General features: G+C 39.7%; 48 protein-coding genes. 11 read left to right on the top strand and 37 right to left on the bottom strand.

Annotation, left to right across the window (positions count from 1 at the left end; all coding sequences use genetic code 11):
• The first annotated feature begins 401 nt into the window (after positions 1-401).
• A complete protein-coding gene (locus tag ABVT42_RS18140) occupies positions 402-1,457 on the top strand; it encodes a hypothetical protein (RefSeq protein ID WP_353897112.1) in 1,056 nt (351 codons plus the stop codon).
• 11 nt (positions 1,458-1,468) lie between these two features.
• Here ABVT42_RS18140 and dtd read toward each other — a convergent pair whose 3' ends face one another.
• From dtd to typA, 4 genes are all read right to left on the bottom strand, one after another.
• On the bottom strand, positions 1,469-1,906 hold the full coding sequence (gene dtd, locus ABVT42_RS18135) for a D-aminoacyl-tRNA deacylase (RefSeq protein WP_353897113.1): 438 nt from the start codon (positions 1,904-1,906) through the stop codon (positions 1,469-1,471).
• Positions 1,872-2,855, bottom strand: a complete 984-nt coding sequence (gene pip / locus ABVT42_RS18130) for a prolyl aminopeptidase (RefSeq protein ID WP_353897114.1) — start codon at positions 2,853-2,855, stop codon at positions 1,872-1,874. Before pip ends, dtd begins: the two co-directional genes overlap by 35 nt.
• Positions 2,856-2,993: 138 nt before the next feature.
• Entirely contained in the window at positions 2,994-3,329 is a 336-nt protein-coding gene (locus tag ABVT42_RS18125; RefSeq protein ID WP_353897115.1) for a hypothetical protein, read from the bottom strand.
• A gap of 385 nt (positions 3,330-3,714) precedes the next feature.
• Positions 3,715-5,535, bottom strand: a complete 1,821-nt coding sequence (typA, locus tag ABVT42_RS18120) for a translational GTPase TypA (RefSeq protein ID WP_353897116.1) — start codon at positions 5,533-5,535, stop codon at positions 3,715-3,717.
• Between the two features lie 346 nt (positions 5,536-5,881).
• Here typA and ABVT42_RS18115 point away from each other — a divergent pair, with 346 nt between their 5' ends.
• Positions 5,882-6,763, top strand: a complete 882-nt coding sequence (locus ABVT42_RS18115; protein ID WP_353897117.1) for a LysR family transcriptional regulator — start codon at positions 5,882-5,884, stop codon at positions 6,761-6,763.
• A gap of 41 nt (positions 6,764-6,804) precedes the next feature.
• Entirely contained in the window at positions 6,805-8,493 is a 1,689-nt protein-coding gene (locus ABVT42_RS18110; RefSeq protein ID WP_353897118.1) for an amidase, read from the top strand.
• A gap of 55 nt (positions 8,494-8,548) precedes the next feature.
• Here ABVT42_RS18110 and ABVT42_RS18105 read toward each other — a convergent pair whose 3' ends face one another.
• The 15 genes from ABVT42_RS18105 to pilG form a co-directional block, all read right to left on the bottom strand.
• Positions 8,549-11,230: a TcfC E-set like domain-containing protein gene (locus tag ABVT42_RS18105; RefSeq protein WP_353897119.1), complete on the bottom strand. Its 2,682-nt coding sequence runs from the start codon at positions 11,228-11,230 to the stop codon at positions 8,549-8,551.
• A 61-nt stretch (positions 11,231-11,291) separates the two neighbouring features.
• Positions 11,292-12,041 carry a fimbrial biogenesis chaperone gene (locus tag ABVT42_RS18100; protein ID WP_353897120.1) on the bottom strand — a complete coding sequence of 250 codons (750 nt, stop codon included), beginning with the start codon at positions 12,039-12,041 and terminating at the stop codon, positions 11,292-11,294.
• Positions 12,042-12,147: 106 nt separating this feature from the next.
• Complete coding sequence (locus ABVT42_RS18095) at positions 12,148-13,164, bottom strand: hypothetical protein (RefSeq protein WP_353897121.1); 1,017 nt, start codon at positions 13,162-13,164, stop codon at positions 12,148-12,150.
• A 342-nt stretch (positions 13,165-13,506) separates the two neighbouring features.
• Positions 13,507-14,631: an NAD-dependent epimerase/dehydratase family protein gene (locus ABVT42_RS18090; protein WP_353897122.1), complete on the bottom strand. Its 1,125-nt coding sequence runs from the start codon at positions 14,629-14,631 to the stop codon at positions 13,507-13,509.
• Between the two features lie 135 nt (positions 14,632-14,766).
• Entirely contained in the window at positions 14,767-16,236 is a 1,470-nt protein-coding gene (locus ABVT42_RS18085) for a hypothetical protein (RefSeq protein ID WP_353897123.1), read from the bottom strand.
• 445 nt (positions 16,237-16,681) lie between these two features.
• Positions 16,682-18,037 (bottom strand): GTPase/DUF3482 domain-containing protein, encoded by a 1,356-nt coding sequence (locus ABVT42_RS18080; protein WP_353897124.1) that lies wholly within the window; start codon positions 18,035-18,037, stop codon positions 16,682-16,684.
• On the bottom strand, positions 18,037-19,245 hold the full coding sequence (locus ABVT42_RS18075; protein WP_353897125.1) for a DUF2868 domain-containing protein: 1,209 nt from the start codon (positions 19,243-19,245) through the stop codon (positions 18,037-18,039). Before ABVT42_RS18075 ends, ABVT42_RS18080 begins: the two co-directional genes overlap by 1 nt.
• Before the next feature lie 25 nt (positions 19,246-19,270).
• Positions 19,271-19,747 carry a chemotaxis protein CheW gene (locus ABVT42_RS18070; RefSeq protein WP_353897126.1) on the bottom strand — a complete coding sequence of 159 codons (477 nt, stop codon included), beginning with the start codon at positions 19,745-19,747 and terminating at the stop codon, positions 19,271-19,273.
• Between the two features lie 28 nt (positions 19,748-19,775).
• On the bottom strand, positions 19,776-22,529 hold the full coding sequence (locus ABVT42_RS18065) for a chemotaxis protein CheB (RefSeq protein WP_353897127.1): 2,754 nt from the start codon (positions 22,527-22,529) through the stop codon (positions 19,776-19,778).
• An 8-nt stretch (positions 22,530-22,537) separates the two neighbouring features.
• Positions 22,538-29,563: a hybrid sensor histidine kinase/response regulator gene (locus ABVT42_RS18060; protein ID WP_353897128.1), complete on the bottom strand. Its 7,026-nt coding sequence runs from the start codon at positions 29,561-29,563 to the stop codon at positions 22,538-22,540.
• A gap of 21 nt (positions 29,564-29,584) precedes the next feature.
• Positions 29,585-30,460, bottom strand: coding sequence for a CheR family methyltransferase (locus ABVT42_RS18055; protein WP_353897129.1), 876 nt, complete (start codon positions 30,458-30,460; stop codon positions 29,585-29,587).
• Between the two features lie 11 nt (positions 30,461-30,471).
• Positions 30,472-32,535 carry a methyl-accepting chemotaxis protein gene (locus ABVT42_RS18050; RefSeq protein WP_353897130.1) on the bottom strand — a complete coding sequence of 688 codons (2,064 nt, stop codon included), beginning with the start codon at positions 32,533-32,535 and terminating at the stop codon, positions 30,472-30,474.
• Between the two features lie 51 nt (positions 32,536-32,586).
• Positions 32,587-33,135 (bottom strand): chemotaxis protein CheW, encoded by a 549-nt coding sequence (locus tag ABVT42_RS18045; RefSeq protein ID WP_353897131.1) that lies wholly within the window; start codon positions 33,133-33,135, stop codon positions 32,587-32,589.
• Positions 33,136-33,143: 8 nt separating this feature from the next.
• The gene (locus ABVT42_RS18040; RefSeq protein ID WP_353897132.1) at positions 33,144-33,509 is read right to left on the bottom strand and encodes a response regulator transcription factor; all 366 of its coding nucleotides are present in this window, start codon (positions 33,507-33,509) and stop codon (positions 33,144-33,146) included.
• Between the two features lie 76 nt (positions 33,510-33,585).
• Positions 33,586-33,972, bottom strand: coding sequence for a twitching motility response regulator PilG (gene pilG / locus ABVT42_RS18035; protein WP_353897133.1), 387 nt, complete (start codon positions 33,970-33,972; stop codon positions 33,586-33,588).
• Between the two features lie 352 nt (positions 33,973-34,324).
• Between pilG and gshB the strand changes: the two genes are divergently transcribed.
• From gshB to ABVT42_RS18020, 3 genes are all read left to right on the top strand, one after another.
• A complete protein-coding gene (gshB, locus tag ABVT42_RS18030) occupies positions 34,325-35,281 on the top strand; it encodes a glutathione synthase (RefSeq protein WP_353897134.1) in 957 nt (318 codons plus the stop codon).
• Positions 35,282-35,285: 4 nt separating this feature from the next.
• Positions 35,286-36,179: an energy transducer TonB gene (locus tag ABVT42_RS18025; RefSeq protein WP_353897135.1), complete on the top strand. Its 894-nt coding sequence runs from the start codon at positions 35,286-35,288 to the stop codon at positions 36,177-36,179.
• Positions 36,180-36,391: 212 nt separating this feature from the next.
• Positions 36,392-37,246: a hypothetical protein gene (locus tag ABVT42_RS18020; RefSeq protein WP_353897136.1), complete on the top strand. Its 855-nt coding sequence runs from the start codon at positions 36,392-36,394 to the stop codon at positions 37,244-37,246.
• 487 nt (positions 37,247-37,733) lie between these two features.
• Here the strand turns inward: ABVT42_RS18020 and ABVT42_RS18015 are convergent, their stop codons facing one another.
• The 8 genes from ABVT42_RS18015 to ABVT42_RS17980 all read right to left on the bottom strand — a co-directional run bounded on the left by ABVT42_RS18015 (position 37,734) and on the right by ABVT42_RS17980 (position 44,006).
• The gene (locus ABVT42_RS18015; RefSeq protein ID WP_353897137.1) at positions 37,734-38,246 is read right to left on the bottom strand and encodes a ribonuclease HI; all 513 of its coding nucleotides are present in this window, start codon (positions 38,244-38,246) and stop codon (positions 37,734-37,736) included.
• Positions 38,247-38,357: 111 nt separating this feature from the next.
• Positions 38,358-38,537: a (4Fe-4S)-binding protein gene (locus ABVT42_RS18010; RefSeq protein ID WP_353897138.1), complete on the bottom strand. Its 180-nt coding sequence runs from the start codon at positions 38,535-38,537 to the stop codon at positions 38,358-38,360.
• 218 nt (positions 38,538-38,755) lie between these two features.
• The gene (locus ABVT42_RS18005) at positions 38,756-39,013 is read right to left on the bottom strand and encodes a hypothetical protein (RefSeq protein WP_353897139.1); all 258 of its coding nucleotides are present in this window, start codon (positions 39,011-39,013) and stop codon (positions 38,756-38,758) included.
• A gap of 546 nt (positions 39,014-39,559) precedes the next feature.
• A complete protein-coding gene (locus ABVT42_RS18000; RefSeq protein WP_353897140.1) occupies positions 39,560-39,898 on the bottom strand; it encodes a hypothetical protein in 339 nt (112 codons plus the stop codon).
• 166 nt (positions 39,899-40,064) lie between these two features.
• Positions 40,065-41,468: an RHS repeat-associated core domain-containing protein gene (locus tag ABVT42_RS17995; RefSeq protein ID WP_353897141.1), complete on the bottom strand. Its 1,404-nt coding sequence runs from the start codon at positions 41,466-41,468 to the stop codon at positions 40,065-40,067.
• Positions 41,469-41,648: 180 nt separating this feature from the next.
• Positions 41,649-42,110, bottom strand: coding sequence for a hypothetical protein (locus tag ABVT42_RS17990; protein ID WP_353897142.1), 462 nt, complete (start codon positions 42,108-42,110; stop codon positions 41,649-41,651).
• A 438-nt stretch (positions 42,111-42,548) separates the two neighbouring features.
• Positions 42,549-43,034, bottom strand: coding sequence for an adenylosuccinate synthetase (locus ABVT42_RS17985; protein ID WP_353897143.1), 486 nt, complete (start codon positions 43,032-43,034; stop codon positions 42,549-42,551).
• Positions 43,035-43,490: 456 nt separating this feature from the next.
• Entirely contained in the window at positions 43,491-44,006 is a 516-nt protein-coding gene (locus ABVT42_RS17980; protein WP_353897144.1) for a P-loop NTPase family protein, read from the bottom strand.
• 316 nt (positions 44,007-44,322) lie between these two features.
• On the opposite strand from ABVT42_RS17980, the gene ABVT42_RS17975 reads away from it, so the two are divergent.
• Positions 44,323-44,883, top strand: coding sequence for a YqgE/AlgH family protein (locus tag ABVT42_RS17975; RefSeq protein WP_353897145.1), 561 nt, complete (start codon positions 44,323-44,325; stop codon positions 44,881-44,883).
• Positions 44,880-45,290, top strand: a complete 411-nt coding sequence (ruvX, locus tag ABVT42_RS17970) for a Holliday junction resolvase RuvX (protein WP_353897146.1) — start codon at positions 44,880-44,882, stop codon at positions 45,288-45,290. Before ABVT42_RS17975 ends, ruvX begins: the two co-directional genes overlap by 4 nt.
• A 41-nt stretch (positions 45,291-45,331) precedes the next feature.
• Here ruvX and ABVT42_RS17965 read toward each other — a convergent pair whose 3' ends face one another.
• From ABVT42_RS17965 to ABVT42_RS17925, 9 genes are all read right to left on the bottom strand, one after another.
• Complete coding sequence (locus tag ABVT42_RS17965; RefSeq protein ID WP_353897147.1) at positions 45,332-45,943, bottom strand: peptidylprolyl isomerase; 612 nt, start codon at positions 45,941-45,943, stop codon at positions 45,332-45,334.
• A 61-nt stretch (positions 45,944-46,004) separates the two neighbouring features.
• On the bottom strand, positions 46,005-46,892 hold the full coding sequence (locus ABVT42_RS17960) for a cation diffusion facilitator family transporter (protein ID WP_353897148.1): 888 nt from the start codon (positions 46,890-46,892) through the stop codon (positions 46,005-46,007).
• A 110-nt stretch (positions 46,893-47,002) separates the two neighbouring features.
• A complete protein-coding gene (locus ABVT42_RS17955; protein WP_353897149.1) occupies positions 47,003-48,061 on the bottom strand; it encodes a proline racemase family protein in 1,059 nt (352 codons plus the stop codon).
• Between the two features lie 47 nt (positions 48,062-48,108).
• A complete protein-coding gene (gene lhpI, locus ABVT42_RS17950) occupies positions 48,109-49,059 on the bottom strand; it encodes a bifunctional Delta(1)-pyrroline-2-carboxylate/Delta(1)-piperideine-2-carboxylate reductase (RefSeq protein ID WP_353897150.1) in 951 nt (316 codons plus the stop codon).
• Between the two features lie 231 nt (positions 49,060-49,290).
• The gene (locus tag ABVT42_RS17945; protein WP_353897151.1) at positions 49,291-50,118 is read right to left on the bottom strand and encodes an alpha/beta hydrolase; all 828 of its coding nucleotides are present in this window, start codon (positions 50,116-50,118) and stop codon (positions 49,291-49,293) included.
• Between the two features lie 351 nt (positions 50,119-50,469).
• Positions 50,470-51,657 (bottom strand): MalY/PatB family protein, encoded by a 1,188-nt coding sequence (locus ABVT42_RS17940; protein WP_353897152.1) that lies wholly within the window; start codon positions 51,655-51,657, stop codon positions 50,470-50,472.
• A 2-nt stretch (positions 51,658-51,659) separates the two neighbouring features.
• Positions 51,660-52,010: a VOC family protein gene (locus tag ABVT42_RS17935; RefSeq protein ID WP_353897153.1), complete on the bottom strand. Its 351-nt coding sequence runs from the start codon at positions 52,008-52,010 to the stop codon at positions 51,660-51,662.
• 143 nt (positions 52,011-52,153) lie between these two features.
• Entirely contained in the window at positions 52,154-53,008 is an 855-nt protein-coding gene (locus ABVT42_RS17930; protein WP_353897154.1) for a class II glutamine amidotransferase, read from the bottom strand.
• Positions 53,009-53,274: 266 nt separating this feature from the next.
• Positions 53,275-53,862 carry a GFA family protein gene (locus ABVT42_RS17925; RefSeq protein WP_353897155.1) on the bottom strand — a complete coding sequence of 196 codons (588 nt, stop codon included), beginning with the start codon at positions 53,860-53,862 and terminating at the stop codon, positions 53,275-53,277.
• Positions 53,863-54,045: 183 nt separating this feature from the next.
• On the opposite strand from ABVT42_RS17925, the gene tsaA reads away from it, so the two are divergent.
• Together tsaA and ABVT42_RS17915 are read left to right on the top strand one after the other, a co-directional pair.
• A complete protein-coding gene (gene tsaA, locus ABVT42_RS17920) occupies positions 54,046-54,774 on the top strand; it encodes a tRNA (N6-threonylcarbamoyladenosine(37)-N6)-methyltransferase TrmO (protein ID WP_353897156.1) in 729 nt (242 codons plus the stop codon).
• 218 nt (positions 54,775-54,992) lie between these two features.
• Positions 54,993-55,607, top strand: coding sequence for an outer membrane beta-barrel protein (locus ABVT42_RS17915; RefSeq protein WP_353897157.1), 615 nt, complete (start codon positions 54,993-54,995; stop codon positions 55,605-55,607).
• Positions 55,608-55,821: 214 nt separating this feature from the next.
• Here the strand turns inward: ABVT42_RS17915 and ABVT42_RS17910 are convergent, their stop codons facing one another.
• On the bottom strand, positions 55,822-56,280 hold the full coding sequence (locus ABVT42_RS17910; RefSeq protein WP_353897158.1) for a GNAT family N-acetyltransferase: 459 nt from the start codon (positions 56,278-56,280) through the stop codon (positions 55,822-55,824).
• 241 nt (positions 56,281-56,521) lie between these two features.
• Between ABVT42_RS17910 and ABVT42_RS17905 the strand changes: the two genes are divergently transcribed.
• Positions 56,522-57,565 carry a phage integrase N-terminal SAM-like domain-containing protein gene (locus ABVT42_RS17905; RefSeq protein WP_353897159.1) on the top strand — a complete coding sequence of 348 codons (1,044 nt, stop codon included), beginning with the start codon at positions 56,522-56,524 and terminating at the stop codon, positions 57,563-57,565.
• Positions 57,566-57,671: the final 106 nt, after the last annotated feature.

Raw genomic sequence — 57,671 nt, 5'->3', positions numbered from 1 at the left:
GCCAAGCATTTCAATTTTACCAGTGAAATACCTTGCCAAAGCGTGTGAGAATTACCATGTATTAGCAACACGCAAACTCGTTGCCTCAAATTCAGTGGTTTTAGCACTTATCAATACGCTCACCAAACACAATGGTATCGTATCAAATAATTATTGACATTTAGCTGACAAAACGGGAAATAACTGTGAAAAATATTCTGAATTGAGTACACTATCGCCACCTATTCGTCAGGCTTCAGGACTAAATGTTAGCAGCCCACTAATCAGGCTTTTGAAATTGGCAATATGTAGCGGCATGTAAGTACTCGGTCAATCCGTAGCATTGTCTGCATCATCTTTAATTACGTTGTCAACAAAATCAAATCAGCCCGTCACTGCTTAATTATCGTTTTAGAATTAATATGAAATCAAAATTTATAATATTCGCCAGTTTTGTCTGCTTATTTATTATTATCAGCCAATTGATCAAAAATAAGCATGAGCCCATTACGCCCGAAGAATTGAATAATTTATCTACGGTTGTTGAACAGGTTTTTACATCGCGCATGATGCAATCATCTAACACCACAACGCCGCAATCCGCAACTCAGCCGGCGGCAAGCTCATCAAATGAAGAATCAATTATTGCGGTTATTTATATTCGAGAGCAGGAAACCTGGTTTTTTAAAGCCAGAGGATTAACCAGCAAAGTTGATGAAGAGTCTGGTGAATTTGCAAGACTCTTTCTCGATGAGCTGCAATTCGATAGTAATCAACAACCAATCCTATCGCATATCCCTAAAAAATATCAGTCTCACTCTAGTGAAGCAATGCGCTTGGCAACATACAATATTAATGGTCTTGAAGTTTCTCTGAGCACACTACCCGGGCAACAAAATGTTACGGCAAATATAACACGCTGGAAAAGACAGCTTTCACTTCCCCCGAATGCGGAAGAATTTGTGAAATTTCAAGATAATGAACGCACCGTTCTAGTTAGATTGGATCAGCCAACCAGTGCCTCGCCAGCAACAGCGCAAGCCAATGCTCAGCCCCCAGCCAAAGAAAAACTGACCGATTTTCTTGCGCTCGAATTAGATTCTCAATGGCAAATTGTTGAAAGTAATGCTCCGATGGCTGCCGGTAGTTTGCAACTCAATGATAACGGTGAAATTTACGATGTAGCCGTTTTAAGATTGCCAACAACGGTTCCTTTAGAGCGAGTACTGGGTATTTGGAAAGAAAGAGCTCAAATTCCAGCTGATGTTGCATTACAAATGACACAACTAGAATCGCAACACCAACAAACCTGGGAATTAATCCCACTGAATAATGAACAGTTTGATTTACTGGTGGGGCTGCATAAAGGTGAAAATCAATACACCTTTTTGAGAATCTCTAATGGTAAAAAGCTAACCGATTCTGCTAAACAACAATTTGAACACTTACTCAAAACAACTAAGGTCACCAAGTCCTAAAGCTGAGTAATTTAAATTTGCAACCAAAAAGTAACAGGGCCATCGTTGCACAAACTGACTTTCATATCAGCGCCGAATTGCCCTGTTTCAATTGCTGTAAAACGCTGTCTGGCATAGCTGACAAAATATTCAAATAGCTGTCGGCCTGTTTCTGGTGGTGCGGCGCTGGAAAAACTGGGTCGCATCCCTTTGCGGGTATCAGCAGCCAGAGTGAACTGAGGCACCAGCAAAATTTCACCTTGAATATCAGCAACAGAAAGGTTCATCTTTCCCGCATCATCAGTAAATATTCGGTAGCCGGCTAATCGTTCAAATAAGCGTTCGGCTTTTTCTGGCGTATCATTTTTTTCAATACCGACCAGCGCCAGTATTCCCTGATCAATCTGTCCGATTATATTTTCATCAACAACAACATTAGCGCTGGTTACCCGCTGGATCAGTACAATCATTGGTTATTTCCTGATGCATATCTCTGGTTGCTCTAACAAGGGCATCAATTATTCCAGCTTCACTTGTAGAATGTCCAGCATCACGGATAATTTGTAACTCACAGCTTCGCCAAGCACTTTGTAGTGCCCAGGCATTTTCAACGGGGCAAATCATATCGTATCGACCATGCACGATAATGCCGGGAATTCCCTCTAATAAGTGCATATTGTCCAGGAGCTGATTTTCCTCAATAAAACAATTGTTGATAAAATAGTGGGCACTAATACGTGCCATACTCAATGCCACATGAGGCGCACCAAACTGTTCAACCACTGAAGGATTAGGCTCGAGGGTTGCTGCGCGTCCTTCCCAGCAGGCCCAGGCTTTTGCTGCGGCCATACGCGCCAGTTCATCTTGCCCAGTTAAACGCTGATAAAAAGCGGGAATTAGTTGGTGTCGTTCTTCAGGCGAAATCACGCTTATAAAATCTTGCCAATAATCGGGAAAAACTTTGCGCGTACCGTCGCGATACAACCAATTGATATCTTCCTGTCTGCCTAAGAAAACCCCTCGCAAAATCAACCCGGCAACACGGTCAGGATGAGCTTGCGCATAGGCGAGTCCCAAAGTTGTCCCCCAGCTACCGCCAAAGACAACCCAGCGTTCAATCATCAAATGATTGCGAATGACTTCTAAATCTTCAATCAGTAATTGGGTAGTATTATGCTCAATATCGGCATGAGGCTCAGATCGACCGCAGCCTCGCTGGTCAAACAGGATAATTCGATATTTTTCGGGATCGCAAAATCGCCGGTGTATCGAATCACAACCAGCCCCGGGCCCACCATGCAAATAAATTAACGGAAGCCCATCGGGAGAGCCACTTTCCTCAACATACAATTTATGGCCGTGGCTAACTTCAAGGGAGTATTTTTGATTGGGTTTTATTTCAGGATAAAGTTGCCGCATAAATTCGTCAGTTCTCTAGTAACACTTCCATTAAGACTAGCACATAACCTCTGATCATAACGGCAAATTAACAGTTTGAACCGCTGATAGCCCGAATTGAGACGACCAGCAGTTACTGAATCAAATGGTCATTCGTTCTTACTTTTTCTGTTGTAATTCGGGTGCGGACTGCTCCTCTTCTTGCTCACCATGTCCCCCATCGCCTTCCAAAATGATAACCACTCCTTTAGGAATCGTACGAGGCTCTAGTCCTTTTACTTTACGCACTACATCATAGGCTGCTTGGGCACAATTTTTATCAACGCCAACTTTTTTACAACGTTGATATTCCAGTTTGAGTTCTTCTGAAATGGTTGTTTCTTCAGGGGGTGGCGTATACCCAAATAACCCTCGCATAAAATCCAAGGGTGTACCATTTTTAGCGCAGGCACTCAGTCCCAATATCAATAGCGTGACAGCCAGTTTTTTTATCATAATAAACCTGTTTTATTAATTCTCGGTTAAATACTGTTCTCTAATTTTAGGAACATAATCCGCTTAGATTACCAATAATGCGATAAGTTTCTTAATGAGCCTGTCCTTATACTCAATTACCTACTCAATCACGAGCACCATTATCAATAAGCACATCTCTGAATGCAAATAAATCAATTATCTATGCGCCAACCTAAACATTGCAGATATATCAACTATCAAACTATAAATATCCCAATATTTACTTTCACCTTAGAGTTAACGTAATTACATTTGCGCTTATGTTGACATAAAATCAGGCCACACATAAAAAAACCCGGTCGTTTCATCTTCAACTAACCGGGCTTATATTGCGCATTAAAGCGCACAGATTAAATAACCAAAGTTATTCTTTAGGTGCACGCGATGCACGCTTGCGATCACTTTCAGTTAAATGCTTTTTACGAATTCGAATGCTCACTGGCGTTACTTCAACCAGTTCATCATCATCAATAAACTCTAAGCTCTGTTCTAAAGTCATCAAAATTGGCGGCGTTAATTGAATGTTTTCATCGGTTCCAGCGGCACGAATATTAGTTAACTGCTTCGCTTTGAGCGGATTAACAGTTAAATCATTATCGCGCGCATGAATGCCGATAACCATACCTTCATAAACCTCAACCCCATGACCAATAAATAAACGTCCGCGCTCTTGAATATTAAATAACGCATAGCCAAGTGCTTTACCAGTACTATTAGAAATTAATACACCATTATGACGTTGCGCCAATGAGCCTTTATGAGCAGGACCGTAAGCATCGAAAGTATGATAGAGCAAACCAGTACCAGAAGTAGCAGTCATAAATTCTGTTTGAAAACCAATCAGGCCGCGTGAAGGAATATAAAAATCAATTCTTACCCGTCCCTTACCATCAAGCTGCATATCACGCATTTCGGCTTTTCTTTCACCTAAGCGCTCCATGATTGTTCCTTGATGTTGCTCTTCAATGTCGACGGTTACATTTTCATAAGGTTCCATTAAAACCCCATCGACTTCTTTCATAATAACTTCTGGTCGCGAAACTGCTAATTCAAATCCTTCACGGCGCATCGTTTCAATTAAAACTGACAAATGCAATTCGCCACGCCCCGAAACTTTGAATTTATCCGCATCATCCATTTGCTCAACCCGCAACGCCACGTTGTGAATCAATTCTTTCTCAAGACGCTCAAGAATCTGACGCGATGTTAAAAACTTTCCTTCTTTACCCGCAAAAGGAGAAGTATTCACCTGAAAAGTCATATTAACCGTTGGCTCATCAACCGTTAATGGCGTCAAAGCTTCGACATGCTCGGGATCACACAGAGTATCAGAAATTTTAGGCTCGCCAATTCCGGTAATAGCAATAATGTCACCGGCAGACGCCTGTTCAATTTCGCTTCTCTCCAAACCAAGATAACCCAAAACTTGCCCGACTTTTACTTTACGCTCTTTGCCATTAGCATCGATGCTGATCAATTGCTGATTGCGGGTAATTTTGCCACGTGTAACCCGGCCAACCCCAATAGCGCCTACATAGTTTGAATAGTCCAGCGATGAAATTTGCATCTGGGTTGGACCTTCAATTTCAACATCAGGGTGTTTTACATATTTAATGATAGCTTCAAATAGTGGCGTCATATCACCATCTCGAACACTGTCATCTTCAGAGGCATAACCATTTAACGCAGATGCATAAATCACCGGAAAATCCAGTTGCTCATCAGTCGCCCCCAGTTGATCGAATAAATCAAAAATTTGGTCAATAACCCAATCAGGACGGGCCCCAGGCCGATCAATTTTATTCACAACAACAACCGGTTTAAGTCCTTGTGCAAATGCTTTTTGAGTAACAAATCGCGTTTGCGGCATGGGACCATCAACTGCATCAACTAGCAGTAAAACCGAATCTACCATCGACATAATTCGTTCAACTTCACCGCCAAAGTCAGCATGTCCGGGAGTATCGACTATATTGATGCGATAGTCGTTCCAGTTGATTGCCGTATTTTTCGATAGAATTGTAATTCCACGCTCTTTTTCCAAATCATTGGAATCCATTACCCGCTCTGTAAGTTCAGAACGTTGATCGAACGTGCCAGATTGCTGTAACAGCTTGTCAACCAGCGTAGTCTTGCCGTGGTCAACGTGCGCAATAATTGCGATATTTCTTAAATTTTCAATCACAAGAGGGTTGCCTCAATTTTTCCTATGTGCAACTCAACCAATTTGGAAGAGCAAAAACGAGGCGCGTATTCTACGCTGATTTTGTTAAACAAGCATCGTTTTCGATGATATTTTATGCTATTGCAGCTCAATTCATTTTTTTGATAAACAAATTCTTAAAAAGTCTAAGTTTATATAATTAATTATTTTACTTGTTTTAAAAAACTGATAAACCACTTGACAATTAGAAAAAATGGTAATATTCCGCATAAAAATAATCAAATTTTCTTGTCCTAGGTCATTCCAACTAGTATTTTTATGTTATTCTTGCTCACACCATCCAATTAGCTGATTAATGCAGGTTATTATGAAACTAGACTTAGATTCGATTCGCGTTCTCCGTACCATAGTTGAAAAAGGGAGTTTTGCCGCAGCAGCCAAAACTTTACACAGAGCTCAGTCAGCGATCAGCTATCAAATCAAAAAACTGGAAGAAGCGCTTAGCTTAGAAATTTTTGACCGAAGTGAATATCGCGCCGAATTAACTCCTGCTGGCCAAATGATTCTTGATGAAGGCATACGCCTACTTGCCCAAGCTCAGCATATTGAAGAACTAGCGGTTCAACTTAATCAGGAGTGGGAACCCAATTTTGAGGTAGTGATAGACGGTATTTTAGAAATAGACCCAATCATGTCAGCCATGAAGCAATTATTAAGAGAAGATATTCCAACAAAAATTTCACTTACCATGGAATATTTAGGCGGCGTACAACATCGCTTTGATAAAAATCAGGCCGACTTAATGCTGGTAAAAGAGTATCAGCGTTCGACCAACCTACTCTCACAACCACTCCCGGATTTAGAATGTATTTTGTTAGTTGGACGCAATCATCCACTTGCCAATGTTGAAAACGTTACAATTGCGCAACTCAAACAGTTTGTTGAATTGAGCGTCCATGATTCGAGTGAGCAAGAACTCTATGATGTAGAGCATATGCATTTTGGTGGCGAACGAATGTTCTTTTTAAGTGATTTTAAAAGTAAGAAACAAGCGCTTATTCAAGACATTGGTTTTGGCTGGATGCCACGTTATCTCGTTTGCAAAGATCTGGAAAATGGCGATTTAGTAGAAGTAGACTACGAACATGGGTCACGTTTTTCATTTACACCACATCTGGTTTGGCGAGCGGAAAAGAAGCTGGGTAAGACCGCACAGCGATTTATTGAACTACTGAACCAAAATTACTAACATAGTACCTTATTCTAACTCTAATAAATAAGGACCAACCTATGTTTTCTCTATCCCGTCAACCAGTTGCACAGCCAAGTGCACCGGGAAAATTGATAAAATGGACTTTACTCAGTTGTTTTACGGTGATGTTATGGGGCTGCCAAAATCAAGCTCCACAACAGTCAAACTCTGCTAGTCGCTCGGTTTCGCATTTACCAGCCCAATTAGTATCTGACCTAAAATCAGCCACAGCATTTTCACCTAGAATTACCACTTCAACACTGCCAGATAACATTAAACACGCCACCATTCCGCAATTAACCCGCTTAATGGAGCAAGGCAAATTAACTGCCGCTGAGCTGACCAATTATTATTTGCAGCAAATTGCCCAGTACAATCAACATCTCAATGCGGTTATTAAAGTTAATCCTAAAGCGATAGAAATTGCTCAACAGCTCGATACAATGCGGCAGTCAGGTAATGTGCTGGGACCTTTGCATGGTATTCCCATTCTGGTTAAAGATAATGTGGAAACCTCGACCATGCCAACTACTGCTGGCTCATTAATCCTCGCCAACAATATGACGAAGCGTGACGCCCCCATCGTTACAAAATTGAAAGCGGCGGGTGCCATTATTTTGGGTAAAACAAACTTAAGCGAATGGGCAAATATGCGCTCAGAACGTTCATCCTCTGGTTGGAGTGCGGTTGGAGGACAAACACGTAACCCACATAATTTACACCGCTCAACTTGTGGTTCAAGCTCTGGTTCAGGTGCATCTATTGCTGCCTTTATGGCGGTTGCCGCCATTGGCACAGAAACCAATGGCTCGATTACTTGCCCTTCGTCCGCCAATGGTCTAGTAGGTATCAAGCCGACCGTAGGATTGTTAAGTCGCACGGCTATAGTTCCCATCTCTCATTCACAAGATACCGCCGGACCAATGACACGCTCGGTAGTTGATGCAGCTATCTTATTGCAAGTCATGCAAGGAATTGATCCTCAAGATGAAGCAACCCAAATCAATCAAAAACACTTTAGTAAAGATTTTATAAGCAACTTGCAGCAACCTCTACAACAAAAACGGATCGGCGTGTTATTTTCGGATGCATTGGAGCACGAAGCAGTATTGGCATTATTTGAGCAATTCAAACAAAAAATTGCCAACCAAACTACACTGGTTAATGACTTGAATGTTAACTATTACAATGGGTTTTATGCCGACAGCTATGAAGTTTTGTTATATGAATTTAAACATACATTAAATCATTATTTTGCAAAGCTACCGAATGCATTAAACACATTGACCATGGAGAAGCTCATTGCCTTTAATCAGCAACATACTGCGCAAGAAATGCCATATTTCCAACAAGAAATTCTTGTTAAGTCACAGGCCAAAGGTGATTTAACCGATACAGCATATATTGAAGCCCTAAAAAAGGTTCAGCAAGCAACTCGACAAGACGGTATCGATAACTTGATGAATACTCATCAATTAGATGCAATAATGACAGTGACACTCTCGCCCGCTTGGACAATCGATCGTATCAATGGTGATCATTATATCGGTGGTTATTCCGGACTTTCTGCCATTTCGGGCTACCCTCACATTACCATTCCATTAGGCAAAGTGCATGGTATGCCAGTTGGTTTATCAATTGCTGGAAAAGCACTAAGTGAAGCAGAACTAATCGCAATCGCTTATCAGTTAGAAAAGCAAATTAATTATGATTACAATATTGAGTAATACTTGACTCAATCTTAAAAACATACTCTTAGCTTTAGTCATTCAACGCTGTCAATCATTGACAGCGTACGCTCCCTAAATAATTGATACTTTGCTGCAGAGCCTTGTCAGTGATGATCACCCGACATTGCCGTTCATTGTTATCGATAAATAAATATTCTCCGGCAGCATGTAACTCCATCTGAACCCAACCTAAATCATCGGTACCCGCATGAAATTTTTCATTATTTAATCTTGCGTTAGCAAATGGCTTATCGTCGTTATTTAGCAATTGCATTACGACAATATAAAGCTTTGTCATTGACCAAGTAACACTTTCAACATTTCCTGGATATAAAGTAATATCTTTAGGCGTATTATCAAAACTCACCAACTCACCTTGTAAAGGCGCTAAAGTTAAACGATAAGTCTGATAAGGCGCTAACGCAATAAAGTGACTTTCTCCACTATTTATTTGTACCTTTTCTTCCCCATTGACTCGTAAGCTTAAAAGTGTCGAAGAGGAAGATTCCTGCTGAATATTAATCAGTATTCCTGCCGTTGATTGTCGACTTCCTCCCATTACCACTTGCCCATCATCAACGACAAAATTTAAGTGACTCGTTAAAGCATAACCTTGTCGATGGGATTTATTAACACCCGAGTCATCGGTTGTATTTTGCTGATTAATATTCTCCAGTGTTACCCGTGTGTGTCCTAATCGATTAGTTATTTCTGATTGCCATAAACTGCTAATCTGACTGGTAGTTTCTGTAACATTTAAACTATGATTCAAATCTCCCATTAATGATTGAGCCTGTTGCACGTTTAGCCGGAAGTTTTTATCAAAATGCGACGAATACTGACTTTGACTTTTTAACCGATTGTAATTCATACTTGAATTTAAATTGTAGTCTTTCTCAATAAAGCGCAAAGTAAATCCCGTTATCAAACGCTTATCGTGATTTTCTTTTGTTAAGTCTACAGTCCAGTCCAGCAGAAGATGATCGGTGCGATAAACATTTTTACGCCAGCTTATTCCATAATTTTTTTTCATCTCACCAGTGCTTTCCAAATTAGTTCGAGCATAAACATTCAAAACCGCATCAGAAAATGGAATGCTGACATTCAGTAAAGTTTGTTTAACATCAGGTTTTAAGAATGAATAATCCTGAACTGGCAGTTGTTGATTACCACGAAATGTTCTGCGATAACTGGCAGAAACAAAATATGACGGATGGTGAACCCCTAATTGATAAAATACCGCTTGCTGATTGTTACTCGTGAAAGCATGATTGGATTGAATTTCAATTTGATTGGCAAACCAAACCGTTCCCAATTCTAACATTTGTTGTTTATCATCGGCAGCCAAAGCACTATTAAAACCGAACCAGTCAGCAGAACGAGTAACAAATCCTAAACGCGCAAAAGGCTGATCTTTCGCTACCGGATAAGTTTGTATTTGTTCATCTTCAGGAAAGCCAACTTCAACAAAGTATAGTGATTCATCCAATGGCGGTAGTTGCAATGATTTAGTAAAAAAACGAGATTCCATCGCTTCACGTCCACTATCACCAATAATTTTTATTTCCAGGGTATAAGATCCTTGAGGGAAGTCCTGGGTATTTAATTCAATATTTCCCGCCTGATATTCGCGACTATCAATTAACTGTCCATCTTTATAAATTTCAACTCGTGAGTGTTCACTCAAAAATACAAACAATCGTGTTCCCGAAACTTGTGCTAAATCAACCCGACTGGCAAGAGAAGACTGGACTCGCACCCCCAAAATTTCACGCTGTTCAAAAAAGCTGTTTGATTGACTATTAGTACGAAAAGAGCCGACTTGATATGCCATATCACGATACTCATAACTTAGCGAAAGTTGATCCAGTCTTGCACTGTTCTTATCATCCTTTTCTAAGCTTGAGTAAACTCGATAATTTTCGATACTGAATAAATTATTCAACTTAGCTGTGTAAATATCTTCACGAGCATCTCCGCCCGAAGCAACTAGAGAAATTGCACTTAAGAACGAAGGCCCACTTGTTGATGGCGGCAAATACTTATCAACCAATAACGAAGGAATACTTAATAAGGCAGGATGAATAAACAAATCAACTCGATGCTTACCTTGAGAAAATATAATACCGACATTGTCAGGTTGCAAATTACCACATCCCGTTTGACCTTGATAATGGCAAACCAAAATTTGATTATTCAATAAAGGTTGAGATAAATAAGATGCCAATTCAACCGTATTTTTTGTATTAGCGATAAACCCGGCGACTTCCTGAGGTGACTGAAATATCAGATGACTTGAAGTATAACTAGCCATAGTAACCCCAAGCAGTCGCTGATTAAAATAGACATCAACCAAAGTAAAGTGCGGTGTTAGTAAGTCATCAAAACCAGGCGGCGGTGTGGTGACCAATAATTTTTTTTCACTACTTTTAAAAGCCGTACTCTTTTTCTGGCGTTTGATTGTACTACTTTTTATATTACTAGCAGGCTTTTTACTAATTTCACTTTCAGACTGCGCCCTACTGCCAGAATTAACTTCAGACTCAGATTTAATTTCAGAAACGGCGGCAAGATAAAGTTCAGACTTAAATAGCGTATCACTTGGCGCATTGATTCTGGAGAATGGAGCAATACGACGAGCTCCATCTAACAGTCCTTTAGTCAATGTAACCGTCGACTGTTGACTTGATGAACTTTGTACTTTGCTCCAAATAGCAGATGATAATGTACTCAAGTAAATAACTAGCAACAAAGCAGACAGTTTCACATAATCATTCAACCTGTGATACATTAGACTAGGGTTTTACCGGTAAATCAGCAGAAAAAACAATAGCAGAGTTTTCACTGCCCACGGCAATATTGTAGTGTACAGGCGTTTTATACCTGATACTTGTACGCCACTGATTACCAGCGTAAAGCCGCTTACCTTTCAGAGCAACACATTGGTTCTCTGGCTGGTCAATTGATTGCGACGCTGGACATTGATAACCACTCTTTAGCAGGACGTTAGTATTTCCATGATTAAATATTATAATTTCATTGCGTTTAAATTCAGCCGCTAATACAGGCTTAGGTTGTTCCGGTTGAAATAATACTAACACATCGTAAGCAACCAATATTTTCATACCAGTTAATGATGATTTCACTTCGCCAACTTCTGGCTTAACCAAAATGCGAAAAACCTTTTCTATTTGTGTATTTTTTATATTATCCAGCCGAACTAACTGAATACGTTTTTTCTCACCAGGCGCTAATACCATGCGCTGCGGTGTCACTAATAATCCAGCAGCTTGAGGATCTCGATAGGTTGCTTTTGATTCTTGAGGTAAACCCGCTGCAGAGACAATCGAGGGTTCTATTCGTAAATAAAGTGTTTCATCACCTTGATTAATAACGGCTATCTCATCATTAATTTTGCCATTATTATCAAAATAAATAATTGTTTTATTCAAATGCACGCTTGCCATACACCAATTAACAGGGCAACTGGTAATTAATAGAAAAAACAGGCCGTGTAAAACTGATTTTAGTTTTTTCTTTTTCATCGCGGTTTGATCAAATTAAATAGAAAAAATACCCGTCATTTAATCGGGTATCTGTTAATTTTAGTTGAGAATATAAAGTGGTGAACGATTATTCCAGGTTAATCACTTACTCGGGAACAATTGTGACGACTAAATAACCAGTGTAATTTTTTTGCTTGAGTGCAATTTTAGGTGACCTCAATGATACCTTAAGCCGGTCAAGCGTATGATTTTCACAACTGTTCATTTTATTGTTCGAAGTATTGCTTAATTGATTATCGGGCAATGTGATTATCGAATTTTTGGAGGTGATACTATGCTCAAAACGGCGACTAGGCGTTTTCAACTCTAACGGTTCAAATGCATCGGAATGATGTTGATATGCAACACTGTAAGCCAATTGACCATAATTGGGATGCGTTAGTACAAACTCGCCTTTCTCCCCCGATCCGGAAGCTTTAATACGATAAATTCCATCACCAACATGACTAGTACATAAACCGCCACTTATTTGTGATAGTTGACTCTGGGATTGAGTAATATAACCGCTACCGTGAGACAGAGGGGTTTCAGTTTGTGGCAGGTCTTTTTGTAGCAGGCCCGATTGTAACGGATTTGTTTGTAACGGATTTGCTTGTAACAAATTTATTTGTGAAAAATCTGTTTGCGAAAGCAAGTTGTCTACACCAAAAATTAAATTAGTATTGCCATGATTAATTAATCTGGGCATTGCAGAATCAAGCGCATGAGTATTGATTGGTAGTGGGCTATTGCCAACTTTACCATAATTAGCAGCCATCACCGGCGTAAAAGGAGTTATTATCATAGCGATTGCAGCAGCCAGTAATCGCAGCCAATTTTGCCGACGCAACACGATTTTTAGTTGTTTTTGGCTAATTAATCCTTGCTCGATTAATAACTCACCCAGACGTATATCTCGCTCTTGTTGAATTGCAACCGCGCGATGCAATTGCTCAATCGAAATATACTGACGTTTGACCAGTAATACACCTAAACGGGATTTTAACTGTAATCCGCTTAACGGATAATTTTGACTATTTTGTTGTACTACTGATTCCATTAACCATTCACACCATTTTAACATCAAACCATTTGACTGAATTTTTTGTTTTATGCTACTCATCGGAGCTGAACATAATATAGCTCATGTATCGGCAATGATTTAAATTGCTTGAGTAAAAACTTGTTTTTTTGTGGTTTAATTTAACCGTGATAATAATCAGGAAGTTATAAAAATAAAGTCGCAAAGGCGTATGTGATGGTTATATTTAGTATCGGATAGTTCACTCTAAAACTTTAACTGTTAACAAGTTATAAAGCTTTATCGTTTTATAGTCATAAAGTTACCGGTATTCTGCGTAAGTTAAGTCTCATTGAAAACTGGCAGGTGATAAATAGCCATGTTAGTAATGGCTATTTAGTTATAATTACTTTGATTTTTATACTCGTCAGTATTAAATTTCACTTAAACTTTCTTTTGATGTGCATGCCAGGCTTGCAATACTTTCGCTTCTTTTTCTCGACTCATCCCTGCTCTCAATTTATTTTGTCGCTCTTGTGGCAAGCTGCCAAACCAATCTAATGTCGCTTTTACCGTTTCATCTACCGGACGAATAGTAAGACCAGCTTGCAGAGCTTTTTCCCCAGACCATGTTAATGCACCAGCACCTGGACTGTTAATATCGGCCCACATAAATACGTCACGCCAAGGTTGTACATCATGCTCTTGCATAAATTTAGCTGGTACCCAATTTAATTTAGCATCACTTTTGCTGACCTTTAAGCATGACTGGAGTAGTTCTCCAAATGGAAACGGCGGACAAACCAGATTAAACTCCCCTGTAATTTTGTTCTCTAAAGTACGAACGATAAATTGTGCTAAATCGCGAACATCAATAAACTGAGTTAAATCTTGCGGTGTACCGGGTGCTAATACTTGACCACCTTGTGAAATTCTCACTGGCCAATAGGTGAATCGATCAGTTTTATCTCTTGGCCCAACAATAAGGCCAGGACGAATTTGGGTCACTCTGCCAGGCATAGCTGTTTCGGCAGCTTTTTCACAATAACCTTTTAGCGCACAATAATGTTTCGAGACATCCTCAGTTAACGGATCATCGAGTGTGGCTCGTGGTCTTTTTTCGGTACCATTTTTTCCACCTTCAGCCCAATTATCATACTGACAAATAGTAGAAATAAAGACATATTGTTTAACTTTGTCAGCGAGTAACTGCGATGAAGCTTCGACAATACGTGGTACATAACCAGATGTATCAATTACAGCATCCCATTCGCGATTTTTTAATCCTGACAATCCTTTATCTTTTTTGGGATCGCGATCACCAACGATCTTTTCCAATTGAGGAAATAAATCATCATTAGTCTTGCCACGATTAAACAGTGTCACTTCGTGACCTCGGGATAAAGCGTAATTAACCGTATGTGGGCCTAAAAAACCGGTCCCTCCCAAGAATAAAATTTTAAGTTTGTGACTTGCTTTTTTTTCTGCCGCACTCAAAAATGCAGGAGAGAGACAAATACCTGCAGCAGCAATCGAGTTGCCAACAAACTCTCGACGATTTAATGACATGGCTAACCTCCATTATTTTAATTATGTGAATGCCAATATAGAGGTTAAGACTTCATAAAGCGAATCGGTAAGGTAAGAAAATGTAAAAAGCTTGAATTACATAAACTCAGCAATAGCGCATGATGTGTCACTTGTTTAGTTATCAGGAAATGATATTAATGGCACATTTTCTTTCATAATCGCTTGCCGAATTTTTGCGTTTTTATGCGGAATTAAGTGCACCCGGTCTTGCTTGATTTCAATACCTAACTGATTGAATTGAGCGAGATAATCAGGAAAGCCTTTACTTTGAGCAATTTTTTCATAAAGAGAGCTAAAAATTGTTGTTTTAGATAATCGGTCAAGTTCGCTTGCTAACATTTCACCTGACCACTCAACCGTAGCATTCAAGCAGCAGGCTTTTAATTGTTGCAACAATTCAGGTAGTCCCATCGCACCGTCTGTTTGCTGACGCAATTGGATATCTGCCATAAAAAAATAAGCGGCGCCACTCCAATATATCCGCTTGGTGCGATCCGCAGTTTTGCCTTTTTTCCGGTTCTCAACAGTTTTTAATAAAGATTCAGGCTTAACACTTTCAGCACCTAGACGACCACGCTCAAAACCATCAAACAATTTTTGCCAGGCTTGCTGGTGACTAATAATGCCACTTTGTGCCATTAATAAATATTGCAGATAGGATGCCAAACCTTCTGATAACCAGATATCATAATATTCAATATTAGGTAAGAGTAGATGGGCAAACTCATGCGTTGCCGTCCAGTCTTGATAAAAGGCTTCGATTGCCTTATCGCTATCCACAACAAAACGAATGCCGGGTCCACCACCACGCTTTACATCACCCCAAGGCACCGGGCCTTTTTTGAATCGATTATTTTCAATTAAAATCACTTGAACCTGAGGATACGGAAAACCATTTGCATAGGTAGCTAAAGACTCCGCTGTAAATTGAACCCACTCAATCAATTGGGATTGCTGTTTAATTTGTTTGAGCAGCGCAATATTGATTTGTCCCCCCTGTTTGAGTTGAACGGGGACCAACTGGAAATCTCCGATCATAATCGTAATTCCCCAATCATGCGGATAATGGCCTATTTGAAAACGATGCCCTTTATCATCAAGCATTTGCCAAGGCGCCGAGACTCGGTATTTATCGGCCAGCTTAAATTCAATTTCAACAGCTTCAGTCGCAGTGAGTTTTTCAGGCAACCATAGCCAGGTGTTATCACTTTGAAAGCTCAACGGCGTTGATTCTTTACTTCGATATTTTTGGTGATTATGTTCACTGATATCCGCAATATAATTGACACAGGCATCAGCCTGTAATGACTGAGTCAGCCAATAGCGTCCCTGAAACTCAATATAGCCTTTAAGTGAATGAGGAAATTCAATCAAATTTTTATTCGCACGGCGATAATCAACCACCAAATATTCGGGGGCTTTTCCATCAAAGCACATTTTAACTTTTGCTTCGGTAAGAGCATCATTGATAGTAATCTGATAATGATGTGTACGAATTGGCTCAGCCAAAACGGTTAATGACAAGCCAACTTGTAACAGCCAGACTAAGCTCATAACACCGATTTTTAACACTGATAACTTCATTTTTTATTTCAAATCAAATATTAACGGTTTACAAAATTCACCATAGCGATAACAACGGCAAGCCCCCAGCGCTAATACAGGAGTAATTTTGCCAATCACTGACTAAATGCATTGGTATTTTGTTAAACATGTTATTTACCGTTAATCTCCCATTGTATTAATTAAATAATCGACTTTGTTTAAGAGACCAAGAGATTGCAGATATTCCGCTTGATACCAGTAATAGTCATCAACATCCTATCCCAACAATACCAACTTAATCTGCAAACTTTTCTCTCACACAACTATGTGCCATCGAATATGGAATATGCACCATCGAAATGATTTTACAATTATGTTGTGGTTGCGTTAAATCTTAAGCCATTTTAAACAAGCTTATAAGAGAGATTCTATTTCGTCGACTTGAGAATTGTAAGATATTTCAACTGTTCTGCAACCTGACCTCTTAGTTTAAAAGCGGCAATAATAACAAGCTCAAGCTATCAACAGTTTTTTGCTTTATCAGGCGGGCACAGGCGGCATGTAATGCCTTTCGATCGGCTTTGTCTAATTGTTCAATTTGTTCGTTCAAATTAAGTGGATTGATAACAAGTGGGGTTCGCTGGGCATGATTGCGACGACTGATTTGTTGATAAAGATAGACAAAACGTCCAATCACCACATAAGGAAAGTTGGGATTACTGACTGGACCACAAATCGCTTCAAAACCACCAAGCGGAAGCCCCTTAACTTTCATTTGTTGTAGTTTATCAGCTCCCAGCCAGGCACTGCCAAAACCAAGAATTCCACCACCAATTGCGCCCAGCATGAAACTATGACCAGCGACCACCATATCGGCGGCGGCGCCTGCGGTTGCTCCGGCGAGCGCAGCAGCTATTGCTAACTGTTGTTTATCCAGTCCCCACATAAACCAGTGTTCACAATCAAACAAATCAGGTGGTAAATGCAATTCATCAACCGAAATTTTAGTTTGAAAGTGGGCATAAACCGCAAGTAACTCAGTAATAGTTTGCTGTTCGCGCTGACGCATCCAATGATGGTACTTTTCAGCCAGTACGGGATAGACCACATCGGCCTGAGATTTTTCTAATACTTTTTGTGATACGCGATATTGGCATAAATCTTCCAAAAGTCGAGCAAGCAATTCGGCGCTATCCTGCTTTTGCTGCTCCCTAAATTGAATCAAATCTTGATTAACCTGATCTAGCGCTTCACGCCACTCGGGTTTTAAGTGGGCAAAAGCTTCTAACAATGCCAGTTGTTTGGCAAAGTCGGCTTGAAATGGATTGAAAACTCGTACAATTTTAAAATACTGTGCTAATGCCTTTGACCAGGATTCGACATAATCTTCATTTTCAATAGGATTTATCAGTGCCATACTAGGCTGGCCTGTCCAACGCAGAATTTCCATTTCGGCTTCATACTCAACGCCAAATGGCCGTGAGCCATCAACCACATATAAAATTGCTGCACCTTGCATAATCGGTGTTAGCAGTCGAATCTCATCAGGAAAACGTTGCTGACATTGCTCGTCTGCTAAAAACTGTTGAATAACGGCAACACGCTGATCAGCGGCAACCCCTTTTTGCTGCAACCATTCCAGTACTTTACCTGGGCGCTGAAATCCGGGCGTATCAACCAGTTCATATCCAGCGTGAGCAGTTTCAACCCTGACACAATCAGCCGTAGTTGTGGTACCACTTTGTTGTGAAATACGAATAGTATCATTACGTGCCAAGGTAGAAACAATAGAACTCTTACCTTTATTTGGATGACCAACAACTGCAAATACCGGGCGCATTAGCCAGACTCCTTGCTTGACGGTTCGGTTGAATAAGACTCGGCCAACACAGATTCAGGTAAAAGCGACTCAGGCAAAAAAAGCTGCCATTTTGAGAATTGCGCAACAAATCGTTGCCACTCAGTTAAGTGATTTTGCTTAATTGGACAAATACGCTGCGGGTTCCAATCGAGCGGAAAAATAAATCCCTCGCCATTTTCTATATAGTCGGCCAGTTCACCCATTGGCGGTTCCCAAGAGCGAGTAATTACCAGCTGCTGACCTTGCCACCGCTCAGCAACTCGTTTTTGTGCGGCACTTGCAGCTGGCCCAGCATTAATCATTGTATCGAGCGATAAGGTTAGTTCTGGTATTTCAGCCAGGCGCGATAACTCAATATCGCCCCAGTTATTCACCATAATATTTTCAGGTAACTGGTGTACCAACGGGGTTAAGTCGACCGCCGATTCTTGATAACTGGCATGTTGTTGAATCTGGGTAAACAGCTTACTCTCCAGATCATCAGATAAACTCGACACAAACCAAAGCTTGGCAACTATCAATAAAATACAACGAATAAAAATACAGTAAAATAACTGGACCGCTACGACAAATTGCCACCAATTAGCATAATCCTGACCAGGATAAATTGATTGTAATCTTGAGTCTTGTGTCGCTTGCAATAAGGCCAGACTGGGCTGTGCGCTTTCCCAAAATCCCCAAGGCAGAGCAATGACTTTTAACACCGGATAAAGATCTTCTGCCGATAACAAAGTACTTCGCCAAATGAAATTCACATCAGTCACCAACAAAGTGACAATTAATGCCAGAAGACTTGCCACAGAAAAACCGATGGCAGCCATTTGCGCTTGATAAAAAAACCATTGCTTTTCGATTTTTAATTGACGGATTTTGTGAGCAATGGGTGATTGAGCCCAATTACCCCAAGGAATCGCGGTCATTAATCGAGCCAGATTAAGACCTTTGCTGGAAAATAGTCCCGCCACAGAGACGACGACAGCCGCAATTGGAATAAATAAATAGATCAATAACAAATAAGACAGGTTAACTCGGCCTTGCGCATCGCCTGACAAAACGCCCCAAGCCATAAAGAAACCCAATAGTGCCGCAGTGATGACAATTGGCCAGACTATCTTTAAATATTGAGCTTGCTTTAAATATTGAGCTTGCTTTAAATAATCGGCCTGCGATAAATTTGAAAAATTCACAACATTATTAATAATAAATAAAATTTTATTGAAGCTGCTCTCTAGCTGCCTGAATCATCACTTCTAGTTTATCTAAGTCAGGAATAGCGGCTTCGATCGAGTCAACAGAAACTTTCATTTTTTCTGCATCAGATAGCGCATCATCATCAATAAAGCGGATGTTATCTTCACGGACATGTGAAAGTCGAGGGATACCTTGTACCACGATAGCAATATAAGGTAATTCACGATTACTGTTGAGTGTATGTGCCACCGCTACCCGAGAACGTTTATTCGCTTGGGCATCAGCTTCGCCCCTGATAACATCAATCGAAATTAATGGAATTTCTTGCCCTCGCCAAAACAGATGCCCTAAAAACCAGCGGGGTTTATTAGACATGTCGTCAAACAACTCAACATTACTGAATGGTACAATTTCAGCAACATTTGAGTTAGGTAACAAGATATTACTGCCAACGGTTGGAATCATTAAACTGTAAACTTCTTGAATATCTGTAGCCATAATTTTCTCTTAATCGGTTATTCAAAGTTTAGTTGGGAACGCCGCGTAAAAATCTGACCAGCTTATCGGCCAACTGTTCTGGTGAACCTATATACTCTGCTAAATCATTATTAATAATCGCTTCGGGCATTGAACCATTGGCACAGGTATCAATCGACTGTGCCCAGACTTGTCCACCAGCAGATTTCATTTTAAGCGCACCATTAAGACCATCTTCACCCATACCACTAAAAATAATCGCCCCCGACATATGACCATAAACATGACCGACAGCTTCAATTACATCATCAATGCAAGGAGAATATGGCGCACTCCATTTTTGGCTATGATCTATTAGCATAGAGCCATCTTTTAAGATGGTAATCTTTCCTTTCAAAGGTGCTAACACTGTTTTTCCAGGTACAAGTTCAATACTGCCGTTGGCAATTGCAACATCAAATTCGCTGTTATTAGTGAGAATATCAGCCAGTACAGGTAAAAAGTTTTCATCAATATGCTGAGCAATAATAAAACTTGCATTCACATTTGCTGGTATGCGATTTAAAAAACGTTTCACCGCAGCCGGACCACCAAGCGATGCACCAATTACCCAACAAGGCGTTAACGCAGATTTAGGCGTTGTTTTTACTTGTTGTTCTTCAAACTCGATATTAAATACAGCTTCATCGAGCATGGGTATTTCTATCACCGGCTCGACAATTGATTCGCTGGTTACTGATTGTGTCTTTTCAGCTGGCACAGCTTGAACCGGATCTTTAACTGCGTCAGTGCTACTTGGTGTTTCTGTGCTGGTCGGTGAGAGTTTGGTTGCTTTTGTAGGAGTATCATCTAGCGCTTTACGCGCGATTTCCTGAATGGAGGTGGCACTTAACGACACTTGATGAATCACATCTGAATCGATATCCATTTCTACTAATTCCACACTGTCTATCTGCGCCGATTCGCTCCGCTGTTGATCGAATTGTGTTTGGTCTATCGTCGTTTGTTCCAAGGGAGATTGTTCTAAATCGAAGGTAGCTAATTCAAATGTATCTAAATCGGTTCCATCTAGATTAACGTCATCAAAAGCCTCATCATTGACAACGGGCTCTGAAAGATTTTGCGAATCAGCTTGTGATGGATTTACAGAATAATTCTCCGCGGTATCTAGCTCAAACTCATCCAATGAATGCCCGGTTTCTTCAAGCAATAAATCAAAATCATCATTTTCATCTAAAGTAATATCTTCCGTTTCCAGACTAAATTCATTTTCAGCAAAACTCAGCTCGGTTTCATCAAGATTTAGTTCGGTTTCTTCGGCAAGCGTTTTATTCTCTTCGACTTCATAATTATTGACAGTATGGTCTAAGGAATAGTCTAATTCAGTCTTACTTGCATCATCCATTGGGGCCAATGACAACCCTGTTCCATCGAGCTTACTGCCACTGACATTTTCATTAATTAAGGTTGAAGGTTCGTTTGGGAGAGTTGGTTTGGATGATTGATGAGGCGCACCTTGCTCAGCAGAGGAATGCTCACTTTCATTAAAGTCATCATCAATTATAAACTGCGCTTTACCAGAAACCGGTTTAGGTTCATCTTCAAGCATTAAAGACAGCTCAAAGTCATTCTCATTAACATCAGCAAATTGGCGAGGCTCAATGATATCACTGGGTTGTTTTTCTAATGGCGAAAGGCTTTCGTTGTTTGCAGCCTGTGAAGGCAGCTCATCGGATTCATCGATAAAAAATTGGGCCTTACCAGAAGCTTTAGCGGGCTCATCTTCATCTATAACTAAAGTTAATTCATCAGCGGCTTTTTCTAACTCAAAATCGAGTTCAAGATTTTCTTGAGTTTCTAGAGATGATACCTCACTTGAAGCCGTATGCGTTTGTCCTGAAAAATCATCATCGAGTGAAAGCTCAACTAATGCAATTTCGTCATCCAATGTGATCGAATCATCTAACGCCGCAAAATCGTTGTCTGTCGATTCACCACTTGATTCAAAGTCTTGGGACTCAGCAATATCAACTTCAGACTCATCGAGTTCAAAATCATCTAACTCTAACTCGATCGTATCCGCATCATCAATTTCAACATCATCAATCGCTGCTGCGTCAATATTAACCGTATCGACCACAACAGATTCATCCAGCAAAATCGAATCTTCAGAATTGACAAAATCCTTAGCAGTAAAATTATCTTCAACGGCGGCTTGCCCAGATAATACATTCTGATTTCCACTTAACACAGGAGACAGACTCTCAAGTTCACTAACCAGTTCTGCAGCAATATCACTTGGTAGATCCACCGTTGATGAAGCCAATTCATCTAACGAATTGGATAAGGCGCGAGTTTGCTGCTCAACAGAATCATCTGTTGTTGTGGCAGCTGTCGACTGAACGATATCTAATGAAAGCGATTCACCAGCCTGACTAGTAATAGATAAATCTTCTTCAGTACTACTTGCGCCGTCACGCTCCAGCCCTGCCATTTCGAAAAGGCGGTTTACCAGATTATCACACCAATATTCCGGATGTGTCTGCTTAGCTAAAGCCCCAGGCTCACTAAAGTAAACAGGGACTGCTGACTCATCTAACAAATGGTCCACCGCATCATGCCATGAGTCATCATCGACACATAACAACCACACATGTAGAGCTTCATCATCTACATGTTCGTCGGTAATTTGTTCGGGCTTGAGGTTATGTAAAATGTTGACCGCATTCAATTGTAATAACTGTGTCAGTTGCTCTGTCTCATCAGATGCAGAGGCAACCAAACCTAACTTTAAACCACTCACACTCTTCCTCAAGATCTATTGGGTAGCAATGCAGAAATTGATTCCAGCAAATCGACTTCGTTATAAGGTTTACCCATGTACTGATTAACCCCGATTTGTTCGGCACGCTCTCTGTGTTTCTCACCAGTGCGCGAGGTAATCATAATGATAGGCAGCTCTTTCAACGCTTCATCGTGGCGAATAATGGTGGCCAGTTCAAATCCATCCATTCTGGGCATTTCAATATCCAAGAGCATAACATCGGGCTTTTGTTCGCTTAGAATAGACAGTGCGTCGACGCCATCTTTTGCGGTAATAACTTCAAAATCATGTCGTTCAAGTAAGCGGGTAGTTACTTTACGTACTGTAATTGAGTCATCGACAACCATTACCACAGGAACACTATCATCAACGGCCGTACTGACTGCATCTTCCGCAGCTAACAGAATGGCATCAATACGACGAATAAGTGCTGGCATATCTAAAATCACAACAACACGTCCGTCACCAAGAATGGTGGCGCCAGATAAACCACTAATGGAACTTAATTGACTACCGATCGACTTTACGACGATCTCCCGGCTACCTAACAAGTCATCCACTTGAATCGCTGTAGGATGATCTGCGCCATGTAACAATAAGACTGGTAACGGCTGAGTGACACCTTGTAGGTTTGCCGTTTTTTGATGATCCAGAATTTGGCCCAGATAGTACATCGAATAGTTGATACCCGCATACTCAAAAGGAGAGTCTGGGTGAGTATAATATTCTTCCAGCTCAAACGGGCTGACCCTCACAATCCCTTCAATATTAGCGAGCGGAATCGCATAAACCTCTTCGCCTAACTGAACCATCAATGCCTGGTTAACCGACATAGTGAATGGCAGTTTTACGGTGAAAATTGTACCTCGCCCTTGTTGTGAATCAATTTCAATAACACCACCAAGTTGCCTGATCTCACTACTAACCACGTCCATACCAACACCACGTCCAGAGATTTGCGTTACCTGCTCGGCAGTACTAAAACCGGCTTCAAGAATCAACTGCTGTAGCTCGTGGTCGGTTAATTCTGTTCTTGCACTGATGATTCCTTTTTCAACCGCTTTTTTGCGAATCGCATCAAGATTTAATCCACGCCCATCATCCTGCAGCTTTATGAAGACTTCACTGCCTTCCCGGAACATCGAAATTTTAACCGTACCAGTTTCTGACTTTTGATTGGCGCGTCGTTCTTCGGGAGGCTCAATACCGTGGTCCATCGCATTACGCAGCATATGTTCTAATGGTGCAATCATTCGCTCAAGTACAGCACGGTCCATCTCGCCGTCAGCACTGATTGACAACTCAATAGTTTTACCGAGTTCATTACTGATTTGGCGAACCATTCGACGTAATCGAGGCACCAGACTCTCAAAAGGAATCATTCGAGTACGCATTAAACTTTCTTGCATCTCGGTATTTACTCGACCCTGTTGCAACAGCAGCGTTTCTGAATCGGCGGTTAATAAATCGAGAGATTCTTTCAAACTTAATAAGTCGACCGCACTTTCGCTAAGACCTCGAGTTAACTCTTGCTGACGAGTGTATCGGTCCATTTCCAATGGGTCGAAATCTTCATATTCCATACCACCCGAAACTTCTCGTCGATATGAAATTTGTGCCTCAGTTTCAATATCAAGATTTCTTAATTGATCACGTAGGCGGTCAACCGTTGCAGTCATCTCATCGAGGTTGTAACGCAGCGCCGACATCTGCTGCTCTAAACGAGAGCGGAAAATACTTGTTTCACCGGCAAGGTTAACCAGATTTTCCAGTTGCTCGGCAGGAACACGTACGATATCTGCCGAAGTAACAACTTTTTGTTTAGCTTCTTGTTGTTGCTGTTTTTTCTCTTCAAAGGAAACGATTTCTGCAGAGGAAGGCTCTGTCATTTCGACTTCTTGCACTTGCTCAACGTCTTCATCTTCAATCAGATCTTCCGCTTCATGTGCCAAGACTAGCGCTTCACCTTTGATCAATGCTTCCAAAGCACGCATATAGTTTGCAGGCACGGTCATCTGGCGTTTTTCACGCACTTCATCAACCAGCTTTTCGATGACATCGTAACCTTGCAAAATAAAATCAACTTCGCGATGTGTTACGGTAAGCAACCCGCTACTGACTTTTTCAAAATAGGTTTCCATATCATGGGTCAAGTCACCCAGTACAACTAAGTCAGATAGTCTTGCTCCACCTTTGAAGGTATGTAATGTTCGTTGTAGTAAATCGATGGCAACTTTATTATCTTGTGACTCAGACCAATCATGCAGCGCTTCATCTAGAGTAACTAATAACTCATCGGCTTCTTCAAGATAAATTTCAAGAACTTCTTCACCATCTTCATCCAGCTCAATTTTTTGAACCGAACCGGTAACTTCAACAGGCTCTGTAGGACCAATAGTATTTTCGACAACAACTTCACTGCTTGATTGGCGAGCAGTAGGCTCAAGTAACTCTTGAATTATTCGATCATCAGGTAATTCACCAGTTACTTCACTTTCAATCGTTTCAAGATCGTTAAGTGCAATATATTGATCTTCCGACTCATCAATAATTTCTTCTGCAATATCATCTTCATCGGAATCAGTTTCAAGCAGACTTTCTTCAAGCTCGCTACCGGCAACACTTTCGTCGATAGCAATGTCTTCATCAAATTCCGTATCTTCATCAATTTCCGTATCTTCGTCAATTTCTGCCTCTTCATCAAATACCAAATCATCAGGTTCAGTGGTTTCGATGCTTTCGCTTTCTAACTGAATCTCTTCAACTGTTTGCGAATCGGTTTCATCCAGAATTTCAGGTTCGTCAGAAATATCATCTTCATTGGAACTCTCAATTTCATTAGCACTATCAACTTCCAGTTGGCTTTGCTCAGCTGCCAGCTCTTCAACTTCTTGAACGTTTGCTTCTTGTTCTTCAGCATCACTTAACGCTTCAATTTCTGACTCATCATCAGCAATAATTTCCGATTCATAATCTTCATTGGCTAATTCATCTTCAAAATCAAGCGATAGCTCACCCAAATCTTCAACCGCATCTTCAACCGTTGGAACATTGTCATCTTCAGTGACAAAATTAGACTCATCGGTTAACTCAACGTCTAAATCAGTTTCCAACACATCAGGAGAAGTCTCAACAATATCATCCTCAAAATCAATTGCTAATTCGTCACCTTCAAGTGCCAGTAATTCGCCGTCATCGGCTTCTTCTTCAACTACATCGGCTATCTCAAGCTCATCACTTTCAACCGAATCACTCACCGTTGGAATGTCATCGTCAACAGTTAATGTAACCTCCGTAAAATCTTCTTGCTGTTCGGTTTGTAGTTCAAGTTCAGTTTCATCAATTTGTGTTTCGAGTTCAGGCGATTCAATAACGGGTAACAAGCTGCTAAGATCGACCGCTTCTCCCGCCAAATGTTGACGAATCAATTGAACTTCTTTTTCTGCAGCAGGCGGCCAACTTAATGCTTTAAGTTGCGCAATCATTGTGGCCAGTTTATCGGTTACCGCAGTTACTATCTGATAGTCAAGTTGAGTTTGTGAGCGTCCAAAGTCAACCGCTGAATTAAATAAATCTTCAACGGCATAACCCAGCTCACCGATATTCATGGCACCAGCCATGCGAGAACTACCTTTGAGTGTATGATATATACGGCGTAACTCGCTGTTTAGCTCCTGGCTGTCAAGATGATTTTGCCAGCGCTCAAATAACAGATTGGCCGCATCTATCAGCTCTTCACCTTCTTCAACAAATAACTCAACCAGTTCTACATCCATATCTTCTGGAGGTTCGGATGATTCAACTTCAGCGGCGTCAGGTGTAGCAGTTTGCTCGGCTGTTTCAACTTCTTTATCCGCAGCAGAAATCCAGGCAGTAATTTTATCAATCAACTGTATAGGAGATTCTAAATCCTCATCAGATGCGATTCGATTTAACATGGCAGTTAATACATCGACAACCTCATTGAGTAAATCATTACCCGAAAGATTAACCGAAGATTGTGAAGTTAAATATTCAGCCAGCTTTTCCGACTCATTCGCCAAAGTTTCAAGCGGGTCAATTGCTAACATTTCTGCACCACGCTTAAACGTGTGCAGTTCACTGCGAATACTGTTTTTAACCTGTTGGTCAGTTGGATTAAGCTCCAACTCATGATTTAACCGGCTGACTTCATGCAAAATATCAAGCCCTTCGGTTAAAAAGATTGAGACAAATTGCTGATCCCGCTGTTTTAAACTGCTCTGACCTAACTCAACACCACTGACATCTAATTGCAGTATTTGTGACTGCAAAGTCTCTGCTTTATCAACATTAATTGGTTGCGCAGATTTGAGTTTAGTTAAGGCATCAGTCAAATATTCGTGAGTTGCGCGCAATAATTGAATAACTTTTTGTTCAAAACGCTGATTACTGCCTTTGATAATTCTGGCATGTTTTTCCCAAGGCCCGGTAACATTTGCAATGGCATCAACGCCAGCCATATTGGCGCTACCTTTGAGTGTATGCAAGGCTCGAATTAAGTCGTCAGTAACAGCGACGCTTCCATCAGAAGGTGCTTTTTGTAGATAGTTCGCAATACTTTTTAAATGGCCATCAGCTTCTGTAGTAAAAATTTCCAGTAATACCGGATCAATAGATTCCTCTAACTGTGCTGTACTTTCAGCTTCATCATGCACTGCGACTGTTGGCTTAGCTTGATAATCCAAATCGGTCAGTGATTTACCAGCTGCAAGATGCTCAGCCTTTGCAATTAACTGTCGATAGTCTGCCGTCGTTTCAGTGTGATTAGCAAAGCAATCCACTAATTCAGGGAGCATTGCTCGCGCTTCTTTTAGTAAACTGACAACCGGCAATTCCGCAGGAATAGACTCCTCGATAACTTTGTTGAGCATATTTTCTATCGCCCAACTGACCTCACCAATAATCTTTGCACCAACCAGGCGCCCGCTACCTTTGAGCGTGTGAAATGAGCGTCGCGTTGTGGTTAGCGCGTCATCATCTTTAAGGTTGTTTTCCCAGCGAGGCAACATATCATCAATGACTTGAATTTCTTCTTCTGCTTCTTCCAGAAAAATTTCTAATACTTCATCATCAATCAGGGTTTCATCAACTTGTTTTTCTGCTGCCGGAATATTAATTGAAACAACATTTGAATCTTGTTCTGTAGGTGTTTCTTTTGTAGTCGGAACCTGTTGAGCGGTATCTTGTTCAATCTCTAAAGATTCAACAACTTCTGTTGTTTGTTCGTCAGATAATTCAAATTCAATCGGTTGTCCGGTAATATTTTTTACTTCAGCACCTTGTTCAATTGAATGAGCTAAAATATCGACACTGCTTTGTGCACCTTTTAATATTGAACTGACACTGCCGCGCGAGCTATCTTCTGATGCTTCTAAATAATATTCAACACTGGTAATCACATCAGCTAAGGCATCTAAGTGAGACTCTTTAGGCGGAGATCCCAGTGCGATAATTTTCTTCTCAATAAAGCGTTTGGCAACTAGTAATATTTCTGCCGCATCGTGGAATTGAATAATCCGAATACCACCTAAAACTTCATCTAATATTGCGGGGACATCATCGAGGGCATCAGAATCAAATCCAGATGCAATGTAGTTGATCATTTTATCTTTGGCAGTTTGCATACTTCTACGCGCGACTTTAATCAGTGCGTGAGTCGCTTCATCAACTTGTGATTCTTTTGCCTGTACCTGACTTTTAACACTGGATTGCTCTTCACTTTCGCTTTCAGTTGCGGCCTCCAGATTGACATTTTTCAGATTTGCTTCAACGAAAAGCAGAGCACCAGCGATATCCATGATAATGGCATCATCTGGCATTTGATCTTTATTAAGAAGTTGCTCAATTGATTTGATTTGTTGACGAATAACATCTCTGGGGATGGCCAATTCCAACAAGGTTAAAGTATCAGAAATGCGAGTTAAAGATTCCATTAAACTTTGCAGTTGAGATAAATCTTTTGCCTGAGCTCTAACAAATAAATCCAGCTGATCTTTAACAGTGGCCAGCTCTTCATTAATTGCGCCAAGTACATTGGTTACCGCAGAAGAGTCGGGTTTAGTCAGCTTTTGCTGATGACGTTTTACTTCTTCACTGTCAGATAACTTAGCGGCTAAATTAAATTCTATTTTTAGTGCATTGACTCTGCTGTTTTTTGATTTAGAGCGAGCCACATAATACAGTAATTCGGATAGCAGTTTTTCGGGTATAACATCAGCCATAGCCGATAAACCAAAATCTGACAGTCGCTTAATTTGTTTATCAACTCGAGCTAACAGCATGTGGACTTCTTTTTTCTTATAAAGTCCCCCTTCAGCAATAGAAAAAATAAAACCATCAGCAACCCACCATAGGCGAGCAACAGACTTACCTTCGGTTAATGCTTCAAGTCTTAGTAAAACTTTATGAATTCGCGACAAGCACTCTTTGACATTTTCACCACGAATTAATCCAGTTAACCCTTTTTGAAAATGCGCTCTTAATTTTTTGGCATTATCCTGAAATGATATAGTTTTATCTTGTTCAGAGACAGATTCAGTCGCTTTTGGCGGCACCACATTCGAAGTCTCAGCACTGAATAGCTCTCTTTCAGTAATGGCACGTTTTCCGCCTGCATTACGAATTTCGTTAATGAGTGGCAGTAACACCACGGGAATATCTTTCTGTCCTTCTTCGACCCTTTCCAGGTAACCCGGCATTTGCAGTAGTGCGCGCATTAATACTTCAAATACCGATTCGTTGGCAAATTGTGTATTGTTAGCAACTTTTTCGGCCAGATTTTCCATTTCTTTTGCCAGTGTTGCAGCACCGTCAAAATCCAGCATGCGTAAGGTTCCCTGCACCTGGTGTAAACAATTAATACAGAATTGTATTTGCGTCTGATCCTGAATATCTTCGGCAAAGTTTTCTAACCCCTGACGCGCTTGGTCAAGGGTATTATTGATTTCTTTTCTGACCCAACTTAGTGCTAATTGGTCATAATTGTCACTCATGACTACTCCGTCATTTCTTTATTATTTATCTTTGCGTAAATACGCCAGACAGTGTTTGTTATCTACTTTAGTTAACAAATCATTATTAGTTCCGGTAATTTCACCATGCCCTAAAACTAATAAACCTCCGGGTTTTAACCGCTCTACCAACTCATCAATGACTGACTGTTTTCTATCTTGCTTGAAATAAATCAACACATTCTGGCAGTAAATAACATCATAGTTTTGTTTTAATTTTGCTTTCATTTCAAGGATGTTGCTTTGTATAAAGCAGCACCTCTGCCGAATATTATCCCTAATTTGAAAATAGCCGTCTGCCAACCGGTTAAAATACAGGTTTTTTGTCACCATTGGGACAAAGTCCAACTGTCTTGCAGCATAAACACCTTCTCTGGCAACAGCTAAAGAAGGATAACTAATATCAATTCCGGTTACGCCAAAATAGACTTCTTTGCCAACCGAATCATGTAGCCCGAGATTTAGTTTATCCATTTCTATCGCGAGCGTGTAAACTTCTTCCCCGGTAGAACAACCCACACTCCATAATTGCAAGTGCTGCGGCTTATCGGGTGCCGCTTGAAATCTTTCTATTGCCATGTTGCGACAATAACTACTCACTAATCCCAGTGAGTGTTTTTCCCGATAAAAACAGGTTTCATTGACAGTCAGTGAATCAACCAGAGATGCCCAATCACCCACCGAAACAGCACCTGCATTTAACTTAAAGTAAAGCTCACGATAATTGCTAATCCCTTTACTAAGCATATAACCAGAAAGCGCCCTTATCAGAAAAGGCTTACGACTTTCTGGTAACCATAATCCCGTCTGTTTTTCCAGATAAGCTTGCCATAACTCAAACTCTTCTGATTCCATTTCTGGCGCATTGAACACAGACATGGATGGTGAGTCTATGCTTCCTCCGGTAATTTAAATCCAGCAATAGAGTTATTCAGTTCGTCGGCCAGTTCAGCCAGTTTTCCGATAGAGCTCGCAGTATTTTGCGTACCTTCAGATGTTTGGTTGGTAATTTCCTGAATAACATTCATCGTATTTGATACATGACCGGCCGATGCAGCCTGTTGACGAGCAGCGTTTGAGATGTTTTGAATCAAGTCCGCCAAACTTTTCGATACGCGTTCGATTTCTTCCAGTGCAACCCCCGCATCTTGTGCCAGTCGAGCTCCATGTACCACCTCTGCGGTCGATGCTTCCATCGAAATTACCGCTTCGTTTGTATCGGTCTGGATTGTTTTTACCAGCGCCTCAATTTGCTTGGTCGCATTACCGGAACGTTCCGCCAGTCGTTGTACCTCGTCGGCTACCACCGCGAAACCACGTCCAGCTTCCCCTGCCATCGATGCCTGGATGGCCGCGTTAAGTGCCAAAATGTTTGTTTGGTCAGAAATGTCGTTAATCAATGATACGATATCACCGATTTCCTGAGATGACTCACCCAGTCGTTTAATCCGCTTTGATGTTTCCTGAATCTGCTCACGAATAGTATCCATCCCTTGAATAGTATTTCGTACCACCTCACCACCTTTTTTCGCGATATCAACCGATTTTTCCGCAACCGTTGCTGACTCAGAGGCGTTAGCAGATACCTGCTCAATCGAAACTGCCATTTCGTTAATCGCGGCTGACGCACCCGTAATTTCCTGCGCCTGATTGCGAGAGGCCTGTGCCAGCTCCATCGAAATGTTCTGCGTTACATCTGTTGCATTGGCCAGTTTGGTTACCGAGTCTTTAATCGTCGATACAAGTGTTCTCAACTGGTCAATGGTAAAGTTCATCGCATCAGCAATCGCTCCCGTGAAGTCCTCGGTTACCGTAGCATTGGTAGTCAAGTCACCATCCGCAAGGCCTTCCATTTCATCCAGTAATCGAATGATCGCCTGTTGGTTTTTCTCATTCTGCAATTTTTCTTGTGCCGCAGTACTTCTTGCAACTTCGGTACGACCACGGTCATCTTTACGTTGACGTAAATAGAGCAAGATAATCAAAATCAGGATTAATCCCCCAGCAATTGCTGAGTAGAAAGGGTGACCAATTTGTTTAAGATTGGTTGACTGAAGACTGTAAGCTCGTTGCAGCTCATCAGTTAAGTCCAACATGTCACGTGCCTGGGTAAATATTTCATCAGACTTGGCATGCACTTCAAACAATTCTTCAGTATGGCTGATTACATAGTCCACACTCTCTTTTACTTCGAGATACAGGGCAGAAATGTCTTCAAGTGATTGGCGTGCCTGAGGATTAGTTACGCGTCTGATTTCGAGCATGGCGTCACCTTCCAGCATGCCCGATAAAACCTCACCAAAGATATCCACATCGTGACCAAAGTTTTCCGCAGCAAGGGCAGCATCATCACCACCGGCCAGTACCTTTTGGAAGCTTCGAATGATACGTTCTGCATAGGTTGACTGCCGAGTTGCGTACATCACCTGTTGAGCAGGTGTGTTTGAATCAAGCAGAATATCTTGCACTTTTTCATAAAGAAACTGCATTTGTGGAATTTTTTCTGACAGGTTTTTCGAAATTTCATAGAGTCCGGTAACAGTATCCTGACCCTTCGAAATAACAGCCGCATTCGCATTCATACTGTCCCATAAATCAATTACCCGTCGAACCTGATTATTGCGAATTGAATCAGGTGAAGGCTTCAGTCCTTTTGAATCATCACCACGATCAAGGTGATTAATTTGAGCCTGGAACTGCTTGGTCGCTTCGGTTAAAGATTCAAAAGCTCCCTGGTTACCCTGAGTTGCCTCAGAAGCATTTTTTGCTACCTGTTGAGAAAGTACCCGTAAGTTACCCGCTTTAGTTAGTCGTGATTGGTTTTGCTGGCTTTCAATCAATCCTAATGCCAGATTCACACCACCGAGCAAAATAAAGAAGAAGAGTAACCAAATGTAGACGCCGGTATTGGATTTCGATTCTAATTGGTTTTTCTTATCGTCAGCTGCGCTCATAATTTAGTTCCTGAATGCAAATTTTTTAATTCTTAATGAAAAGCCGTCTCATTAAACTAAGGCAACCTGGCGAAACGACGGCGTTTCGGCCAAAGCCCTTAAACTAAAAACTGTCCATAGTTTATCGCCCGAATAAAATCCTCCATTGACAAATGGTTCCATTAACTCATCATTAACCGGGATGTTTTCAACCCATTCTTCATCTTCATAGTGATTAAGCCCTAAGACTTCATCAACAATGACACCACAATGAATATCTTTGTGATTGACAACTAATAAACGCTGACGTCTAAGCGCGTGAGGAGCTTTTCGTCCTAAAAATCCATGAAGATCCATAATAGGTAATAAGGTGCCGCGTATATTGGCCAGACCCTTTACCCAGTTTTTTGCACCAGGTACTTTGGTATAACGCGGAATTGAAATGATCTCTGCAACTTCGTTCAATCGAACCACATAATTATTGCCAGATAAACGAAATCCGATACCGGTCCAAAGGCGACTGAGGTCTTCTTCACTCGGAGACAGTGACGCGGTTTCATAACTGCGCTGTTCAATATTTTGGAGGAACTCAAATGCCTGTAAATCGGTGATTTCACTCATGTTGATCTTTATCGCCCTAAAATCGCTTGAATCGTATTAATTAAGTTACCTTCTTCGACAGGCTTGGTCAGATAATCTTTAGCACCTTGTCTCATTCCCCAGATTTTATCTGTTTCTTGATCCTTGGTGGTCACGATTACGACAGGGATATGTGCGGTTGTTGACTCTTTTTTAAGTTGTCTGGTTGCCTGAAAACCATTAAGTCCAGGCATAACGACATCCATTAAGATTAAATCGGGCAATTCCTGTTTCGCCACTTCAACTCCTGCTTCCCCACTTTCGGCAGTGACGATGTCATAGCCATTTGACTCAAGAATAGTTGATAATACATGTGTTTCTGTCGGCGAATCATCAACAATTAAAATTTTAGACATTTTCTTTAATTCCCCCAAGGTGCTCGTCAAATTCTACCTTATTTCAAAACACCTTTTATTGCGTTTAATCAACCAATTAAACGTGAGTTACATGCTCTGTAATGGCACCGAGCAACTCATCACGACTAAATGGCTTGGTTAAATATTGGTCGGACCCTACAATACGCCCTTTGGCTCTATCAAATAATCCGTCTTTACTGGATAACATGATAACAGGCGTGTCCTGAAAATCTTTGTTATTTTTGATTAATGCGCAGGTTTGATACCCGTCGAGCCGTGGCATCATAATATCAACAAAAATAATGTTTGGTTTATGATCGGCAATTTTGGCAAGCGCATCGAAGCCATCTACCGCAGTAACGACTTCGCAACCTACCTTTTTCAGCAAGGTTTCTGCAGTTCGACGAATCGTTTTGCTATCATCGATAACCATTGCTTTAAGACCTTGAAAGCTGTTTTCCATCAATCTTATCCTCATCAAGTAACTAAGGCAGCTACTTGTTAATCAAACTCATACTTTAATTCATTGTATAAAGTAAACGACAAACTTGGATCATTTTTATCACAAATAACATCGCTATTCCACTGAGTTTTGTGCTATTTGAGAGCTAGTCTAAAGACTTTTTTACTTCACTAGCTTAAAAAAGAAAACTATAAGAATCAAGCTTTTAAAAGGCAAGGCAACCACACAACATTAAAAAAACAACCTAACACATTGATATTAATAGATAATTGCTTGCATTTAGTATTTTGGTATCTATAATGGATTATTCATAGTAACCTGCTCTTGCTCTCAATTATAGCCGAGAATATCAATGACGTTAAAAATTGCAGTTTTAATGGATCCTATTTGCCAGATCAACATCAAAAAAGACAGCAGTTTTGCCATGTTGCTTGAAGCGCAAAACCGAAACCACCAACTATTTTATATGGAACAAGGTGATCTGCACCTGAATCACAATAAAGTTTGTGCTCACGCTTGCAATTTGAGCGTCGAAAATAATCCACAACAATGGTATTCACTGAGCTCAGCGCAGCCATATGATATCACTCATTTCGATGTAATATTAATGCGAAAAGACCCGCCATTTAACATGGAATTTGTTTATTCAACCTATTTACTACAACTTGCCCAGGAAAATGGGGTATTAGTAGTAAATAATCCGCAAAGTATACGCGATGCCAATGAAAAATTATTTACCGCCTGGTTTCCGCAATGCTGTACCGATATGTTGGTAAGCCGAAAAGCCAGCGATTTTAAAGCTTTTTTAGCTAAACACCAGGATATTATTTTAAAACCACTCGATGGTATGGGTGGCAGCTCGATTTTTAGAGTTAGGGATAGCGATCCCAATATTGGCGTCATCATTGAAACTTTAACCCAATTGGGTCAGCAAACAGCAATGGCACAAAAGTTTATTCCAGAAATCAGTAACGGGGATAAACGAATTTTAATGGTCGACGGAGAACCCGTTCCCTATTGTTTGGCCAGAATTCCAGCGAAAGGAGAAACCCGGGGCAACCTGGCAGCCGGCGGTACAGGCGAAGCCAGACTCTTAACGGAAAAAGATCGCTGGATCGCTAATCAGGTGGGTCCTACATTAAAAGCGAAAGGATTAATGTTTGTTGGGTTAGATGTAATTGGTGATTACTTGACCGAAATTAATGTAACCAGCCCAACTTGTATTAAAGAAATAGACACAGCATTTGGTACAAATATCGCAGGACTATTACTTGACGCCATTGAGAAAAAATTAGCCGAGAGACAATAAGCTCATGCAAAATCATCAAGGCATGATCGATACCGCCGCCCCACCACAAATTAGTCAAACCGATAAAGTTTTGTTTTGTGCTTTTCTGGCCATTGCTTTTCATGGCATGTTATTTTTTGGATTAGGTTTTAAGTTACCCGATTTTTCTAGCAGCCAGAATGAAAAGACATTTAACGTTGTTCTAGCGCAATTTGAAGCCGAAGAAAGACCAGAAAAAGCCGACTTTATCGGTCAAGCGAATCAACAAGGTGGTGGCGAAAGTGAGCAAAAAGTTGCGCCAAGCGCTACTGAAATGGCGCAATTTAATGATCCTGATCAGATATCAAGTGAACCTCAGCATCAACAAAAAACACAAAGCCAATCACAACAAACTCCCGATATTATTACCGCTCAGGGTGAACAGCAAAATATTCAGGCACTGATTAAAAACCTGCAAAGTGATAACAGCATTCCCGATGCTGCAACACTTATCGACAAAAGCTATCGATTAACCGGACTCATTGCCAATCTGGACAACAAAAATGTTAATCAAGCACATAAAGGTCGTAAACGAACAGTATCGGCATCAATTCACCGTGCCTCTGATGCACTTTATCTTGATTCATGGCGTCGCAAAATTGAGCGTGTAGGGAACAATAACTACCCCCCCATCGCCAAACAACAAAATATTTATGGTAACTTAACTTTAAAAGTTGCGCTGAATAAAAATGGAACAATACATGAAGTCAAAATTTTAAAATCATCAGGCAGCAAAGTGCTTGATGATTCTGCCTTAAGAATTGTTCGACTAGCAGCACCGTTTAAGCCATTAACCGAAGAGATGACCAAAGATACCGATATTTTAGAAATTATTCGTGTATGGCAATTTCAACCTGATTATCGATTACAAACCAACTGATGTGATGATAAATTTTTTAGCCCTATTTTTTAAATAATTAAATTAGAAAGTTTGACTTTAAATTAAATTTTATTAACTTAATTTAACCTAGAAATTATCATGAGAATTTTGCAATAAAATTGGGAGCGTTTTGATAAAAAGCCAAACTAAACATGAAGATATAATTAAACATTCAAGTTTAGCATTTTGGCAGTTTTATTAAGTTAAATACTATGCAAAAGTTAGCTTCTATCAACATAACTGTCTCAACTCAACCTCCACCAACTTTTTTTCATTTGTCACTGCTAATTGCGGGGGCTTTCACTTTCGCATATTGCTTTGGGGTAATCATCCACGAAATTGGGCATGTACTCGCCTATTGGTACTATGGTATTTCAACCACCACATTGGTACTTGATCCGCTGGGGCACTCTTATATGACACCCGCAATAGAAAATCCCGAAGGTGAATTATTACAGCGCAGCGGTGGTACACTATTTAATGTTTTTTGTGCCATTTTAAGCGCTAGTTTTTTCTGGAAAAAGAAGAGTCTTTTTGCATTGCCAATTTTGATTTGGCCAGCGAGCGCATTAATTCAAGAGTCGATAGCAATCATCTTAGATGTTATTAATGGTCTGCCATTTGACTGGGCTTTCGTCGTTGCGTCCGGCATCCCTATTTATATGGTATTGCTCCTTTCGATTATATTTTTAATATCAGGTTGTGGTGTCTTTTTATATTTACTTTCAATTGCGGGAATTTCAAAGAGCTGGCCAACGCCCAAAATTATCGCATCATGCTTAATTGCTGTGACGCCATTTTTTATTATTTCGCTGATTTATGCGCTATTTTTTCTTGAGTCTGACAGAGATAATTGGGTTTTATCAAAATCAATTGCACTAGGGGCTAGTATATTGTTATCAATTATAATGGCATTTATGTTTAAGCCATCAATTTACTTTTTACAAACGATGCTTGGTACTAAACCCGGTACTAATAGCAAGCAAAGATTAACCCTCGGCCCAGTCATCTTGAGCAATATAACCGCACTGTTTATTATTTTATTTTGTGGTTTATTTTTTAATTAAAAACGTAAGCAGTTACTCCGGTTATACTGCGCTAGAAGTTTGCATTAAATCTACGCAACTTTGTATTAACTCAGTACGAAGAACTTTAATATCCATTGAAAGACTTAAAGGGTTCAAATGTTGTCCCGAAATATAATATCTAACACAAGGCTTTGCATGCAATGTAAACTCTGCATAGCTATGATTACCTTTTGCCACCGGATCTTTTTTTGTTGACATTACCTGCAACAGATGGAGCCGGGTGTTAACGTCACAAATTGTTTTTTATTGGCTAAAGGTTTTCCGTCAATTCGCTGTATTACTCAATCAAATTTATTCTTATCAGCAACATCATTCCACCTAGCATTCACTTGAGAAAATAATTTGCTTGGGCTGACACATGCTGATAGCAAAAAAAGTAAAGTCCCCCCCTAAAAACCTCATCGAATAGTCCTTAATTAGTCTGTTAACTGGGTAATGATTTTACTACTCTAATTAAGTTTGTCGATCATTTATCGCACTTTTTTAAACTCCTCATTATTTTACGAGCCGCTTTATCCACCCTTGAAAACAACAAGTCAACTTTATCCTTTTTTTGAGTAGCCTGATGCCCTTTAACTTTAAAAAACTGTACTGAATATTGGTCGATAACCTGATAAAAATACTGATAAACTTGATAGTTCTTTAAACGCTTATTCTTGCTGGAATAAAAATCATTTTGCTGCAATTTTTCTCGTCGTTGTGGTAGCTGAATAATATTTTGTGAATCAGTGTAAACCCAAAGCTCATATTGACTCAGTTGATATTGATGCTGTAGTTCACCCAATGCCCATAACAAGCATTCGAGCTCCAATTGCGTAGAACTGGTTTGTGAAAAAATTTGATATTTTATGTGGTCGCTCACCTCAGCGATTGAAACATTCAAATTAGTTGTTACCCAGTAGACACCCACACCAATGTTAGACTGGTTGTTGACACTACCATCGGTAAAAATATAAAGTTTAGGTAAAGTTGACTTCAAATTTTTTCTCAAAACATACAATCTAATTTGATTTAATCCGAGCTGATTCACTCAATTTGAAAAAAATGCACCTAATTGGTGCATTTTTATTGAGTACAAATAAAAAGCTTACTACTCTTTAATGGCTAAAGCCCCTGAAGGGCAAGCGTTAACCGTTTTTCGAATCGCTTCTTCAGATGCACCATTTTGGATAATAATCAATTGTGAATTTTCTATTTTAAATACTTCTGGCAACGTTCTAACACACTGCCCATTATGTATACACTTTTCACTATCAAAAGTGACTTCCATTTTATTGACCCCCTTAATTTTTAATGGAGCCGCAAGGCTACTATGCGTGCTACATTAAGTAAAGCAGGTCAATTTTTCGCATTAACATAAATATTTGAGTGTCGCTTAATAAAAAGCAGCAAAACGAAATTAAACACTTTTTTGCGTCTTTATTTTGTTTTTTACAAGAGACCCCCCCTTGCTAACTTTCGTTAATTTACCCCCTATATTCAATATAATTATCGAATATAAACAGGTTGGCCTTCGAGGTTTTCATTAATTACCTCAGCACTCCCCCAATGAAAACTAACTTGTGTGCAAGTTCCCGCATAAAACTGCATTTCTTTCTTACTATGCAATGCAGAAAGCGACATTGATAAAACAGAATCAAAGAAAGAATTTTGCTTACTGACAAAAATATAGTTAGGCTTTCCACACTCATTAGGATCACCCAAAGCACCGTGTATTAACACGCCATTGTTAACTAACTCTACCATAGTTGGTACCGCCCAAGCAGAATAGCTACCAGCCATCACTTTAAAACTAGATAAAAATGCAAAAATAATTAATATTTAAAGCCCCAAAGTTCTAAGATAACAATAATTCGAGCTTCCAATGGTTACCGCATCATCCGCATAAATATAAATTTTTTGTGATGCAAATTTAGCGGATAACACCGCAGAAACAATATGTTGATCACTAACCCTAATAGCTACCGTATTAACATCGCACTTACCACCATTTATCCAGTTAGAAGATAAAAACTAGGGCTGTCCCCGCTCAGCGCCTATATTTTTCACTTACTTTTCTTTTGTGCCAGTAAGTTATTTCCTAAATATATTTTCTCTCGAATTGTTCCAATAGCAACCCCTTTAATTAACACATTATTATATTTCATATTATCCTTTGCTCACTAATCTTAAAAATATTGGTATCAGGCTTTTCACTTCGTTATTTTGTTTTACAGGTAGGGCACTTCACAACTTCCTCTTCATTTTGATTCCTATTAAGTCATGTCCCATTTTAGTTCTTGAAAGTTCGTATTATCTCTCATTTATATCGTATTCTAATTCATTTCCAAAAATTTCATAGGCATGCGTTTTTGAAGTTTTGGCTGAAAAATCATTCCACTCAATCAAAATGAATAGCTTTTCTTTTTCAAACTCTAAACTCAAAACTTCTCCGTCCGTAAATGGCATACTTAGCGTTTTTGTCTCACAATCATCTACAGTCAATCTAGTCACATGTTTTACCACTAGATGTACCTTTACTTTCATCTCCTGATATTTGACATCTTCTAACGTAATAGTAAATTTATTTGAGCTTCCATCAAAGGAAATTACTGTCGATTCATGAAATGAGAATTCATTAATTGAAACCATAATTATTTTTTCTCCGGATATAAATGTGACTCATCACTTCCTCGACCACAAGCATTTCCGCATTTATCTAAATACTCATCTCTCTTATTCGTTCTATTTGGATTATAGCGGTGGTAATGATCTTTTCCTTTGTGACTGGGCTCGCCATCTTTACCCTTATCGTGTCTTAATTTATCACCAGTTTCAGGATTCTCAAATGTTCGATGTCCTTTTTTTTAGCTCTTGGGTCTGATGTTTCTTCGTAACCTTCTTCTAAGAGATCATCGGGGTTTTCAGGAAGATCTGTTGCTCCATCACTGTCTTTACTTTCTTCATCACTACTTTCCTGATACATAGGCCCAAAACTATCAGAATAAGTAGGAATAAACGGGTCAGAAATATTTGCTGAAGGACTAGTATGGTTCTGGTTAGTCGAAGTGGCAATATTAACTGCAGTAGCAACAAAAAGTACGTCAAGTGCTACAACTACACCTGAATAAGCAGCAAGGTCTCCAACAAACCATAATGCGGCGAACCAAATCAATTCACCATCAGGATCAACATACTTGTAAGGGTTATTGATGGTGTAAGTATACCGCCCAAAACTTCTCGGAGAATCAGCTAATACAGGAGCAGGATCTATACTAACAAAACGCCCTATCTCAGAGTCATAATATCTAGAACCATAATATGATAGCCCGGTATCATAATCATACGGCTTAGAGTTATACCACTGTTCATTACCATTTCCGTCAGCCATAACAACAGGGCGACCAAATGGTTCATAATGTTCATACTCTATATTGCCATGTCCATCACTTGACCCAATAGTTGAGCCAAGATGATCAAAATGAAAATAAGTTATATCTAAATTAGGATTATTGACGGGGTAATCAAAATTTACAGAGGGAACACCGTTAGAGTCAAAAGTTATTGTTGTGTCTGAGTAACCTCCAACCTTAACAACCGCTGTAATATCGGCTATTCCATCACCATTAATATCTTCTATTGTAAAATCATAGGTTTCAGCACTCCAGTCCATACCATTGTAACCAGTATAAAGCTCTTGAAAAATACTACCATTACCATTAATTAAATAACTCGACCTTCCTTTAAACTTTGCTTGTAGTAGAATTTCGTCAAATCCATTTCCGTTAAAATCGGCAAAATGAATAATAAAGTCACTTGGATTTGCATCAATTTCGAACATGCTTATCTTAGGATTACTGTTAGAGTCCCAAGAAATAATTGCATTTTTAACCGGAGGCGAAATAGCCATGGGGGTAACAATGTCGCCATGTAGCAAAACCATTTTGGTTTTACCTAACATTAATAATTCATCGCCAGGGTTTGCATTAAAGTTACCCGAGTAAGCACCGTATTGTTCTGCACTCCAATCATCAATGGCCGTTAAGCCTAGGTAGGTTGATGTCCAGTTAATATGAAAACCTGGCACATTATATCCTTGCCAGGGTGATAGAGAAGAACGCGCTCCTTTAACCCGCGCCTGGTTCAACACATCATCTTGATTATCACCATTAAAGTCACCAACTATTTGGTTGGTTGATTGCTGAGTTGCACCACCTGACAAGATGGCATCAAAACCACTACTACTATTGCCATAATCAGAACAAGACCAACTGTATTTGTTACAAGCCTTAACTTTATAACGATAAATACCATCACTTAAAATGGAAACCGTTTTGCTGGTTGAATTAACATTAGTTGCAACCGTTGACCAACTACCGTTATTGAATTGCTGTTGAATATTTTAATAGGTTGCATAAGTAGCAGCAGACCAGTTAATAGTAACGTCACTTGCGGCAGTATAACTCGCTGTTGGAGCTAAAGGCGTAGAGGGTCTTAAGGTAACAGTGATGATTTCAGTTTCAGCCCAATCACCACAAACCCAGCCGACATTAGCTGTCGATCGGCATGCACGAACCCGATACCGGTATTTACCATTTGCGGTTACCGTAATATTAGCAGGATTGATAGGAACGACTTCACCGGTAGAATTTGGATTATTTGTCAGGTTAAGTCTGGTATAGGTTCCACCATCTTTCGATTGCTCTGCTTGATACCCCATAATTTGTACAGAGCCAGTATACTTCCATCCAATTTGAAATTGGCCATCGGTGCTCCTCTTTAGCGCAGGCAAAGTAAAACTATGAACTGGAGCTGGGGGCTCTAGATTGGGAGGAGGACATTCTGGAGGAGGGTTTGGAGACATGCACTCCTGTTGAGTTGGTCCTTGTATCGACCCAAAGGCATCAGCATTATTGAACAATAAAGATCCAATTAATCAATTAACTAATTAATCAATTAACTAATTAACTAATTAACTAATTAACTAATTAACTAATTAACTAGAATAAAATTTATACATGTAATATGTCGCAACATCTACTTCGCCCTTTTCCTTTTCGCAATGTTAATTTTAATTGCTACAATGTTTTTCTTAAATTTAGAAATAATCTAGCCAAACTATCCTAGCAAATTTATTTCACATAAACTGTGAGATAGAAATTGCAGAAAGTTTAATGACAAAAAAATTAGGTAATACTATAGCACAACAAAAAATTAAGAAAACACGCAAAAAAATACTCATAAAATCGAAAAAAAATCTGCATAATACAGATTTTTTAACTTTTATAATTATTTAATTTTGTTATTCAAACGGTTCACGTTTTGTTGTCGCTTCAATATGATCGGGTCCGGTTGAAATATTATCAATAGGTATGCCAATTAATGATTCAATTTTACTAATATAATTACGCGCATTTTCTGGTAACTCATCCCAACTCTCAATACCAAAAGTAGATTCACTCCAACCAGGTAATTCGATATACTCAGGCTGAATTCGAGCAAAACCTTCCGCACTAACTGGTGTTATATTTAACTGACCATTCTCTGGACAAGTATAAGCTGCACAAATTTTTACGGTTTCCAGCCCATCTAACACATCAAGTTTGGTTAAATTGAACATTCCACACGCCTCTCCTGGTAAATATAAATGTTGAGCCGTTCCTTTTCTTAATTTACTGCCTAATATTTTACGGCCATAAACTTCTTTGACTTGATGAGCTTCATTAATGACGGGCACCACCAAGCAACCATTAAAATGCTCATGCCCTGTCTGGCGTAATATGCCCACACTTTGTAAACGCCCTCTGATTTCTGCCCCCCGCCTTGCGTTTTTTCTCCGGCAAGCGATAACCTAACGGCTTTATAAGAAAATGCAGGAGGATAAATATTAGCAAAATAGAATAGTCAAAACCCTCTTGCATAAGTTTTCTCTATGAACGGTGTCTCATAATAAAACCACCTACACCATTTTTTTATTGAATACTAATTATTGAGCGCGCGCATACTCAGGCGAAATTATATAACACTAGTTCCAGTCAATAATCCACCAATCCTAAATTCCAAAACAATATCCCTAGATTGCGCAGAAAGTAAAGCTGAATATAAAAATTTATCTTTACTGGTAAATCCCAGGTAATAATAAGTTTTAGTATCTGAAGCCAATGTTTGATCACCAGAAGGGGTAGCCTGGCAACTATTTTTATCTAATATAACAAAATGAAATTGCCCATCACCAGTGTAATTTTTATTCAGATAGAAGCCACGAATTTTTGAATAAACCGTAGAAGAAGTAGTGATGGTAAACCGTTTTATTTTTAGCGCGCTCACGAATGCTATTCATTAAATCGCTGTTCCAAAATTTTGGTGACAGGCGTAAAAATTTCCAGCTAGCTAATGTTCCTTTAATCATAGAGCTTCCTTCTGGCCAACCTTCTGGCTTCATTCGTAACGACTTTAACAAGCGCTTGCCAACCCACCAATAGTGTATAAAATAGGGTAAATCGATATAGATTAAAGTATCAGCCGCATCAATCCGTTGCCAAAATGAATCGATAGTCCCAAAGCCATCAATAATCCAGTTATCGCCAGATATTAATTGCTGATGTTTGTCATGATAAGCGTCGGTTGAGACTCGCTGACCGTTTTGACTATATTCAATTAAATCAAGTGAATGAAATTTGATACCGGTGTGCAAAGATAACTTTTTACTTAAAGTCGACTTACCGCCACCAGGTTTTCCAAATACCATTATTTTATTCATTTCAGCTTTTCTTTTACTGTTTCAAGCAAGGGATTTTTTACTCATTAATCGACCGGAAATATTGACTCAAATATTGGGCTATTCCGTTCAATCTGGCTGATGATATCTAGCTCAAAATTTAGACTTCAGGTTGCCTAAAGAATGAGATAAAATGATGTCATATGCATATCACGCTATACCAAAAGCTGCACCATTATGAGGCCAAATGGCTCACTAAATTCAGTAGCTTATCAACCAAGTGATATATACGATTGAATTATAAAAAAACTCCCTCTTTACCCTTGTATTTAGGGGCATTAGCGCCAACAATATAGTTATGAAAAAATTCCCCAGTTTAAAAAATCACATGCTTATTGCGATGCCTGCATTGCAGGATTTTAATTTTAAGCATAGTGTTACTTTAATTTGTGAGCACAATGAAGATGGTGCGATGGGTATTGTGATTAACCATCCACTGGATTTTGCCACTTATGAACTGCTTGAGCATATGGATATTCCTTGTGCTGAACATCGCAATATTAACCCAGTTTTTGCTGGCGGACCAGTGCAAGTTGACCGCGGCTTTGTGATTCACCGGGCAGAGCAACTTTGGAAATCGAGCATTGCTTTAGAGAACAATGTAGCGGTAACAACCTCATTGGATGTATTACATGCCATCGGACGACATGAAATCGGTAGCGATGCATTTGTTGCTCTAGGGTATGCCGGCTGGGAAGCAGGTCAGTTAGAACAAGAAATCATCGACAACGTTTGGCTCACAGTGCCGATTAACTCAGAAATCATCTTTTCAACCGATATTGATAAAAGATGGGAAAAAGCCGTCAGTTTACTGGGATTTGATGCACAAAATTTATCTAATTTCAGCGGTCATGCATGAGCCAGATTTTAGCGTTTGATTTCGGGCTTGCTCGAATAGGTGTTGCTGTTGGTCAGTCAATTACCGGAACGGCCTCTCCCTTGAACACGTTGAAAGCTATCGATGGAAAACCAGACTGGGTGGCCGTTGAACAATTAATCAAACAGTGGCAACCTCAAAAGGTATTAGTCGGGGAACCACTCAATATGGATGGCACCGAGCAGGAAATTACCAAGCGCGCACGTAAATTTGCCAATCAGCTACATGGTCGTTTCGGACTAGCGTTTGAAATGGTTGATGAGCGCCTGTCAAGTGTTGCCGCAAGAGATGAACTGTTTGACTCCGGCGGCTTTAAAAAGCTGAAAAAAACCCAGATAGACTCTGTCGCCGCAGCACTCATTCTTGAATCTTGGTTTGCCTGCAACTAGGCATAAATGTAGGCGAAAAGTGGCGCAATAAACCAATCAGATTACTCCTCTTTTAAAATTGTCGCCTTTTTCAATAGTATTGGCTTTACCGGTACATTTTCCCAGCCAAGTTGAGGATTGGTTTCGGTTTGTGCTTTACCGATCATATCAATAATTTCAATACCTTCGACCACAATACCAAAGACTGTATATCCCCAGTCTCGCCCAGGATCCAAATTGTCATTATCTGACAAATTAAAATAAAACTGGCTAGTCGCAGAATGTGGATTGCTTTCTCTGGCCATGCCAACAGTGTACATTTTATTTTTTAATCCATTGCCCGATTCATTAAATATCGGTTTATTTTGTTTTTTGGGATTATACAGTTGATCATAACCGCCCCCTTGGACCACAAAGTCAGCGACTACTCGATGAAAAATTGTACCGTCATAAGTTCCATCAGCCGCGTAAGCCAAAAAGTTATTGACCGTAATCGGTGCTCTTGAGCGATCCAGTTCAACAATTATTTTGCCTGCCGGCGTGTCTAACTGAACACGAGGAAAAAGATTATCAGGCTGAATTTTTGCCCCATCATTGGCCAAACAAGTTACGCTAAAGAAGGCTATCAAACTGAAAATAATTCGATATTTAATTAATGAAATAAATTTGAACAAAAAATGCCTCATGAGCTTCATTTAATTCGCATTAGATGACTTTAATGATACTTTATAATGATTAACCAATCGGTTCAACATGTATGGATATATCAGCCACATCGAAGTCATTTTCAAGCATCAGCTCAACCTGATCACAGATATGATGTGATTCAGCAATAGTCAAATCATGGGCAACACCGATAACCATATCAACCGAAACCATATTGCCTATCCAGCGAGACCTGACTCGAGAAACATCTTCGACACCGTCGATGGCCATTGCAGCTTCTGCCACCTGCTCAGACTCGATTGCACTTTCATCAACCAAAACTGGCGCAGAATTTTTAAATAGACCGAACGCCAGGTAAAAAATCATACCAGCAACAATCAATGCGCCCAATTGATCCAGCCAGACATACCCGGCAGCCGAAAGTTGCCAACCTGTAATCACAATAATCGTAGTTAAAACATCGGCAAATGTATGGCTGGCATCAGCTTGCAGAATGGGCGAATTTAACTTTTTAGCCCATAAACGCTGCCAAGTGGCTAAAGTAAAATTAATAAGAAGTACACCACACATCACAGCTAGTTCCCAACCAGTTGCACCAATTTGTACCTGCTCTCTACGAAATACCTGTAGTATCAGTTCAAACGCCAGCATTGTTAAAAGGACAGCTAATCCCAAGACTGCGAGGTTTTCAAATTTTCGATGTCCATAGGGATGATTTTTGTCTGCCGGTTTGCTTGAATATTTTAAAACCGCCCAAGCAACCAGATTATTTGCAACGTCAGTTAGCGAGTGTAAAGCATCACCAATAATCGCAAGTGAGCCAGTAGTAATTCCAACCACCAGTTTTGCCACTAAAACCAGTAAATTAACACTCCCCTCAATAAGAATTACACGTTGCACGGCCACGTCACGACGACGACCGCGATTGGGTTGGGTTGATTGGTCAAGATTTTGCAAAATGATTTCCGAAAAAATAAATGCCAAAGATAACGATAATAATAGTGTTGTGCCAGTAGTGGTGCCTCACCATCATAAAGCTTATCATATCTTTTTGCAGTCAGGATGATTCAACGCAACAGAAACCCTTGAGCAAAAGGATCTTTGGCATCAATAATCCATTCATTTTTTCCACAAACATAAGCATTACCCGTTACCTTAGGAATAACAGCTTGGTAATCCCCGTAACCTTGAATCTTGATAATTTCTACGGTAAATGAAGAGCCAATCAAGCTTTCAATCACGATAGGCTGATTGACTTGAAGCTCTCCCTTTGCGGCAAGTATCGCCACTCGCCCAGAAACCCCTGAACCAGTGGGCGAGCGATCCAGTTCGCCATCGGCAAAAATACACACATTTCGACTATGTATCTGTGATGATTCGACTGGAGCAATAAAAATTGTTCCATATAATTCATTTAGCCGCGTTTCGAAAGGGTGATTTAAAAATTGCGGACTTTGTTTAACTGCTTGCTTAATCGCCCGACCCATTTGAATAATTTGCTGGGTATTGTCGGGGGTTAATGGCATCGATAACTTTGCGGCATCGACATAAGCATAAAAAGCACCACCAAAAGCAATGTCATATTCAATCGTTTGTGCTGTACCGGGAATTTGAATCGATTGATTCAGTGTTGTAACAAATGAAGGTACACACTCGAAAGAGGCATTGATTTTGCCATTTTCAATTACGCCGCTGGCACTGATTAAGCCGCACGGCGCTTCAATGGTCATACTCGCACGATTGTCAGTAATTTCAACCCACTGCATTTGCATTGCCAGTGTCATTATGGCAATAACAGCATGGCCACACATATTACTGTAACCCTCATTGTGCATAAAAATTGCACTGCAATCAGCCTTAGGGTTAAATGGTGGTAATATTAAACAGCCATACATATCGGCATGACCTCTCGGTTCGAACATTAATGCCGTACGCAAATGATCATAATCGGCCTGCAACACTTCCCGATAATCCAACAACGAAGAAGCTTTAATTTGCGGATAACCACTTAAAATTACCCTTAGCGGTTCACCACCTGTATGCATATCGATAGATTGAATCGCTAGTTGTTGCGCTTGTTTGGTATAGGTTTGCCGTGTTGTAAATCGCTGAAAAAAATCACTCAAAATTGTGAACTCCCATGACGACTTTGATGAACATCAAAAATATCAAACTATATTTTTTTTTCAATCAGCTTATCAATTAGTTGCGCTGCAACCAGATCTTCGAGTGCATGGCCAACCGATTTGAAAAAAGTGATTTCTGCAACATTATCACGTCCCGACTTTTGCCCTCGGCACAGCTCAAACAGATCAGCTTTTAGATCCTTACGGGTAATAATGCCCTTTTGTAAAGGAATCGCGATATCACCTGTTTCTTTAGTCGCTCCCGCATAATGATCAACAAAAATCACACTGCGCTTAAGGCAGTTATCATCCGCTTCTCGCATATCGGGACGGTAGGCGCCAACCATATCAATATGCTGACCTGGCTTTAAATATTCGCCCTTGATTAAAGGCGTTTTACTTAAAGTGGCGCAACTGACAATATCAGCCAGAGCGATTCCCTGTTCGATTGACGATACCACTTGAATTTCTAGCTTTAGATCCGCCAGACTCTGTTTAACCGCTTGGGCCCTACTCGCATGACGCCCCCAAATATAAACCTGTTTGATAGGTCTGACGGTCGCATGGGCACGAATCAGCATGGGAGATAATGCGCCAGTCCCAACCATCATTAACGATTCACTGTTGTCACGTGATAATAGTCGCGATGCCATGGCCGATGTTGCGGCAGTACGAAAAACCGTAATAGCTTTGGCATCAAAGACTTTTTTACAATAACCTTTTTGGCCATCAAACAGCAAATATAAACCTTGAATTGAAGGCAGTTGATAGCGACCATTATCGGGAAACACGGTCACCATTTTCACCCCAGTTTCTTTACCCGGCTCGAAAGCAGGCATTAATAACAGGGTAGAATCATCATGGCCAGGATTTATAAAATCATGGTGATGACGCATCGGCACCTGTATTTCTGATTCAGCAAATGCGGCCTGCAATCGGTCGATGAGTTTGGCAAAATCATAGTGATTTACGATAGTTTGGTTATCGATAAATTCCATAGTCCACTCACATAATTAAAAGTTCAATCCAATTAAATAGCTCACTTCAATAAAAACGGGATTGAAAAGTTATCTATGAATTTAAAAACTAGTCTGGTTTGCTAACGCTAACCAGACTTAAGTATCTGAATTGTCAGCTTGTGTAACAGGCAGATACATCAGGCGTCAAAATAAACAGACAACAGGATAGCACAATACATTGCGTACAAAAACATATTTATATGTCTATTTTTAGTCTTTCTTGGCAAAAAAGTAAATTAACAGATCATCAAGAAGTGGCTTCCAGTTTTTCCAATCATGTCGTCCATTGCGCACTTCTTTATATTGGACAGGATATCCTTGCTCTTTGAGGATACGTAAAAATCGGCGAGTCTTACCTTCATTGTCACCAACAGTCCCTGTAGAAAGAAAAAACTTAAGCGGTAGCTTTTCGCTTTGTTGATAATATTCAAAAATAGCTGGAACAGGATGCATTGCAGGCGATAACATTCCTATCCCCCCAAAATAGTGGTTAGCCAATAAGCCAAAACAAGCGGCATTGAGTCCACCAAATGAAAGTCCAGCAATGACTCTGTGTGAAGGTTGTGCAACCGTGGGATAACCAGTGTCGATACTGGGAACCAATTCATCGATAAAAAAAGAAGCATATTTGGGATTGCAAAAGAACTCCAAATTGCGCCGATTATTTTTCAGGTTTTCGGGTTCCCGAGAGTCAACAAATACCGCTATTACCGGTTCAATTTTATTCTGTTTAATCAGTCGCTCTATCAGCGGAATAATTTTTCCATAATAGATAAATCCAGGTCCATCCGTTAAATATATAACCGGTAATTTTGTATATGACTTAACCTTTGGAAAAAACACACGATACTGAAGCGTATACCCCAGATGTTGACTACTGATCTGTTGATAATCTGACAGCCCTACTTCAGGAAGCACACCATTAGCACGAATACCGACACGGCTTACATGAGTGACTGTCGCATCATGTTGATCATCACTTGCTTGAATAGCGCCACTGAGAAAATAAAGATAAATCATGCACGCTAATGCAATCAAGTAGATATCGTTAGGTTTACTGGTAATAGTTAAATATTCCTAGCAATTAAAAGATAATCAATAAGCCAATGAATCGGCACAAGTACTCAGTTTAATGCGTGAAAACGCTTTATTTTTTGAGCATAAGTCAATCACTGGCGCAATGCAATTAATAACAAAGAATTCAACCTTTTGCAAAAATTATCTTACCTTATCAACACCTACGATGGCGTAGCCATTAACACAATAAAAAATATTCAACTTTATTAAATGCCTGAAATTTATTAAAGACCTGAAACTTACTAAAAACTTTAAATTTATAAAAAGCTTTACACATATAAAGTCTCTAAGTTTATAGAGCCGATTAAATATCTAAAATTCTCTAAATACCTGATAAATCTGATACATAGCTTTTTTAAGTAATTCATGTGAGCAAGCAAAATTTAAGCGAAAAAATTTTTCCCCACAATCCCCAAATTCCAAACCATTGTATAAACCAACTCCAGCCTGTTTAATCAGTTTTTGATAAATGTCTTCATGAGAAAGCCTAATAGCAGAAAAATCAAGCCAGGCCAAATAAGTGCCCTGACCGCTGACCAACACAACTTTTGGTAAGTTTGCGCTTAAAAATTCATGAATAAACTCTCGATTAGTTTTTAAATAATCCAGCAGGGCATTTAACCAATCAAGTCCATGAGAGTACGCAGCTTGAGTTGCTGTGGCTGAAAATGCATTATCGAGGCTCAAATGAGCCGTACTGATTTGACGTTGGATATTTTGCATTAACGCCTTGTTATCACAAATTAAGGTAGATTGTGAAAGTGCGGCAATATTAAAGGTTTTACCCGGCGAAATAATTGTAACACTGGTAGGTCGTAAATGAGCGGCAAGACGATTAAAGTGAGTATGCTTTTTGCCAGCCAACAATAAATCAGCATGTACTTCGTCACTAATCACAACAATATTGTTGTCTCGACAAATTGTAGCAACCTCAAGTAACTCTTCTTCGCGCCACACCCGCCCAGTTGGATTATGTGGACTACAAAATAACAACAATCTGGTTTTTGAGGAAATCGATGTACGAAAGTTTTCAAAATCCATTTGATATTCATTATCAATTTTAATTAAAGGAGATTCAACCAGGATTCGTTGGTTTTCGTTAACCATTTTCATTAATGGCGGATAAGATGGGGTAAAAACCAAAATCTCATCACCTATTTCAGTTAACTGATTAATCAGCATATTAATTGCCGAAACCGTACCGGGAGGATAAAAAGCCAAATGCTTTTTATTCACAGGCCAATCATGATATTGTGCCAACCAATTAACAATTGCATCGACATAGTCCTCGCTACGATAACTATATCCATATACTGGATGTTTAATCCGTTTGGCTAAAGCCTGCGTGATCACTTGAGGAACCGCAAAGTCCATATCGGCAATCCACATAGGAATTACATCTTCCCGCCCATATTTAACATGATTAAAATCCCACTTAAAGGTGTTAGTACCTTTTCTGTTGGGCGGATTATCAAACAAGGATATATACGGTTTGTTCAAAATTAATTACTCCAAACAGCATATTCGTTGCCATTCAAATCTAAAAACTGAAAACGTCTGCCACCTGGAAAAGAAAAAATGGGCTTACAGATACTACCGCCAGCGTCAAGGACTTTTTGTTGTGTTTGCTCAAGATTATCACTATATAAAACGATCAGCGCACTACCATTAGCAGTATTCATTACTTGCTCAGACAAATAAAAACCAGCATCTAACGCTGCATTGGTCACCGCACAATATTCTGGCCCATAGTCAATAAATGTCCAACCAAAAACCTGGGAAAAAAATTGTTTGGTCTGCTCAATATCTTTTACCGGAAATTCAACATAATTAATTTTATGATGCTTACTCATAAATTACCCCCAAGGCAAAAAAAACAGTCACCGTTAACGACTGTAAAAAAATATTTATGCCATTTTCCAACAACATTCGTCAAGTTGTTGCGTGGCTGTTTGATGTTTAATATTAAATGTGAAAATTTGGCAATTACGCTGTGCTAAAAAGATAAGTCCTTAGTTTTTATTTTTAATTCAGCATTAACAATAATCATTTGGTTCCGCTCAACTTTATGCCAAAATTTTTTATCATCTGTTATCGGCTCTGAAGTAATAATCACAGATGAATTTTTTTCATTTTGATGCAAGAAAAGTTGTCCACTACGCCCAACTTCCATTTGTGCCGTACTATAAAATAATGATGGTGGCTGCACTGACTTATTTGTTGAGTAACGAGTAGAAATTAAACAGTGGCCATTGCTGACAACAAAATTCATAAATGAACTTTCAGAAACTTCACAAGCTTGCTCAATACGCTTAATTTTCTGCATTGTATTGATTAATGCAGCTTGCAACTCTTCTAGTGAGGCTTGGTAATTAAACTGTATTTCGTCTAAAAATAGCGCAAACACAAATTCCGAATCAGTACTGCCACGAATCTGTAAAAATGCACGATCCGATAATTCATTAATAACAGCACGTTTAATTCGATAAAATTGTTTTAATTCTCCATTATGCATCCACAAATAACTGCCCATACGAAAAGGATGACAGTTCGTAGAGGAAACACTCATTCCAACGGAAGCATCACGCACATGAGCAAAATAGCACGCCGTTTTTATTTTAGAACACAAACTGAGTAAATTTTGATCGCTCCAGGCGGGTTTAGTTGACACATAACAACCTGGTTCGGGATCATCATGAGTAGGATACCAACCTATGCCAAATCCATCTCCATTGACAGGCGAGCGTCGTTTTTTGGCACACTTACTCTGTTCAACTAGAGAGTTTTCGGCATGATACATTGCATCAAGCATTAAAGTTGCATTACCTAAATATGAAAAAAAACGACACATCGATCAATTCACCTATACTTACCTGACCTTGAACTTGCCTAACCTTGAACTTGCCTAACCTTGAACTTGACTAACCTTGAACTTGACTAACGATAAATTCGTATAGCTGAAAATTAGTTACGCTATCGGAAAGCAACATGAACATACCAGCTAAACTATCCACATAAAGTCGTCTGTCAATTATAGCGAATTTTTAATTAATCGTTGACTTCTTGTTGATTCAATAAACAGCGATACAGGATGACAACGTATTTAACCGACCATAATTACGTCAATTTATTTTGAGCAAAACAAGGTATGTCATCTAACATCGTCACCCATTGTCTGGCTGATTGACACCATTGTTGGTAAGCCGGTGTAAGTGAGATAGCTGACTCGACCATATTATCTGATCCAACCGTATTATCTGATCCAACCGTATTATCTGATCTAACCCTATTATCAGACACAACCTTATCAACCGTCCCTACACGAATATTATAATATACCAGTATATCTGTAGACGGTTGTACGCTTTCTTTCTCCGCATTGGACGCGTAGTGCAACGTTGTAATTTCAGCGTTGGTATGTTCAATCACCATGCTATCGGCATCGGTGGCATAAATCTGTGTTCCGCAGTTTTCACAAAAACATTGCGCACGCCGTTTACCTTTATCAGTCGTTTTAATATAAGTTTTTAGAATGCCTTGCAATAAGCGAAAATCTGATTGCAATACGGGTAAATTTACCCGAAAAGCACTACCCGATAATTTTTGACAATCGGTACAGTGGCAAATTCTTACTGCTTCGGATAATGCCAATGCCTTGTATCGAATCTTTTGGCAATGACAGCTTCCCCATATAGTCACTTGCATTTTTTAATTCCTAATTTTTATGCATGTCCTAAGCATCAATACAGTACGGTGTAGATAAGTGTTAATCGGTTTCACCCATGACTCAAATCACCAATGCATTGATAATCTATTAAGAGCCTCTATAATACGGTAAATAAGCTCGGAAAATCGATTTTACGGTAAATTAAATGCAAAAACAGTCAAATGAATATGACAACCCCCTCTTTTAATCTGTTTCAATTCAAACCAATTGGCATCATTCATTCGCCGTATAAACAAAAATTTGCCATTCCCCGGCAACCTCGTCTGGTTAAACAGATAGAAGGGCTTTTAGCATTAACCGACGAATTCAGTATTGAAGGTATTCTTGCAGGGATTGAAAATTATTCACACCTATGGATTACTTTTATTTTCCACCAAACATTATCTCAAGGTTGGTCAGCCAAAGTTCGCCCTCCTCGACTAGGTGGCAATGATAAAATGGGCGTATTTGCAACACGCAGCACTTTTCGCCCAAATCCAATCGGGCTTTCAGCAGTTGAAAATCTGGGCCACTATCAACATGAAGGAAAATACTTTATTCGATTAGGTGGAATCGACTTGTTAGATCAAACGCCGATTGTCGATATCAAGCCGTATATTCCCTATTGTGATGCCATACCCGATGCGCAAGCAGGTATTGCGCAAACGCAACCAAGCAGCAACATGCCCGTCAGTTGGTCGCCACAAGCAATAGCATTTTGTAAGCAAAATATTCACTCTTACCCTAATCTTCAAACCATTGTTAGTGATATTTTGCAGCAAGATCCAAGGCCAGCTTATAAAAAGAAAAATATTTTACCGCAAAACTATTCAGTTTATTTATACGACTTGAATATTCATTGGACAATTGAAAACCAGCAAACGCTAGTTACACATATTAATAAAAAATAATTGATCGCGTTAGTCCGCATTCACTGATATCGCCAAACGGGCTACATGTATTGAACATTTATAAAGCCTACAAAAATCTACAGTTGCTACTGATTAATACATTTTCTCAACAAATACCCGACGGATTTTTGTTCAACTAAACGCCAGAATATACCCGCCAACTAATTTAACAAATGAATTAACGAATGATTCGTTAAAATTTTTCAAGGGTTTAAAATATGAAAACTTCTATCATAATCTACAGCGTAATATCGACTTTAATCGCTTTTAATCTTCAAGCCGCAGATAACAATCAACCAGATACATCAGTTAAAAAACACACTTTTGGTATTCAATTAGGCAGTGGTAGCGCCAAGTACAAAGGCTCGAGTGATGACGGCGATGGTATTGGGCAATCTTATTTGTACTATAACTATCAACTCGACAATATGTTTTCGGTTGAAGCCGGCTTTAATGGTGGTACCGATGTTGATGATTGGGAGTGCGAACAAGATAACGACGATCGCTGGACATGTCGGTCAGATAATCGGCAATTCTTTGATATTGCCGCCAACAAACTCAGCTATGACGGGGTAACGCTAGCAGCCAAAGCAGATTTTAATCTCACTCAGAGAAATAGTTTATATGCCAAACTCGGTGGACAATTTTACGATTATGAATTCAAACGCAGCTCAACCAAGCTCGATAACGATTCAGGATTTGGGCTCTATTTTGAAGCTGGCTGGCAATATCGCTGGGACTCGGGATGGGGGATCAATGCCGCTTATGCCAAACGCGATATGGGTAAGCTCGATACATCAACCTTTACCACCGGATTAAGCTATTCTTTTTAGTTGTATTTTATTAGGTTTTTGTCACTGCTAATTGACCCATTCAAATCGAGAAGCAGTTCAAACAAACTCGCTGGTCAACGGGTCGATATTGTTGACTGGCGAACAAAAGGCGCTTTCACTGGTTTTAAATACTCTACAAAACATTCACTTAATGGTTTAAAACATTGGCCCCTCTGGACAGGCAGAATATCCCGTGCCTTTAGATAATAAAAATTCAGCAATCTTTAGCCATCGTAATGAGTTTGTAACCACTTACTATATGTATTCCATCTACACGCCGATAACCCAGCTGCGCATAAAATGATTCTAGATAGTCATGAGGGTGTAAAATCATACGCGAGGTATTTTGCGATCTCGCTAATTTTTCCAACTCTTCAACAACTAATTTGCCTAATCCCGCTCCACGAAACTGCGGGTTGACTGCAATTCTGGATAACTCGGCGACACCGTCAGATCGCATAAATAAACGGCCAGTAGCAGCTACCGTATCGTCAATATAAATTAGCAAGTGCTTTGATGCTTCATCTTTACCATCTTTATCCAGCGCCTTGGCAATGCCTTGCTCCTCAATAAAAATAGAATTTCGAAGTTGGTACACACTTTCAATTAACAGTTTATCCTTTGCTGTAATAACCTTAACAAATGGAACAGAAGTAAGGGGAATTTCTTTCATTTTACCACTCTTGTTGTAGCCTACTGAGTTGAATATTAAGCACCAGTTGTAAACCAAGTGAATGCTTCGATAATTCAGTATATCCAACTATTGAGAATAGCGAAAAATACCCATATATCGCAACCGGTTAACACCAAGATTAAGCCATACATTAATTGAACCCGACATAATATTTTAAGCACTTGACTATAACTACTCATAAAAGTAGTATCTATATAAATAGCCAATGACGAGGAGTGTTATGGACAATTCAAAAAAGATCGGTAAAGTGAGTGAAATCAGTACAGCTTATCAGTTAAAGAAATTAACACCGAAAACAATCCCACAAATAAGCGACAGCTCTGAGACTAATAATAAACCAGCTCAGCCAGTGCGGGTTAATAACCGACAACAACCAACAAAGGTCATATTGAATAGTATTAAGCCACCAAATACTGTCAATCAGATCAGTCAGTTAAGTTATTTGAAACAAGCGGCAAACCATCAACCAGTTAAAGGCCCAAGCGTTATTGATCTGTTTTATCAATTTATCGCCAAACAACCCCTGTCGGAAAGCACCAAAAAGAACTACATTACGTGGACTTTACGGTTTGTGCGCTTCTGCCAAGAACAAGGTTATAAAACTCAAGGACACATCCAGGTATCGGCATTTTTAACCTATCTTGCCAAACCACTTAATTTTGAACCCCAAGTGCAGCAGAGTGCATTGAATGCCTTAACCTTTTTATTCACTCGCTTTTTAGGACACTCGCTAGATAATGTTCATTACTATAAAAATAAGCAACGAGTGGGCTATCAAAATAAATTTAGAGCGAACCACTGTCTGGGCGTTATCAATAATCTTCAAGGAACGCACCTGCTAGTTGCCAAATTAATTGTTAAAGCTAACCTAAAAATTCGTGAGGCAATCAATATCAGATTGGGCGATATTAATTTGAAAACAAATCAAATTATCATTCGTCATTTTAATGGAAGTGAAAAATTTTCATTCAATATTCCCGTAGCTTTAATAATGGATATTCGAATTCAACTGATGAAAGTTCGCTCATTAGTTCAAAGAGAAAAAGAACTCAATCAAGCACAAGGAGATATCGAGTTAGATATGTTATCGCAGTGTCTAGAGCCCGACTGGCAATATTTGTTTCCATATCAACATAAAAATTCAGATGGAAAAGTATTATCCTACTTAAATAGGCTTCCATTAAATGTATTTAAATGCGATATAAAATTAGCAATCGAGCAATACTTACGTTTTTTACCTGATAGTGCTCAAAAAAAAATGTAAGCGTCCGGGGATTTACACCTATCTTTAGATTTTAACCACTCTAAACTGTCTCCATTTAAATTAACCAGGAGATAAATAATGAAACGTCGAACGAAGCAAGAATGGC

The sequence above is a fragment of the Aliikangiella maris genome, assembly GCF_040719265.1.
GTDB lineage: Bacteria > Pseudomonadota > Gammaproteobacteria > Enterobacterales > Kangiellaceae > Aliikangiella > Aliikangiella maris.
This window is presented reverse-complemented; position numbering and strand designations above follow the sequence as displayed.

Coding starts and splice junctions, on each gene's coding strand:
- ABVT42_RS18140 (WP_353897112.1), top strand. CDS start 402: ATGAAATCAAAATTTATAATATTCGCCAGTTTTGTCTGCTTATTTATT.
- dtd (WP_353897113.1), bottom strand. CDS start 1,906: ATGATTGTACTGATCCAGCGGGTAACCAGCGCTAATGTTGTTGTTGAT.
- pip (WP_353897114.1), bottom strand. CDS start 2,855: ATGCGGCAACTTTATCCTGAAATAAAACCCAATCAAAAATACTCCCTT.
- ABVT42_RS18125 (WP_353897115.1), bottom strand. CDS start 3,329: ATGATAAAAAAACTGGCTGTCACGCTATTGATATTGGGACTGAGTGCC.
- ABVT42_RS18115 (WP_353897117.1), top strand. CDS start 5,882: ATGAAACTAGACTTAGATTCGATTCGCGTTCTCCGTACCATAGTTGAA.
- ABVT42_RS18110 (WP_353897118.1), top strand. CDS start 6,805: ATGTTTTCTCTATCCCGTCAACCAGTTGCACAGCCAAGTGCACCGGGA.
- ABVT42_RS18100 (WP_353897120.1), bottom strand. CDS start 12,041: ATGAAAAAGAAAAAACTAAAATCAGTTTTACACGGCCTGTTTTTTCTA.
- ABVT42_RS18095 (WP_353897121.1), bottom strand. CDS start 13,164: ATGAGTAGCATAAAACAAAAAATTCAGTCAAATGGTTTGATGTTAAAA.
- ABVT42_RS18090 (WP_353897122.1), bottom strand. CDS start 14,631: ATGTCATTAAATCGTCGAGAGTTTGTTGGCAACTCGATTGCTGCTGCA.
- ABVT42_RS18085 (WP_353897123.1), bottom strand. CDS start 16,236: ATGAAGTTATCAGTGTTAAAAATCGGTGTTATGAGCTTAGTCTGGCTG.
- ABVT42_RS18080 (WP_353897124.1), bottom strand. CDS start 18,037: ATGCGCCCGGTATTTGCAGTTGTTGGTCATCCAAATAAAGGTAAGAGT.
- ABVT42_RS18070 (WP_353897126.1), bottom strand. CDS start 19,747: ATGGCTACAGATATTCAAGAAGTTTACAGTTTAATGATTCCAACCGTT.
- ABVT42_RS18060 (WP_353897128.1), bottom strand. CDS start 29,563: ATGAGTGACAATTATGACCAATTAGCACTAAGTTGGGTCAGAAAAGAA.
- ABVT42_RS18055 (WP_353897129.1), bottom strand. CDS start 30,460: ATGTCTGTGTTCAATGCGCCAGAAATGGAATCAGAAGAGTTTGAGTTA.
- ABVT42_RS18050 (WP_353897130.1), bottom strand. CDS start 32,535: ATGAGCGCAGCTGACGATAAGAAAAACCAATTAGAATCGAAATCCAAT.
- ABVT42_RS18045 (WP_353897131.1), bottom strand. CDS start 33,135: ATGAGTGAAATCACCGATTTACAGGCATTTGAGTTCCTCCAAAATATT.
- ABVT42_RS18040 (WP_353897132.1), bottom strand. CDS start 33,509: ATGTCTAAAATTTTAATTGTTGATGATTCGCCGACAGAAACACATGTA.
- pilG (WP_353897133.1), bottom strand. CDS start 33,972: ATGGAAAACAGCTTTCAAGGTCTTAAAGCAATGGTTATCGATGATAGC.
- gshB (WP_353897134.1), top strand. CDS start 34,325: ATGACGTTAAAAATTGCAGTTTTAATGGATCCTATTTGCCAGATCAAC.
- ABVT42_RS18025 (WP_353897135.1), top strand. CDS start 35,286: ATGCAAAATCATCAAGGCATGATCGATACCGCCGCCCCACCACAAATT.
- ABVT42_RS18020 (WP_353897136.1), top strand. CDS start 36,392: ATGCAAAAGTTAGCTTCTATCAACATAACTGTCTCAACTCAACCTCCA.
- ABVT42_RS18010 (WP_353897138.1), bottom strand. CDS start 38,537: ATGGAAGTCACTTTTGATAGTGAAAAGTGTATACATAATGGGCAGTGT.
- ABVT42_RS18005 (WP_353897139.1), bottom strand. CDS start 39,013: ATGGTAGAGTTAGTTAACAATGGCGTGTTAATACACGGTGCTTTGGGT.
- ABVT42_RS18000 (WP_353897140.1), bottom strand. CDS start 39,898: ATGGTTTCAATTAATGAATTCTCATTTCATGAATCGACAGTAATTTCC.
- ABVT42_RS17990 (WP_353897142.1), bottom strand. CDS start 42,110: ATGTCTCCAAACCCTCCTCCAGAATGTCCTCCTCCCAATCTAGAGCCC.
- ABVT42_RS17980 (WP_353897144.1), bottom strand. CDS start 44,006: ATGAATAAAATAATGGTATTTGGAAAACCTGGTGGCGGTAAGTCGACT.
- ABVT42_RS17975 (WP_353897145.1), top strand. CDS start 44,323: ATGAAAAAATTCCCCAGTTTAAAAAATCACATGCTTATTGCGATGCCT.
- ruvX (WP_353897146.1), top strand. CDS start 44,880: ATGAGCCAGATTTTAGCGTTTGATTTCGGGCTTGCTCGAATAGGTGTT.
- lhpI (WP_353897150.1), bottom strand. CDS start 49,059: ATGGAATTTATCGATAACCAAACTATCGTAAATCACTATGATTTTGCC.
- ABVT42_RS17935 (WP_353897153.1), bottom strand. CDS start 52,010: ATGAGTAAGCATCATAAAATTAATTATGTTGAATTTCCGGTAAAAGAT.
- ABVT42_RS17930 (WP_353897154.1), bottom strand. CDS start 53,008: ATGTGTCGTTTTTTTTCATATTTAGGTAATGCAACTTTAATGCTTGAT.
- ABVT42_RS17925 (WP_353897155.1), bottom strand. CDS start 53,862: ATGCAAGTGACTATATGGGGAAGCTGTCATTGCCAAAAGATTCGATAC.
- tsaA (WP_353897156.1), top strand. CDS start 54,046: ATGAATATGACAACCCCCTCTTTTAATCTGTTTCAATTCAAACCAATT.
- ABVT42_RS17915 (WP_353897157.1), top strand. CDS start 54,993: ATGAAAACTTCTATCATAATCTACAGCGTAATATCGACTTTAATCGCT.
- ABVT42_RS17910 (WP_353897158.1), bottom strand. CDS start 56,280: ATGAAAGAAATTCCCCTTACTTCTGTTCCATTTGTTAAGGTTATTACA.
- ABVT42_RS17905 (WP_353897159.1), top strand. CDS start 56,522: ATGGACAATTCAAAAAAGATCGGTAAAGTGAGTGAAATCAGTACAGCT.